Origin of the sequence: Ruegeria sp. HKCCA6837 (assembly GCF_013034475.1) — a bacterium.
GTDB lineage: Bacteria > Pseudomonadota > Alphaproteobacteria > Rhodobacterales > Rhodobacteraceae > Ruegeria.
The window spans coordinates 57,672-114,722 of the sequence record NZ_WQGD01000012.1; the positions used below are offsets into that span (position 1 = coordinate 57,672).

General features: G+C 55.3%; 52 protein-coding genes and 3 pseudogenes (2 of these 55 running past the window's edge). 23 read left to right on the forward strand and 32 right to left on the reverse strand.

The annotated features are described in order from the left end of the window. The 3 genes in view from GOV91_RS16180 to GOV91_RS16190 are tightly spaced (each overlapping or abutting the next) and all read right to left on the reverse strand, a layout consistent with a single transcriptional unit that may run on beyond the window. Positions 1 to 40, reverse strand: the beginning of a protein-coding gene (locus GOV91_RS16180; RefSeq protein ID WP_171236268.1) for a 6-hydroxynicotinate reductase. The gene continues 1,445 nt to the left of window position 1, outside the view; the window shows 40 of its 1,485 coding nt (coding positions 1-40); the start codon lies at positions 38 to 40; its stop codon lies off the left edge, out of view. Continuing rightward, positions 37 to 2,775 carry a molybdopterin cofactor-binding domain-containing protein gene (locus tag GOV91_RS16185; RefSeq protein ID WP_171236269.1) on the reverse strand — a complete coding sequence of 913 codons (2,739 nt, stop codon included), beginning with the start codon at positions 2,773 to 2,775 and terminating at the stop codon, positions 37 to 39. The genes GOV91_RS16180 and GOV91_RS16185 overlap by 4 nt, the downstream gene beginning before the upstream one ends. Further along, positions 2,772 to 3,602, reverse strand: a complete 831-nt coding sequence (locus GOV91_RS16190; RefSeq protein WP_171236270.1) for a xanthine dehydrogenase family protein subunit M — start codon at positions 3,600 to 3,602, stop codon at positions 2,772 to 2,774. The genes GOV91_RS16185 and GOV91_RS16190 overlap by 4 nt, the downstream gene beginning before the upstream one ends. Before the next feature lie 339 nt (positions 3,603 to 3,941). Here GOV91_RS16190 and GOV91_RS16195 point away from each other — a divergent pair, with 339 nt between their 5' ends. Then, positions 3,942 to 4,310 carry a hypothetical protein gene (locus GOV91_RS16195; RefSeq protein ID WP_174827339.1) on the forward strand — a complete coding sequence of 123 codons (369 nt, stop codon included), beginning with the start codon at positions 3,942 to 3,944 and terminating at the stop codon, positions 4,308 to 4,310. A gap of 476 nt (positions 4,311 to 4,786) precedes the next feature. On the opposite strand, the gene GOV91_RS16200 is transcribed toward GOV91_RS16195, so the two are convergent. Beyond that, positions 4,787 to 5,635, reverse strand: coding sequence for a fumarylacetoacetate hydrolase family protein (locus tag GOV91_RS16200; protein WP_171176400.1), 849 nt, complete (start codon positions 5,633 to 5,635; stop codon positions 4,787 to 4,789). Positions 5,636 to 5,701: 66 nt separating this feature from the next. On the opposite strand from GOV91_RS16200, the gene GOV91_RS16205 reads away from it, so the two are divergent. The 3 genes from GOV91_RS16205 to GOV91_RS16215 all read left to right on the forward strand — a co-directional run bounded on the left by GOV91_RS16205 (position 5,702) and on the right by GOV91_RS16215 (position 9,509). Beyond that, complete coding sequence (locus tag GOV91_RS16205) at positions 5,702 to 6,580, forward strand: LysR family transcriptional regulator (RefSeq protein WP_171236271.1); 879 nt, start codon at positions 5,702 to 5,704, stop codon at positions 6,578 to 6,580. An 89-nt stretch (positions 6,581 to 6,669) separates the two neighbouring features. Further along, positions 6,670 to 7,905: a 3-sulfinopropanoyl-CoA desulfinase gene (gene acdA, locus GOV91_RS16210; protein ID WP_171176396.1), complete on the forward strand. Its 1,236-nt coding sequence runs from the start codon at positions 6,670 to 6,672 to the stop codon at positions 7,903 to 7,905. 185 nt (positions 7,906 to 8,090) lie between these two features. Then, a complete protein-coding gene (locus tag GOV91_RS16215; RefSeq protein WP_171236272.1) occupies positions 8,091 to 9,509 on the forward strand; it encodes a tetratricopeptide repeat protein in 1,419 nt (472 codons plus the stop codon). A gap of 92 nt (positions 9,510 to 9,601) precedes the next feature. Here GOV91_RS16215 and GOV91_RS16220 read toward each other — a convergent pair whose 3' ends face one another. Both GOV91_RS16220 and GOV91_RS16225 read right to left on the reverse strand, forming a co-directional pair. After that, positions 9,602 to 10,072, reverse strand: coding sequence for a hypothetical protein (locus GOV91_RS16220; protein ID WP_217352038.1), 471 nt, complete (start codon positions 10,070 to 10,072; stop codon positions 9,602 to 9,604). Positions 10,073 to 10,498: 426 nt separating this feature from the next. Further along, a complete protein-coding gene (locus GOV91_RS16225) occupies positions 10,499 to 11,461 on the reverse strand; it encodes a LysR family transcriptional regulator (RefSeq protein ID WP_171236274.1) in 963 nt (320 codons plus the stop codon). Between the two features lie 128 nt (positions 11,462 to 11,589). On the opposite strand from GOV91_RS16225, the gene GOV91_RS16230 reads away from it, so the two are divergent. The 7 genes from GOV91_RS16230 (at position 11,590) to GOV91_RS16260 (ending at position 19,190) form a co-directional block, all read left to right on the forward strand. Next, positions 11,590 to 12,597, forward strand: coding sequence for a TAXI family TRAP transporter solute-binding subunit (locus tag GOV91_RS16230; RefSeq protein ID WP_171236275.1), 1,008 nt, complete (start codon positions 11,590 to 11,592; stop codon positions 12,595 to 12,597). 81 nt (positions 12,598 to 12,678) lie between these two features. Then, positions 12,679 to 14,892 (forward strand): TRAP transporter fused permease subunit, encoded by a 2,214-nt coding sequence (locus GOV91_RS16235; protein ID WP_171236276.1) that lies wholly within the window; start codon positions 12,679 to 12,681, stop codon positions 14,890 to 14,892. A gap of 4 nt (positions 14,893 to 14,896) precedes the next feature. After that, positions 14,897 to 16,135 (forward strand): FAD-binding oxidoreductase, encoded by a 1,239-nt coding sequence (locus GOV91_RS16240; RefSeq protein WP_171236277.1) that lies wholly within the window; start codon positions 14,897 to 14,899, stop codon positions 16,133 to 16,135. 27 nt (positions 16,136 to 16,162) lie between these two features. Beyond that, positions 16,163 to 16,903 (forward strand): aspartate/glutamate racemase family protein, encoded by a 741-nt coding sequence (locus tag GOV91_RS16245; RefSeq protein ID WP_171236278.1) that lies wholly within the window; start codon positions 16,163 to 16,165, stop codon positions 16,901 to 16,903. Positions 16,904 to 16,941: 38 nt separating this feature from the next. Further along, the gene (locus GOV91_RS16250; RefSeq protein WP_171236279.1) at positions 16,942 to 17,670 is read left to right on the forward strand and encodes a hypothetical protein; all 729 of its coding nucleotides are present in this window, start codon (positions 16,942 to 16,944) and stop codon (positions 17,668 to 17,670) included. A 61-nt stretch (positions 17,671 to 17,731) separates the two neighbouring features. Next, positions 17,732 to 18,727: a D-cysteine desulfhydrase family protein gene (locus GOV91_RS16255; RefSeq protein ID WP_254440698.1), complete on the forward strand. Its 996-nt coding sequence runs from the start codon at positions 17,732 to 17,734 to the stop codon at positions 18,725 to 18,727. 118 nt (positions 18,728 to 18,845) lie between these two features. After that, entirely contained in the window at positions 18,846 to 19,190 is a 345-nt protein-coding gene (locus GOV91_RS16260) for a RidA family protein (RefSeq protein WP_171236280.1), read from the forward strand. 195 nt (positions 19,191 to 19,385) lie between these two features. Here the strand turns inward: GOV91_RS16260 and GOV91_RS16265 are convergent, their stop codons facing one another. Next, positions 19,386 to 20,294, reverse strand: a complete 909-nt coding sequence (locus tag GOV91_RS16265) for a LysR substrate-binding domain-containing protein (RefSeq protein ID WP_171236281.1) — start codon at positions 20,292 to 20,294, stop codon at positions 19,386 to 19,388. A 92-nt stretch (positions 20,295 to 20,386) separates the two neighbouring features. Here GOV91_RS16265 and GOV91_RS16270 point away from each other — a divergent pair, with 92 nt between their 5' ends. From GOV91_RS16270 to GOV91_RS22945, 3 genes are all read left to right on the forward strand, one after another. Continuing rightward, a complete protein-coding gene (locus GOV91_RS16270; RefSeq protein ID WP_171236282.1) occupies positions 20,387 to 21,907 on the forward strand; it encodes a trimethylamine methyltransferase family protein in 1,521 nt (506 codons plus the stop codon). A gap of 96 nt (positions 21,908 to 22,003) precedes the next feature. Beyond that, entirely contained in the window at positions 22,004 to 22,219 is a 216-nt protein-coding gene (locus tag GOV91_RS22940) for a hypothetical protein (RefSeq protein WP_371732331.1), read from the forward strand. A gap of 319 nt (positions 22,220 to 22,538) precedes the next feature. Next, positions 22,539 to 22,769: a transposase gene (locus GOV91_RS22945; protein ID WP_371732329.1), complete on the forward strand. Its 231-nt coding sequence runs from the start codon at positions 22,539 to 22,541 to the stop codon at positions 22,767 to 22,769. A 9-nt stretch (positions 22,770 to 22,778) separates the two neighbouring features. Here GOV91_RS22945 and GOV91_RS16280 read toward each other — a convergent pair whose 3' ends face one another. The 15 genes from GOV91_RS16280 to GOV91_RS16350 all read right to left on the reverse strand — a co-directional run bounded on the left by GOV91_RS16280 (position 22,779) and on the right by GOV91_RS16350 (position 37,830). Beyond that, positions 22,779 to 23,474 carry an RraA family protein gene (locus GOV91_RS16280; protein ID WP_171236283.1) on the reverse strand — a complete coding sequence of 232 codons (696 nt, stop codon included), beginning with the start codon at positions 23,472 to 23,474 and terminating at the stop codon, positions 22,779 to 22,781. After that, on the reverse strand, positions 23,471 to 24,166 hold the full coding sequence (locus tag GOV91_RS16285) for an alpha/beta fold hydrolase (RefSeq protein ID WP_171236284.1): 696 nt from the start codon (positions 24,164 to 24,166) through the stop codon (positions 23,471 to 23,473). The genes GOV91_RS16280 and GOV91_RS16285 overlap by 4 nt, the downstream gene beginning before the upstream one ends. Next, positions 24,163 to 25,287, reverse strand: coding sequence for a cobalamin-independent methionine synthase II family protein (locus tag GOV91_RS16290; RefSeq protein ID WP_171236285.1), 1,125 nt, complete (start codon positions 25,285 to 25,287; stop codon positions 24,163 to 24,165). Before GOV91_RS16290 ends, GOV91_RS16285 begins: the two co-directional genes overlap by 4 nt. A gap of 102 nt (positions 25,288 to 25,389) precedes the next feature. Further along, a complete protein-coding gene (locus tag GOV91_RS16295; RefSeq protein ID WP_171236286.1) occupies positions 25,390 to 26,352 on the reverse strand; it encodes a cupin in 963 nt (320 codons plus the stop codon). Between the two features lie 150 nt (positions 26,353 to 26,502). Then, positions 26,503 to 27,477 (reverse strand): ester cyclase, encoded by a 975-nt coding sequence (locus tag GOV91_RS16300; protein ID WP_171236287.1) that lies wholly within the window; start codon positions 27,475 to 27,477, stop codon positions 26,503 to 26,505. Next, a complete protein-coding gene (locus GOV91_RS16305; protein WP_171236288.1) occupies positions 27,474 to 28,493 on the reverse strand; it encodes a LacI family DNA-binding transcriptional regulator in 1,020 nt (339 codons plus the stop codon). The genes GOV91_RS16300 and GOV91_RS16305 overlap by 4 nt, the downstream gene beginning before the upstream one ends. Beyond that, on the reverse strand, positions 28,493 to 29,260 hold the full coding sequence (locus tag GOV91_RS16310; protein WP_171176359.1) for an SDR family NAD(P)-dependent oxidoreductase: 768 nt from the start codon (positions 29,258 to 29,260) through the stop codon (positions 28,493 to 28,495). Before GOV91_RS16310 ends, GOV91_RS16305 begins: the two co-directional genes overlap by 1 nt. Position 29,261: 1 nt before the next feature. Further along, positions 29,262 to 30,326: an ester cyclase gene (locus GOV91_RS16315; RefSeq protein WP_254440699.1), complete on the reverse strand. Its 1,065-nt coding sequence runs from the start codon at positions 30,324 to 30,326 to the stop codon at positions 29,262 to 29,264. Between the two features lie 78 nt (positions 30,327 to 30,404). After that, positions 30,405 to 31,745 carry a histidinol dehydrogenase gene (gene hisD, locus GOV91_RS16320; RefSeq protein ID WP_171236289.1) on the reverse strand — a complete coding sequence of 447 codons (1,341 nt, stop codon included), beginning with the start codon at positions 31,743 to 31,745 and terminating at the stop codon, positions 30,405 to 30,407. 11 nt (positions 31,746 to 31,756) lie between these two features. Further along, positions 31,757 to 32,287 (reverse strand): ester cyclase, encoded by a 531-nt coding sequence (locus tag GOV91_RS16325; RefSeq protein WP_171236290.1) that lies wholly within the window; start codon positions 32,285 to 32,287, stop codon positions 31,757 to 31,759. A 132-nt stretch (positions 32,288 to 32,419) separates the two neighbouring features. After that, positions 32,420 to 33,442 carry an ester cyclase gene (locus tag GOV91_RS16330; protein ID WP_171236291.1) on the reverse strand — a complete coding sequence of 341 codons (1,023 nt, stop codon included), beginning with the start codon at positions 33,440 to 33,442 and terminating at the stop codon, positions 32,420 to 32,422. A gap of 2 nt (positions 33,443 to 33,444) precedes the next feature. Beyond that, positions 33,445 to 34,326 carry a carbohydrate ABC transporter permease gene (locus GOV91_RS16335; protein WP_170575797.1) on the reverse strand — a complete coding sequence of 294 codons (882 nt, stop codon included), beginning with the start codon at positions 34,324 to 34,326 and terminating at the stop codon, positions 33,445 to 33,447. Between the two features lie 9 nt (positions 34,327 to 34,335). After that, a complete protein-coding gene (locus GOV91_RS16340; RefSeq protein ID WP_171236292.1) occupies positions 34,336 to 35,367 on the reverse strand; it encodes a carbohydrate ABC transporter permease in 1,032 nt (343 codons plus the stop codon). A gap of 67 nt (positions 35,368 to 35,434) precedes the next feature. Further along, positions 35,435 to 36,688 carry an ABC transporter substrate-binding protein gene (locus tag GOV91_RS16345; RefSeq protein ID WP_171236293.1) on the reverse strand — a complete coding sequence of 418 codons (1,254 nt, stop codon included), beginning with the start codon at positions 36,686 to 36,688 and terminating at the stop codon, positions 35,435 to 35,437. Between the two features lie 95 nt (positions 36,689 to 36,783). Then, positions 36,784 to 37,830 carry an ABC transporter ATP-binding protein gene (locus tag GOV91_RS16350; protein ID WP_171236294.1) on the reverse strand — a complete coding sequence of 349 codons (1,047 nt, stop codon included), beginning with the start codon at positions 37,828 to 37,830 and terminating at the stop codon, positions 36,784 to 36,786. 157 nt (positions 37,831 to 37,987) lie between these two features. On the opposite strand from GOV91_RS16350, the gene GOV91_RS16355 reads away from it, so the two are divergent. Next, positions 37,988 to 38,989, forward strand: a complete 1,002-nt coding sequence (locus GOV91_RS16355) for an ester cyclase (protein WP_171236295.1) — start codon at positions 37,988 to 37,990, stop codon at positions 38,987 to 38,989. Then, positions 38,986 to 39,897, forward strand: coding sequence for an amidohydrolase (locus GOV91_RS16360; RefSeq protein WP_171236296.1), 912 nt, complete (start codon positions 38,986 to 38,988; stop codon positions 39,895 to 39,897). Before GOV91_RS16355 ends, GOV91_RS16360 begins: the two co-directional genes overlap by 4 nt. On the opposite strand, the pseudogene GOV91_RS22745 reads toward GOV91_RS16360, so the two are convergent. The 5 genes and pseudogenes from GOV91_RS22745 to GOV91_RS16385 form a co-directional block, all read right to left on the reverse strand. Beyond that, positions 39,845 to 40,389, reverse strand: a pseudogene (locus tag GOV91_RS22745) (transposase); the annotation flags it as partial. The gene GOV91_RS16360 and the pseudogene GOV91_RS22745 sit on opposite strands and share 53 nt — an antisense overlap. 23 nt (positions 40,390 to 40,412) lie before the next feature. Next, positions 40,413 to 41,036: a hypothetical protein gene (locus GOV91_RS16370; RefSeq protein WP_171236298.1), complete on the reverse strand. Its 624-nt coding sequence runs from the start codon at positions 41,034 to 41,036 to the stop codon at positions 40,413 to 40,415. 612 nt (positions 41,037 to 41,648) lie between these two features. Continuing rightward, positions 41,649 to 43,592, reverse strand: a complete 1,944-nt coding sequence (locus GOV91_RS16375; protein WP_254440700.1) for a DUF3604 domain-containing protein — start codon at positions 43,590 to 43,592, stop codon at positions 41,649 to 41,651. A gap of 308 nt (positions 43,593 to 43,900) precedes the next feature. Continuing rightward, a complete protein-coding gene (locus GOV91_RS16380; protein WP_171236299.1) occupies positions 43,901 to 44,545 on the reverse strand; it encodes a class II aldolase/adducin family protein in 645 nt (214 codons plus the stop codon). A 119-nt stretch (positions 44,546 to 44,664) separates the two neighbouring features. Further along, on the reverse strand, positions 44,665 to 45,786 hold the full coding sequence (locus GOV91_RS16385; RefSeq protein WP_171236300.1) for a GTP-binding protein: 1,122 nt from the start codon (positions 45,784 to 45,786) through the stop codon (positions 44,665 to 44,667). Between the two features lie 412 nt (positions 45,787 to 46,198). Between GOV91_RS16385 and GOV91_RS16390 the strand changes: the two genes are divergently transcribed. Genes GOV91_RS16390 through GOV91_RS16410 form a run of 5 tightly spaced genes read left to right on the forward strand, consistent with a single transcriptional unit; the run spans position 46,199 to position 49,827 of the window. Beyond that, entirely contained in the window at positions 46,199 to 46,804 is a 606-nt protein-coding gene (locus GOV91_RS16390; protein ID WP_254440701.1) for a glutathione S-transferase C-terminal domain-containing protein, read from the forward strand. A gap of 37 nt (positions 46,805 to 46,841) precedes the next feature. Beyond that, positions 46,842 to 47,510 carry a cupin domain-containing protein gene (locus tag GOV91_RS16395; protein WP_171176327.1) on the forward strand — a complete coding sequence of 223 codons (669 nt, stop codon included), beginning with the start codon at positions 46,842 to 46,844 and terminating at the stop codon, positions 47,508 to 47,510. A gap of 3 nt (positions 47,511 to 47,513) precedes the next feature. After that, the gene (locus GOV91_RS16400; RefSeq protein WP_171236301.1) at positions 47,514 to 48,197 is read left to right on the forward strand and encodes an SDR family NAD(P)-dependent oxidoreductase; all 684 of its coding nucleotides are present in this window, start codon (positions 47,514 to 47,516) and stop codon (positions 48,195 to 48,197) included. Positions 48,198 to 48,200: 3 nt separating this feature from the next. Continuing rightward, positions 48,201 to 49,262: an NAD(P)/FAD-dependent oxidoreductase gene (locus GOV91_RS16405; RefSeq protein ID WP_171236302.1), complete on the forward strand. Its 1,062-nt coding sequence runs from the start codon at positions 48,201 to 48,203 to the stop codon at positions 49,260 to 49,262. Between the two features lie 4 nt (positions 49,263 to 49,266). Further along, positions 49,267 to 49,827, forward strand: a complete 561-nt coding sequence (locus tag GOV91_RS16410) for a TetR/AcrR family transcriptional regulator (RefSeq protein ID WP_171236303.1) — start codon at positions 49,267 to 49,269, stop codon at positions 49,825 to 49,827. A gap of 601 nt (positions 49,828 to 50,428) precedes the next feature. On the opposite strand, the gene GOV91_RS16415 is transcribed toward GOV91_RS16410, so the two are convergent. From GOV91_RS16415 to GOV91_RS16430, 4 genes are read right to left on the reverse strand one after another with little or no spacing between them, the layout of a single operon-like run. Then, positions 50,429 to 51,772: a cytochrome P450 gene (locus tag GOV91_RS16415; protein ID WP_171236304.1), complete on the reverse strand. Its 1,344-nt coding sequence runs from the start codon at positions 51,770 to 51,772 to the stop codon at positions 50,429 to 50,431. A 15-nt stretch (positions 51,773 to 51,787) separates the two neighbouring features. Then, the gene (locus tag GOV91_RS16420; RefSeq protein ID WP_171236305.1) at positions 51,788 to 53,470 is read right to left on the reverse strand and encodes a peroxidase; all 1,683 of its coding nucleotides are present in this window, start codon (positions 53,468 to 53,470) and stop codon (positions 51,788 to 51,790) included. A gap of 15 nt (positions 53,471 to 53,485) precedes the next feature. Beyond that, entirely contained in the window at positions 53,486 to 54,511 is a 1,026-nt protein-coding gene (locus tag GOV91_RS16425) for a phage holin family protein (protein WP_171236306.1), read from the reverse strand. Then, entirely contained in the window at positions 54,511 to 55,215 is a 705-nt protein-coding gene (locus tag GOV91_RS16430; RefSeq protein ID WP_171236307.1) for a hypothetical protein, read from the reverse strand. The genes GOV91_RS16425 and GOV91_RS16430 overlap by 1 nt, the downstream gene beginning before the upstream one ends. 259 nt (positions 55,216 to 55,474) lie before the next feature. Here GOV91_RS16430 and GOV91_RS16435 point away from each other — a divergent pair. Continuing rightward, positions 55,475 to 56,046: pseudogene (locus GOV91_RS16435) on the forward strand (IS6 family transposase). Between the two features lie 157 nt (positions 56,047 to 56,203). Next, positions 56,204 to 56,743: pseudogene (locus GOV91_RS16440) on the forward strand (IS6 family transposase); the annotation flags it as partial. A gap of 113 nt (positions 56,744 to 56,856) precedes the next feature. On the opposite strand, the gene GOV91_RS16445 reads toward GOV91_RS16440, so the two are convergent. Further along, positions 56,857 to 57,051, reverse strand: the 3' end of a protein-coding gene (locus GOV91_RS16445; RefSeq protein WP_171236308.1) for a LysR family transcriptional regulator. It continues 651 nt past the right edge of the window; the window shows 195 of its 846 coding nt (coding positions 652-846); the start codon falls outside the window, past its right edge — the gene reads right to left on this strand; the stop codon is at positions 56,857 to 56,859.

Consider the following 57,051-nt stretch of genomic DNA (forward strand, 5'->3'; position numbering starts at 1 on the left):
CATCGCAGCGAATCTTTTCGGGCTTCGAAGCATTGGTCATTGCGTCACGCTCTTCTTCAGGGCCTCATGAACGACGCAGGGGGTCGCAGGGCCTTTGTACAACCGCACCCCTGTCGCGTGTTTGATCGCGTTCAAAAGCGCAGGCGCGGTGGGGATCAAGACGTGCTCTCCCAGACCCTTGGCCCCGAAAGGCCCATGCGCATCAGCCTCTTCGATGATGATCGTTTCAATCGGAGGGATATCCCCAATGGTCGGGATCAGATAGTCATGCAGGTTCTCAGTCCGGCCGGGGATGTATTCTTCCATCAGCGCCATGCCAAGCCCCTGAGCAATCCCACCATGAATCTGCCCTTCCACCAGCATCGGATTGATAGCCTGGCCGACGTCATGAGCCGCGACAAATTTCACAGGTCGAACAATGCCCAGCGCGATATCTACCTCGACCACGGCCAAATGCGCGGCATAACCGAATTGGGCGTAAGGATGCCCTTGTCCGTTCTCGTCCAGGGGTTTTGTCGGAGGATCATAGCTTTCTTCCGCGCGCAGAACAAAACCGTCCTCATCGGCTGCAAGCGCAGACAGGGTAAGAACATGAGATCCTGCGGCATCGGTTGCATGGATCTCTCCGGCTTTGAAGTCCAGAACCGCATCCTCTGCCACATTCAAACGCTCCAAGATCGCAGCCCGCAACGCTTTGCCCGAAAGCCGCGCCGCATTACCCGAGACAAAAGTCTGGCGCGAGGCCGAGGTTTTGCCCGCGTCCGGTGTTACATCCGTATCCGCGCCAACGCGCGTGATCTGACCTGCTTCGACCCCAAGCGCGGTTGCAAATATCTGCGTGATGACGGTGTTGGCCCCCTGACCAATATCCATCGCACCCTGATGCAAGACCACTGTGCCATCGGCGCGAATACCACATTTGATGGTAGACGGGTTTGGTAAAGATGTGTTGCCGCACCCGTACCAGCCGCTTGCGATGCCGACGCCGCGTTTCAGCTTTTCGTTGCGGGCGTTGAAGCCCTCGGCCTCTGCACGTTCTAAATCCCAGGCAGGCCGCAACGCCTCAAGACAAGACTTGATCCCGACGCCCTGATCAAAAACCTGCTCGCACACGGTCGGCACATCATTGTCCAATGCGTTTGCTATGCGGAATTCCAGCGCGTCCATTCCCAATTTCTCGGCCAGTTCGTCAAAAAGACTTTCTTGCGCGATGGCCGATTGCGGCACGCCAAAACCACGAAACGCACCGGATGGCGGGTTGTTGGTGTGAACGCCCTTGGCCTGCGCTACATAGTCCGCAACGCGATATGGACCCGAGGCATGGACCGGAACCCGGTTCGCCACCGTTGGCCCCCAACTGGCATAAGCACCAGTGTCGAAGCTGCCGCGAAAGTCAAAGCCGCACAGCTTGCCATCTTCATCAGCTCCGATCCTGAGTGTGATGTCGCACGGGTGCCGCTTGGTCGAGCTTTGCATGGATTCCGTGCGTGAATAACAAAGCCGTACCGGCTTGCCTGTATTAATCGCCGCAAGCGCCAGATAAGGCTGAACGCTCATATCCAACTTGGCACCAAATCCGCCGCCAACAGCAGTAGGAACCACCCGGATTTTGGCGCGATCCAACCCCAGAACAAGCGAAAGCCCGTCAAGATCCATCACCGGGGCCTGCGTGCAGGCATGCACCTCAAGACGACCGTCTACGAGTTCTGCAAACCCCGCTTCTGGCTCTATATAGGCATGTTCCACAAAGCCGCTTTGAAATCGGCCTTCCATAGTCACATAGGCACGCTCCAGCGCCGCCTCAGGGTCGCCGCAGGTCACAAACCCGGTGCACATCACGTTGTTATTCCGCCCGTCATGCAACTGTGCCGCAGAGACACCCTGAGCTGCGCCCATGTCCTGAGTTGCAGGCAACTCAGTCCAAACGATCGGCAATACGTCAGGATCAATCGCGCGCAGAGCATCCCGCGAGCCGACCAGGGCAGCGACCGCCTCACCCCGGAACCGAGTTTCTCTCTCGGCAAAAACGGGCTGATCCTCGAATCCCGGGATCACACCAAAACAATTCTGGCCCGGAACATCCGCCACCGTCAGGACCGCGTCCAGCCCAGCCGCCTGCGCAAACCCCTCAAGATCACCGATTTCGAAGGTTGCCCGCGCAAAGGGCGAGCGGATTACCATAACCTCAAGGCACCCGGCCGGCGCCACGTCGTCCCCATATTTCACGACAGCTGAGACCTTTTCGATCCCATCCAAGTGTTGGATCGCGTCACCCACCTGGCCTGCTATTTCGGTTGCCATGGCAGGCGCGCCCATGACAGCGTCGATGATTTTGCGGTAGCCCGTGCAGCGACACAGCACGCCACCCAAAGCGTCTTGCACCTGCGCCTCGGTGGGCGCAGGCACATCTCGCAAAAGCGCGACAGCGGACACGATCATACCCGGTGTACATATACCGCATTGCGCCGCACCATGATCCAGAAAACTCTGCTTTAACCTCGTGGCAACGGGGTCTTGGGCGTTCAACCCCTGCACAGTCTCGACCTTGCGCCCTGCAACCTGATGCGCCGGGGTCAGGCAGGCGCAAACTGGGTCACCATCGATCAGTACGGTACACGCCCCGCAATCCCCTGCGTCGCAGCCGATCTTGACATCACGCTGACCCAAACTTTCACGCAAAACCTCGGACAATCGTTGGCCAGGTGCGACGAGTGGGGCCGCCTCTCGACCGTTCAGTTGGAATGGAACCGGGGTATCTGACAACGCTTTGTTCATGACGTAACCGCCTTGTGAATTGCGCGCTGAACTTGATGACGCACCGCTTCGAACCGGTACGATGCCGTCCCTCGGACGTCATCAATGGGCGTCAGACTCGCGATGTCGTCCTGCGAAATCCTTAGTTTATAGGGATCCTGCCCGATCAAACGCGCTTCCAGCGCTGTTAGCCGCTGCGCCACAGCGGAACAGGACCCCACGGCGACGCGGGCATCTGCGATTTTGCCCTGCGCATCCAGCAGAATGTTAACCGCCGTCATGGCAATCGAGATGACCAAATAGCGGCGGCTGCCTAGCTTCTCAAAGGCGGATGTCATGAGGACATGTTGTTTTGGCACAATGATGGCTGTCACCAGCTCATCTTCTTTGAGCACCGTTTGCCGCACGCCTGTAATAAATTCGCCCAATGGCAGAATACGTGTCCCTCGTGCTGCGCTGGCAAGCTCAACCTCAGCGTTCAAGGCCAGCAGAGGCGGAACACCATCTGCCGCCGGTGACGCGTTGCAAATGTTCCCGGCAATCGTGCCCGCGTTCTGGATTTGCAGGCTTCCGACCTCACGCGCTGCCTGTTTCAAGGCGTCAAACGCTACGGGCAAATCCGCTCTCACAACATTGGACCAAGTAGCAGCCGCACCAAACCTTGTGGCGTCTTCCGTTTGCGTGATGTCAGACAGGCCACCGACTCTGGTTATGTCTAACACATTCTCCGTCTGCTCACCCGGTCGTAGCGCCGGAAAAAAATCTGTGCCACCCGCGATTACACGAACCCCAGCCTGCTTACGAAGACACAGCGCATCCGACAGCAAGCTTGGTTGTGAGTAGGCCATGCACAAATCCATTTTCGTTAGCGTACTAATGATAAGAGGGAGTTTCCACCAAAGTCAATATGACTGGCCGGGGAACGAAGAAGAACAAAAACGGGTTGCGTTCCGGGCAGTCTGTTGGTCTCGCATTCACTGGAACCCCGAACTGCACACGTCTGTGTTGACAGAATTCCGAAGCTGGCTAGGGAACATGACGCAACAAGTGCTGAACAGATCGGCGCTCCGAAATCGGTGCGGGTCGCCCTCACGCTAGAGGAGGGGATCCGATCCGGCAGGCTGGACAAGGGTGCGCCGCTGGCCAGTGAGAACACGCTGAACAAGCGGTTCTAGGTCAGTCGCAACATGGTACGAAAAAGCCTGGAGATCCTCAGCCGCAAGGGCCTGATCACAACGAGGCGCGGGGTTGGATCATTTGTCACTTTCGGCGGCAAAACCGTCGACGATCACACGGGATGGAGCGTGACATTGTCCTCAGGTGAAACCGAACTCGCCACGCGCGTCTTTCGTTTAGCGCGTGGAGAAATGGATCTGGTAGGTGCACCTGATACGGCTGGCACCGATGTCCTGATGGTCGACCGCCTGCGATTTCGGGCAACCACTGGCCAAAGCGTCTCACTGGAACGCAGCCGCCTTCCTTGGCGTGCAGGATTCTCCGAGATTCTTGAAAGCGGGCTGAAAAAGTCGATCAATGAAAATCGGCGCACCATCTGATGTTGTACTTCAGACTTGCCTTCGAATATGACCCCCTTAACCTGCCTCGCTTTGTTGCTACCATGGAAGCTTTGGCAGTTTGCATGGAAACTTTATTCAACGAAAATGATTGAATTTGCGTCGCGTGGAAATCCTCTAACAATTGTCCGCGAAGTTCAAAATCGAGCAATAGTAACAAACCTAAACAAGCAAAAAAATGATTGATTCCTGTTTGGTTGTCCGCCCATCAAGTGTCTCGCCACGATATTTAGACCGGCTCTTGTTTTTCAAGCCCGACAACGGCGATGGAATTCGCCTGGCTGGTTAAATTCACGTTCCGAAACTAAATAGGGTCGGTCGGTATCTCACCCGCCGTCCCTTTTTCCATTTTGTGGGCGATCTCAGCGTCCAGCGAGTAAAACAACCCTCACCGTGCAGCCAAGATCCTAAAGCTGAACCCGCTTTGAATCCGCTGTTGGTCCAGCAAATTGGTGTATTCAGCTATAAGCAACCGTGTTTTGTTGCTGTATGCCGAGGCCTTCGATGGAAAGTCGAATTTGTTGACCTTCTCTCAGAAATACCGGTTCAGGCTTTTGCCCCATACCGACGCCCGGAGGCGTGCCGGTGGAAATGATATCGCCAGGCTCCAGAGTCATAAACCGGCTGCAATAGGAGATGAGTTCTGCCACTCCAAAGATCATTGTTGAGGTCGAACCATTCTGATATCGAACGCCGTCCACTTCTAACCACATGGCAAGTGCCTGCGGATCCGGAACTTCATCCCGAGTCACCAGCCATGGGCCAATCGGGCCAAATGTGTCACAGGATTTTCCTTTAACCCACTGACCGCCCCGCTCGATTTGAAACTCGCGTTCAGAAAGGTCATTTACAACGCAATATCCCGCGACGTACGAAAGGGCATCCGCCTCGGAGACATGACGAGCAGTTTTTCCAATCACGACCCCGAGTTCAACTTCCCAGTCAGACTTTTGAGAGCCTTTTGGGATAATGACATCATCAAAAGCGCCGACGATGGAACTGGTCGCTTTCATAAACAGGATCGGCTCACTAGGGATCGGCATATTCGCTTCCTTGGCATGATCGCTGTAGTTCAGCCCAATGCACAAGAACTTCCCGATACCGGATACACAGGCCCCCAGACGAGCCCCTTCTTCTGCTAGCGGAAGACTGGAGACGTCCGCGGACCGAAGAACTTCAAGCGCGGAATCGGTAAGCACGTCACTGTTGATATCAGCGACAACTGTCGACAAGTCGCGGATCCTTCCTTCTTCGTCTACAATTCCCGGTTTTTCCTGGCCCGGTGAACCAAATCGCACAAGTTTCATTTCATCTCCGATTTTATGCTAGAGCAGTTGGGCTATAGCCCTAAGCCTAGATTTCGATGCGATGGTGTGGTCAATTTCATCGTTATGAACATAAACCAGCTCAAAACGCTACTCGCAGTCATTGAACAGAAATCTTTTGCTGCTGCAGGGGAAGTCATCGGGCTGTCGCCTTCGGCTGTAAGCCTTCAGATAAAGGCCATGGAAGATGAGTTGGGCGTACAGTTGTTTGACCGTATCAAGCGACCCCCTGTACCGACGGCGCGGGGACGCGCTCTGGCAGAGCACGCGCAACAGACTCTGACCCTCTTCGAAGCGTCGGCGCGTGTAGCACGGGGTGAGATCGTCAGATCAAGATTGGCGATTGGGGCTGTCCCCACGGCCTTGGCAAGCTTCCTTACGGTTGGCCTGAAGGCGCTGCAGACGACCTATCCCGCCTTGCAGGTCGAGGTAAAAAACGGAAGTTCATCTGCATTGGCCCAGAAGCTCACGGATGGGCATGTAGACGTTGCGATATGCACCAAACCTGTGAACCCGATCCCCGGTCTGGATTGGCACAGTATCGCGATTGAACCTTTCGTTGTTGTAGCTCCAGCGCATGCCAAGGGCGACAAATGGCAGGACTTGCTGCGCACGCAACCGTTTATCTGGTTCAACCGTAAGACTTGGGCAGGCCAGAGCATTGAAGAAGAACTGCGTGCTCAGAACATTGACGTGAAAAGTGCGATGGAGATCGACTCACTGGATGCAATTTCCAATCTTGTCAGTGAGGGGCTCGGGGTTTCGATTGTTCCGCTCTGCAAAGGTCGTCGGCCATTTTCGAACCGCCTGCGCACGCTTCCTTTTGGGGATCCGCCGTTTTCCCGAGAGATCGGAGCTTTCACAAACTCCGACGGCCGGGCAGATCTTGTAATCGATACTTTCATAGGGGCGCTGCAGTCTTCATGAGGAAACCTCATGCAAGAAACAAGAAATTGAAACTAACATAAATTTTTTTGGCGATGCTATGCTGACTTTATCAACAAGGCGAGCGCACCATGCTTCAAGACGCTAACTATTCAGCAACCCCGTCATTCGAGCTATCCGTCAGACAACGCGAAATTCAAAACAAGGCTCGGCACATCGCCGAAACCGTCTCCGGCCCGCTTGCTGCAGAAACTGATCGTTCCGAGAGGTATCCGGTCCGCGTTGTCGAAGCGATGACCAAATCGGGGCTAATGGGCATGAGCGTTCCCAAATCGCTTGGCGGTCCTGGTCACAGCTATTTTGACGTCGCACTTGTTGTTGAAGAGTTGGCTGCAAAATGTGGAGTATCGGGTCGGATCGCTGTTGAAGGAAATATGGGAGCCGTCGGCGCGATTATCACCTACGGATCACACGACCAAAAGAAAAGTGCGGCAGCGCATGTGTTGGCCGGTGACAAACCGGCAATCTGTATCACAGAGCCTGATGCAGGAAGCGCCGCGACCGAAATGACCACTACAGCGGTGCGCGAAGGCAATGCATGGGTTTTGAAGGGAAAGAAACACTGGATCACGGGAGGTGGCGTCTCGCAGCTCTATTTGATCTTTGCCAGAGTTATTGAAGAGGGCGAATTCAAAGGGATCGGTGGCTTTATAGGCTATCTGGGCGAAGACGGGCTGATGATCGGCGCGCGTGAGCCGACGCTGGGCCTTCGTGGCATCCCGGAAACCGAGGTCATTCTGGATAATCTGCGCCTGCCCCTGGACCGGTTGATTTCACCGCCCGACGGGCTGAAGCATGGCTTTTCCGCATTGATGAACGCCTACAATGCGCAACGCGTCGGGGCGGCGGCGGTCGCGCTTGGGATCGCACGCGGAGCGTATGAGGCAACGTTGGCGTTTGTAAAAACGCGCGAGCAGTTCGGTCGCCCGATTGCCGAATTCCAGGGTCTGCAGTGGATTATTGCCGATATGTCGATGCAGATTGATGCCGCTCGGATGATGATCTGGCGCGCAGCGGCCAGTGCAGACCGACAGCACTTAGGTTTTCCTGATCCCATGTTGGCGGCGCAAGCCAAGGTCTTCGCCTCGGAAATGGCGGTGAAAGTGACCAACGACGCGTTGCAGTTACACGGCGCACGCGGGTATTCGCGCAACACTCCCATCGAGCGCATGATGCGTGATGCACGAATGTTCACAATAGGCGGCGGCACGGCGCAAATGCTGCGCAACCTCGTGGCTGGACAGGTTTTGAAAATGAAAACCCCGCAAACACGGGGTGGATATCTTCCGAAAAACGAAAACGCTTGAAGAAACAATCAGAGACCAAGACGTATTGGACAAAGCGCATCCCCTGGCTTTGAAGCGGCGCGGAAGGCGTGATGTTTCCCGGAGAATGCACAACCGACGGCGTGAGCAACTTAGACTTGCAATTGGCTTAGCTTTCCAGCGGAATACCTTCACCTTAATTTCAGCTTTTGTTGGAAGGAGTGCGCATGACGGCCGTATCTGAAGTCTCACACAAACGGGCAACTTTCACCGATTGTCGGGGCGTGCCAATCTCGTATAAAGACTCCAAGGCCATTGACGGATTGGAACGCGCGATTGAGATGTCGTTGTCTTTTCGGGGCGACGCGATTGCGGAAATCGACGCGGTTCTGGCCGAGCATCCTGAATTTATCATGGGTTGGCTTTTTAAGGCCGGTTGGCTGACCCAATCCATGGAAACTCGCATCTACAGCGAGATGGTCGCGGCTTTGGACGAGGCGGGCAAGCGCCTCAAATCCGCCAATGATCGCGAGATTGGCCATTACGAGGCGGTCAAAGCCTGGGTAAATGGTGACTTCTACGGTGCGGTGCAGAAATGGGAGGCCGTGCTGGTAAAATACCCCATGGACCTTTTGGCAATGGAGTTAGTTCACTACACCGACGTTCTTCTGGGAGACGTCGCTGGGCAGCGCGACGTGGTCGCCCGCGCCTCCACGCTCTGGGAAGAAAGTATACCCGGATACGAATTCGTGCTGGGTTTCTATGCTTTTGGCCTCGAAGAGAACCGTGACTTTTCCCACGCCGAACAATTGGCGCGTCAGGCTTTGGCCATTCGCCCTGATCACCCCTACGCCGTGCATGCTGTCGCCCACGTTATGGAAATGCGTGGCCGCCAGATGGGCGGCGTGCGGTTCATGCAAGAACGCGCAGGTGAATGGGGCACGTCCAATTTTGCCAATCATCTTTGGTGGCACACCGCACTCTACCACCTTGATATCGAGCAATACGACAAGGTGTACGAAATTTTCGATGCGCATTTGGACTCGCGCCAGAAGGACGGCAATAAATATGAGGAACTGGACGCTTCAGCCTTGCTGTGGCGCATCAACCTTGTTGGCGAAGAGTCTGGCGACCGATGGAAACACCTCGCGGACAAGTGGGAGCCCGCCGCGCAGGACACGCTTTATGCGTTTAACGATGTCCACGCGATGATGACCTTTGTGTCAGATAACAGGGTCGAGGCACAAGACAAGCTATTGACGGCCAATGAGCGATATCTAGAAAACGCGTCTGATGCCAACGTCGCCATGAGCCGTGAGATTGGTATGCCTTTCTGCCTGGCCATGCGCGATTTCAAGAATGAGAAATATGGTGATTGCGTGGATCGGCTTTTGCCCGTCCGCTACCTGACCCACCGGCTTGGCGGATCCTTTGCTCAGCGTGACATCATCGGTTGGACATTGTTGGAGGCCGCCTTACGTGCGCGTCGGTTTGATCTTGCACTGGCCTTGGCCAACGAGCGCACCGCACTCAAACCAACCTCGGCGCAGAACTGGCGGGCCGTAGCGCGGGCGTTCAAAGGGTTGGGCGACACTTCCAATGCTGATCGGGCGATAGCCAAGGCGCAATCCCTAATCCTTGCGTGATCGGGCCAGACCCTTTCGGTTTACATATGAAAAGGCCTTTAAGCGCCCCGACCGGTGACGCTGTGCCGCCATTGTGAAGTGAACTTACTTACCTATTGGGTGGTCAGGTTCGTACTTGAAAAACTGAGAGCCAACATTAAAAGCGAAATGGCACCCAACCACGCTGCAATTACACGGAAAGAAATTCCAACCCACGGCCGTGTAAAGTGCTTCCCGACCAAAAAGCAAATACCCACAAGATACAGCAAACCTAAGTTGGCACCGATCATCGAACCGGACATCGTGAACACCCTGTCTTGGGATGGGCCATCGTCCGGCACCGAAGCATCACCGATCAAAAATGCACCCAGCCCGATCACTAAGGTTGCAAGAAGCGTAGGTTTTCCGGGAAAAAGTGCAGCCGTTGAACAAGCCAAAAAGGCCATTGCAAACATCATTGAATCGATTTCAGCAAAGCCAATCGCGAAAATGAGGCCAGCTAGGCTGGTGACAAAAAAGCTTACAAGAAGAAATCTCGCATGTGCTGGTTTGAACCCGCCAGCAAGCAAACGCAGGCCAATCATCAGCAGGGCTTGCGGTGGCGTTGAAAAGGGGTGGATTATTCCAACGTAAAACCCCTCGATACCCGGCAGGGAACTATGTGCCGACGCCGGATCGGCCACCAACACCAATGGGACAGATGCAAGGGGTTTGGGGTCGTTCATCCTCAGGCGACACCCGTGAGAAACGCAATCCCGGCAAAAGCAATCAGACCACCCGCGCCGCAAAACCACCACCATACCCATCGCCGGAGTGGGCGTACGCGGCAAATGTAGTAAGAAAGTATACCAAAGAAATAGCAAGAAGGCTGTGCACGATACGAGTAGGGAAAACAATTACCCCTTTGAAAAGGGGCCCTTCATTATTGGTAAGCTACGTATTCGAATGATTAAACGTGAGATGATCCAAGCGTTGTCTAAGCGTATGCCGCCCCGCGCAGTTAGGCACTACTATGCCTCCCCCTCTGTTCTGACAATACTGGTGCTGGGATTGGCAGACACATCCTCAAGCATCGCAAGGACTTCAGATTTCCAGCCCGCTTTGATGTTCAGGGCCAACTGTGAAGGAGGGCGGTGTACTGGCTCTAATATCGCGTATTCATACCTAAGTGGGCTTTCGATGGGCAGAAACACGACCTTTCCGCCAGACAGCTGCAATTCCCGTTCGGTTGCAACGGTCAGAGGATCCACGATTGTGCAACACTGCCCCGAACTTACGAAGGGGATCAGGGGTAAAAAGTACTGACAGGTCACCGTCGAGTTATACTGAGCAGAGGCCCCTTGGAACTGTGCCCTTATTTTGCGCTGAAACGGGTGCGTCTCATGAAGACCACCCATTGGAACCCCGTCGAGATCGGAGACCGAGATGCGATCACGTACGGCAAGCGGGTTTTCTCGGTCAATGGCACAGAAACAATCCGCCATAATCAATTCGACGGAATACTGCGGCCCTTTACCGTTGGAATGTTCGAAATCCGCAAAGCCAAAATCGATATTCTGTGTTCCCGCAAGCTCGATAATTTGCGGTGAGCTGCGCGTTGACAAAGTGATTTTAATGTCAGGGTTTTCACCAACTGACTGGCTAATAAACCGCGGAAACAAAAAGGCAGAAGGACCGGGCATGGTTGCAATATTCAGGCTGCCTGAATGCCCTTTAATAAGCCCCTCCATTGTGTTGGAGATCGCAGCTAGACGGTCCAAGATACCAGTCGTCTCAGCAAGCAAATAATACGCTTCGGGGACCGGCACCAACCGCCGCCCTTTACGCTCAAACAATGTCAAACCCAGAGTTTTTTCCAGGTTCTTCAGTGCCAAGCTGATCGCTGGTTGGGTGCGGTTCAGCTTTCTGGCCGTCTGAGCGATGGAGCCTGTTTCCATAACTTCGCGAAAGACTGTGAGCTGTGTCAGGTTCATAACTCATATATAAGCTAAACTTTAGTTTTGTGAAATATAACAAATTTGTATTAATGAAATTTGTCTTTACGCTCTCAGGATCGAGGTTCGGGAAAACCGAATCCCACGATCCAACAACGGAGACGACTATGAAACTAGTGAAATGTCTGACGGGTCTGGCTTTGGCTGGTGCGCTGGCCGCACCGGCGCTGGCGCAGGATCCGACCTTTTTCCGCATCGGCACCGGTGGAGCTGGTGGAACCTATTTCCCCATCGGTGGCACCATTGCGAACGGTATCTCGGCCCCTCCGGGCTCGCGTCCTTGCGAAGAGGGTGGCCAATGCGGCGTACCAGGACTCATCGCGATTGCACAATCGACAACTGCGTCTGTCTTTAACAATGCTGCCGTACAGAATGGCGAGCTTGAGGCCGGTCTTGCCGCAGCCGACGTGACCCGCTCGATGTATCTTGGCGAAGGCAAATTCGAAGGCAAACCCCACCCCAACCTGCGCATCGTCGCAAACCTGTTTCCCGAAGATCTGCATCTGGTGCTTCCAGCCGGTGAGACGATCAACGATCTGAGCGATCTGGAAGGAAAACGCGTTGGTATTGCGCAAGCCGGTTCTGGTACGCAGGTTGCAGTTTTGCAGATGCTGGACGCCTGGGGCGTCAACCGCGACAACATGGACGAAGCCGAGCTGAACAACAGCCAAAGCGCCGAGCGTCTGGCAGATGGTCAGTTGGACGCCTATTTCTACGCTGCAGGTTGGCCTGTTGCCGCGATGGTGCAGTTGTCTTCGACCAAAGGCATGAATCTGCATTCCTTCAGCGACGAAGATCTGGCGAAGATCAACGAGATCATCCCAGCCTATATCCCGTCCGCCATCCCTGGCGGCGTTTATGAAGGAATCGACGCAGAAACCAAGACCCCTGCGGTCAGCGCGATGCTTGTGGTGTCCTCTGAGTTGTCGGAAGACCTAGTTTATCAGTTGACCAAAGCTTTGTGGAACGACAACACCCGCAAACTGCTGGACAATGGCCATGCAAAAGGCAAGCAGATCACGCCTGACACGGCGCTGGACGGTGTCGAAGCCTTGGGTGTTCCGCTGCATCCGGGTGCCGAGAAATTCTATAAAGAAGCCGGTCTGCTTCAGTAAACGAACCCAATTGAAACCTGTCGCTGGTGCCCCTTATGCGGGGCACCGCACTCTGGAAATTTGCGAAATCGGGGGGCCATCATGTCCGAGACCCATAAACTTGATGACCACGAACTGACGGCCGAGGAACTGGCGGCCATCGAAGAACAGTTCGATGAAGGTGCTGCCGTCCGGCAAGTCACGCCCACCACAGGCAAGGTACTGCGCGTTGTCGCCCTGATCTTTGCGTTTTATGAATTTTTTACTGCCGGATTTGGCCTGCCCGCCGACCATTGGCATATGGGTATCTATTTGGCGCTGCTGTTCATTCTTGTCTACGCCACGATCCCGATTGTCGGGGCCAAGAGCCTATATGCCCTTAAAGTCAGCCGGTTCCGCATTGGGAATATCCCCCTCTACGACCTGGTTTTCATGGCGCTTGGCATCACGGCCGCGTTGTATGTTGGTCTTGCCTGGCGCGGCATTCCGTTTCTGGGAATCGAGGAACAGACCTTCCGAATGGGCAATCCCAACGGATATGATGTGTTTCTTGGCGTCATCATCATCCTGCTGGTGCTGGATATAGCCCGCCGCACGTTAGGGTGGGTGCTTCCGCTGATCATCTGTGTCTTTATCTCATACGCCCTGCTGGGGCCGTACTTCCCCGGGTTGTTGCAACATCCCGGCGTGAACTTCAAAACCTTCGTTTCGTCGATGTACTTCCCGCAAGAGGGTATCTACGGGGTCACTCTGTGGGTTGTTTCAACCATCGTCTTTCATTTTGTCCTGTTTGGCGTCATCGCCCAGCGCACCGGATTGGGACAATTGTTTATCGACAACGCTACAATTTTGGCGGGCCGCTACACAGGCGGTCCGGCAAAAGTGTCGGTGGTGTCCTCGGCCTTCTTCGGCACGATCTCGGGTTCTTCGGTGGCCAACACCGTATCAACCGGCGCGCTGACAATTCCCAACATGAAGCGCCTAGGATACCCCGGCCACTTTGCCGGGGGTGTCGAGGCCGCGTCTTCGGCTGGTGGACAAATCACCCCACCGATCATGGGGGCCGCCGCCTTCATCATGGCCGAATTTCTTGAAGTTCCTTATACCACAATCGTCATCGCGGCGATCTTCCCGGCCATCCTCCACTACGTAGGCGTCTTTGCCGTGGTGCATCTGATGGCACGCAAACTGAACCTACAGGGCCTTGCCAAGGAACAACTGCCGCAACTCAAAGCCGTCTGGGCCGAAGGATGGGCCAATATCGTGCCTCTGATCGGACTGCTTGTCGTTTTGTTCACTGGCTACACGCCGTTCATGTCAGCTTTCTGCGGAATCTCACTTGCGGTCATCGCAGGCATGTCGCGGCTCAGGCAACCTCCAACCTTGATTTACGCGGCAGCCTTTTTGGCCTTTGTGCTTTGGAAATTCTCGGACGGCGGATTCGACCTGAACATGACCCTGATCTTATGTGGGCTTTCAGCAGTCGCAACGTTGAACCCCCAGAAACGCATCGAAGTACCTGAAATGCTGCAAGCGGTCGAACTGGGCGTAAAATACTCACTGGCCGTGGGTGCTGCGGCGGCCGCGGTTGGCATTGTTGTCGGTGTGATCAACACCACCGGCATCGGCTTCCGCATCGGATTCATGGTGACGCAGGGCGCGGGGAATCTGGCGGCTGATCTTTACAACATGATCTCATTCGGCAGCTTCCAGTTGTTTGCCATGGAAGACCTTCAGCTGTTTATCTCGCTTGTTTTCATAGCCGTGGTGTGCATCCTGATGGGTGCAGGCATTCCCACCACTGCACTATACATCATGCTGGTCTCTGTAGCACAGCCAGCACTGGCGCAGTTGGGCGTTCCACCCATCGCAAGTCATCTGTTCGTGTTGTACTATGGTGTTGTGTCCGAGATCACACCTCCGGTCTGCACCTCAGCCTACGCGGCAGCGGCCATTGCGAACTCCAACCCATTCCGAACCGGTTTGTCCGCCTTTACCCTTGGGCTGGGCAAGGTGATCGCGCCAATGGCTTTTGTCTACGCTCCGGTGCTGTTGTTTGTATCCTCAACCGGGTTTGATCTGTGGGAGTTCACGTACACTGCGGCCAGCTGTATCGCCGGTGTCATCGCCCTGTCCGCAGCTGTGGTCGGTTACTGGCTGAAGTCATTGAACATAGCGTCGCGTATTTTGATGGCGATCGCGGGGGTGATATTCGTCGCGCCAAGCCTGACAGCGGACCTGATCGCGTTGGCAGTGGCCTCGCCAGTCATCATCACCCAATTGATCGCGCGCAATCGCACCCATTCTCCGGCCTGACAGGATGACACAACAAGTTACCATCATAGGCGCTGGCATCGTCGGCATTTGTTGCGCGCTGTCGTTGCAAGAGCGGGGCATACCTGTCCGTCTTGTAGACCGGGGTGAGCCAGGCCAGGAAACATCATTTGGCAATGCAGGCGTGGTGTCACCCTGGTCGATAATTCCTCAGGCAGTTCCTGGAATTTGGAAGAAGCTGCCGCAAATGCTGTTGGATCCGAAAAGTGCGCTGTCGGTACGGGCGTCATTCTGGCCGAAGATGATACCTTGGGGGATGCGCTTTCTAGGAAAATCCGGCGAAAAAACCGTTCGTGAAGTCTCGGATGCGATGGAGCTTTTGTGCCGTCCATCCATCGATTTGTACCGTCGGCATCTGCACGGCACCGGGCATGAAGATTTAATTGCCGACAGTTATTACATCCACGCTTTCCGCAATTCTGATCAGGCCAGCCTGGACGAGCTTGGTTACCGGATCCGCCGAGAAAAAGGCGGTGAATTGGAGCGTGTCGACAGCGCCGAGTTGCGGCGCCTAGAACCTGCGCTTTCAAAAGCGTTCAAGGCCGCAATTGTGATCAAAGGCCAGGCGCGCGCGATCTCTCCGGGACGCTTGGGCACTGTGCTTGCAGAAAAAGCGCGCGCGCAAGGGGCCGAATTCGTGCGAACCGAAGTCACCAAGCTGACACAAGCCGAAGGAGGCAATTGGCAGCTTGATACTTCGCAAGGCAAAATACATGCACATCATGTCGTTCTTGCCGCCGGGGTATGGTCTGCCGACCTGCTGAAGCCATTAGGACTTCCCGTACCACTTGTGGCTGAACGGGGTTACCATGTTGAATTCCCTAACCCCTCTGCGGTGCTGAACAATTCGGTCATGGACGTGGATGCAAAGATCGTCGCAAGCTCGATGCAAGGTGGATTGAGAGTTGCTGGTACAGCCGAGTTCGCAAGCGTCGATGCTCCAGCCAATCCACGAAAAGAAAAGATTCTGACCGAGCAAGCCAAAGCATTGGTGCCGGAGCTTAATACAGGCGAACCGCAGTTTTGGATGGGCCGTCGCCCCTCTTTTCCCGACAGCCTGCCTGCGATTGGGCCGCTGAAGGGCAAAAAGGGTTTATTTGCCGCGTTTGGACACTCTCACTACGGCCTGATGATGGCGCCGAAGACTGGGGAACTTGTGGCAGACCTTGTGTCTGATCGCAGCCCAAATATCGATTTGGCCCCATTTTCGCTGGACCGTTTCTAAATCTCCAATTCGAAAGGACCTGAGCACATGCCAGTCTACAATGGCGGTCAAAACATTTGCGGGGCTTCGATCGGGGTTTTGTGCCTTGAAAGTTATTTCCCCAAACCCCCAGGACACATCAAAAATCCGTCCAGCCTTCCGTTTCCGGTGCTCTACGAAATGATAAGCGGGATCACCGTCCCTACCCTTCTAAACAACCCAACGCCTGAGTTGCTGGCTCCATTTATTGAGGGCGCAAAACGCCTTGAAGCCGAAGGTGTTCGGGCCATCACCGGAAGCTGCGGTTTTCTGGCGTTGTTCCAAAAGGAACTGGCCGCGGCTGTTTCTGTACCTGTCTTTGCATCCAGTCTTATTCAGGTGCCTCTGGCCTTTCATATGACCGGAGCAAGTGCTCCAGTGGGCGTGCTGACTGCAGACGCTTCAGCGCTGACAGCGAAGCACTTCGAAGGTGTCGGAGCAGCTACCATCCCCGTTGCAGTGCAAGGTTTAGAAGACACCAATGAATTCGCAGAGGTGATCTTACGGAACACGCGGACACGCATGGACACCGACCTGATCGAGGCCGAAGTTCTGGAAGCTGCGCGAAAGCTCATACAACGTGCACCTGATATTCGGTCGCTGGTTTTGGAATGTACCGATTTGCCGCCATATGCCGTGCTCCTTCAGGAAGAGCTGCGTCTTCCAGTCTTCGATTTGACGACATTGGCACAGATGGCGCATACCGTTGCCACGCGCAAAACTTATGGAGGCCTCATGCCTTGGGCGTAAAAGCGCCTGCAGTATCATGAGGGACAACGGGGAAATCAGTGTCCGTTGACTATTCTATCTTGATGGTCGCCATAGGCCTTGGTGCTATGATGCAGGTCGGTGTCGGCATCGGATTTAGCATCATTGCCGGGCCGCCGATGATGATCCTTCTTGGAACGGCAACAGCAGTTCCGATACTGCTACTTTTGAACACTGTCGTTTCAGCGGTCGCAACAGACCAACGGGTGCTGAAGAGCGACAAACAGACAATTCGCACGGCAATCATTGGTTGCCTCGTCGGAGTGGTGTCAGGCCTCTCGATCTACCCCTGGCTAAGCGAAGCGTTTGTCCTTGTTCTGACGGCCAGCCTTTTGCTGATTGGGCTTCTTACGACTTTGCTGCCCGTTCGTTGCTCAATTGGTACAGCAGGATTTTCAACCGTTTCCGGTTTGTCAGGGGTGGCAACCGTTTGGGCGGCGACGCCCGGCCCGCTAATGGTTTTCGGATTGATTGCGAAAGGCCATTCCGCCAAAGAGGTTGCAAAACTGGTGCAACCCATTGCGCTGGTGGCGTACGGTATCGCTTTTGTTTTACACAGCCTGACAGAGACTCAGATGCTCAGTTTTGGCCCGCAACTTTGGGGTTTTATCGCGCTCACACTGACAGGCAGCCTGCTTGGTCGCACTGTAGGCCCCCACTTACCGCAGACACTGATCACGACTGCCATCCGCGTGATTTCCTTTATCGCCTGCGGTGTTCTTTTTCATCGCGCATTGACGATCGCGTAACTTCGAAGGTCAGACCATGATGCAAAAAAACATTCTGGACAGGTTCCCAAGAGCCCAACTCATGTCTGGCCCTACACCCTTGGAGCGGTTGGACAGGCTGTCGGCAGAACTGGGTATAGACCTATGGTTGAAACGTGATGATCTGACAGGTCTTGGATTTGGCGGAAATAAAACGCGGCAACTTGAATTCTACTTTGGCGATGCTGTTCGACAAGGCGCCGACACTATTCTGATCACTGGCGCTGTTCAGTCAAACTTTGTTCGATCTGCGGCAGCTGCGGCTGCCAAATTGGGCATGCAATCCGTGCTGCAGCTGGAAGAGCGTGTACCAGATATGGGTAAGGAGTATTACAGGTCCGGGAATGTGTTGCTTGCAAAGATCTTAGGTGCTGAACACATGAGCTTTCCCGAGGGCGAAAATGAAGTTGGTGCCGACGCTGCGTTACACGCGCGGGCCGAAGAACTGAGAGCGCAAGGACGCAAACCCTATGTCATTCATCTGGGTTTACAACATCCACCTTTAGGTGCCTTGGGCTACGTCGCTGCCGGAAAAGAATTGTGCCAGCAGATGTCGAATGTTGACGCGGTCGTCGTCCCTTCAGGTAGCGGCGCAACACACGCTGGTATATTGGCGGGCCTCGCGCTGGAAGAGAATGCCTGTTCTGTGTTTGGGGTTTGCGTTCGCCGAAATCAACATAAGCAAAAAACCCGAATGAACACTGTCCTGCAGAAACTAGCGGATTTGCTGGAAATCGACGCTGGGCCCTTGCAAGACAAGGTCACCGTTCTGGACGAGGTGTTATCCCCTGGCTACGGCAGACTAAGCGAAGTGACCCGTGCAGCCTTGGAAAAGATGGCGCGCACCGAAGGAATATTCCTTGACCCCGTTTATTCCGCAAAAACATTTGCGGGGTTATTGCACCTGCTGAGTAAAGGAGACATTCAGCCCAGGCAAACGGTTGTTTTGCTGCATACAGGGGGGCTACCTGCGCTCTTCGGATACCAAAAGGAACTGGTAGACAACATGGAATCAAGCCAACCAAATCAGTCTCAATAGCCTGCCGACTTGCGCCGCAGATTTATTGTTGCTGAACGCGATTGACCTCAACGGCCACCTGCTGTTTGGCGTCGACAAGCACTCAACTCAAGCTTCCTCAACTGGAAAGACATAAGAAATGACCATTACTCGGATCGAAACCGCCCAGCGCATGAGCCGGATCGTTAAACACAACGGCGTCGCCTATCTTTGCGGGCAAACCTCGGACGCAGCTACTGTCGCTGAACAAACACGCGACATCTTGGCCAAGGTGGAAGACCTGTTGACCAAAGCAGGCAGCGACAAGAGTCGTATTTTGAAATGCGAGATTTGGCTGGCCGACATGGCAGACTTTGCTGAGATGAATGCTGTTTGGGACGCTTGGGTGCCCGAAGGTCACGCTCCTGCCCGCGCCTGCGGAGAGTCCAAACTCGCCCGCAGCGTCTTGAAGGTGGAAATGATTGTGACCGCAGCCTACGACTGAACCGAAGCCCAGGGGCGTAGACGAGATCAGCTATACGTTTTGACGGCATGGCAGCATACGTCCCTGGCTATCCAACAAACGTCAAAGCAGCCGCACAGTTTGGCCAATCCAAGCACCAAGGGTCAGTGCGAGTGTGATCTCCAATCCAAACCTTTAGGATGAATGTATTGACGTAAACTCCGGCATGCCCGCCGGTCAGATGGGTTGCCGGTTTTTCAGCACCCAGTCACGAACGGTTTCCGCTTTGGGCGTCAACGACCCGATCTTGGACCAAACCAGATAAAACCCGTTTCCAGTTTTCCAGGCCCATTCGGGACGCCCCGCCAACAAGCCCTTTCTCACGAGAGGATCGACAAGGTGGTGCCAACCGAAGGCAAACCCCTCGCCCGCAATGGCGGCCTGCAACACAAGAGCGTAATCATTCAGTCTCAGCCCGCCACTTGGCGGCATGTCCTTAACACCAAATTCGTGAAACCACTGCTGCCAGGATGGTCGTTCGCGGATCGGTTCTTCCAGGTGAATCAAACGTTGGCTCAGTAACCCCGGTACGTTTTTCAGGTTTACGGCCGCAGCCATCACGCGGGGCGCGGCGACCGGGTAAATCACTTCTTCGGCAATTAATGCGCATTCGCAGTCCGGCCAAGATCCATTGCCACGACGGATGGCCAGACTAATCGTCTCAACACTAAGATCGGATTCCCGATCGCTCGATTGCAGACGCAAGTCGATTTCGGGGTGGTTTTGCTGGAACGAACCAAGGCGCGGCAAAAGCCAGTAATTGTTGAAGGCAGACGATGCGCTGAGGGTGACATGGTCGCTGCTTGCGAATTGTCGGATCGATGCTGCGGATTGTTCCAATTGGGTAAACGCCCGGGTCACATCTGAAAACAAACGGCTTCCAGCATTGGTGAGAGTGATCTTTCGGCGGCTACGCTCAAAGAGCACAACACCCAATGACACCTCCAATTGTTTGATTGTCATGCTCACTGCAGGTTGCTGAACATTTAGTTCCTGCGCGGCATGCGTGAAGGATTCCGTTCTGGCCGCCGCTTCGAAATATACCAGATGACGCGGTGAAGAAAAATGAGACCAGAGGTTTTGCATAAGCTCCACTTATCCAAATCATATATTATTTCAAGCGTCACAAAGGCGGATTCGAAAGCTATTTTCTACGTACTTGCTTAAAGAGGGGTCCAATGGCTCGTAGGTCACGCACATCAAGGGCACGAAACGCCGTGCAAACCGGCGCTGCTCCGTCTCCCTTTATTCGCCGAACACTGCCTCATTACGACGTGTTGGACGAGGATCAGATCGCCCGGCTAGAGGAGCAGGTGGATTGGATATTGCAAGAGGTCGGCATCGCCTTTCGCGACGACCCAGAGGCGCTGGAACTTTGGAAGCGCGAAGGTGCAACCGTCAACAAAGACATCGTGCGCGCGCCGTCCGATTGGATACGCAATCTCTGTGCCAAGGCTCCACGCGAATTCACCCAACTGGCGCGAAATCCTGAACGGTCCGTTCAGATTGGCGGGATGAGCCAGGTTTTTGCTCCGATTTACGGCGCGCCCTTTGTACGCGACGTTGAGGGCGGGCGCCGGTATGGCGATCTTGAGTCATTCGAAAAGCTGGTCAAGCTGACCTATATGCATCCAAACCTGCATCATGGCGGTTTTGTCACCTGCGAACCCTGTGACGTTCCGGTCAGCAAACGGCACCTCGATATGCTGTTCGCGCACATGACCCTCAGCGACAAGCCGCATCTTGGCGCCATTACCGAGATGAGCCGCGCACAGGATAGCGTCGAGATGGCCGAGATCGTTTTTGGGGCCGACGTGATGGCAGAAAACTGCGTCATAATGGGTAACGTGAACACGAACTCACCGCTCTTGGTGGACCGGGTGGTAACAGAGTCGGCCCGCGTCTATTCGACCCGCGGTCAGGGTTTGATTGTAGTGCCCTTCATCCTGTCCGGTGCCATGGGGCCGGTCTCGACGGCCGCATCCGTGGCCCAGGCCATGGCCGAGGCGATGATGGTCTGTGCCTACGTGCAATTGCTGCGCCCGGGTGCGCCTTTCGTACTAGGAAATTTCCTTTCATCAATGTCGCTGAAATCCGGTGCACCGACCTTTGGCATGCCCGAACCGGTGATTTCCAACTATGCGATCGGCCAGTTGGCGCGCCGTGCCGGACTACCACTGCGTTGCGGCGGATCGCTGACCGCCTCGAAGATCGAAGATGCGCAGGCCGCCTACGAATCCGCAGATTCCATGCATTCCACAATGCTGGCCGGAGCGAACTTTGTACTGCACTCCGCGGGCTGGCTTGAGGGCGGGCTGTGCACCGGCTTTGAAAAGTTGATCATGGATGCCGCTCGACTGGGATCTTACCAGAAGGTGCTGGGTCAGGGTCTGGACACCAGTGACGAAGCCTTGGCCCGCGACGCCTATGACGAGGTTGAAGCCGGAGGTCACTTCCTGGGCTGTGCCCACACCATGCGTAACTATCAAACGGCATTTTATGAGCCGAAACTCAGCGACAGTGAGAATGTCGAAAGCTGGCAAGAAGGTGGCTCGAAAGACATGCGTCATCGCGCTTATGAGCGCTGGAACCAGATGCTAAACGAATACGAACCGCCCGGGATGGATGAGGCCAAAAATGAAGAGTTGGCCGCCTATGTAGCGCACCGTAAAGAGGAAATCCCAGATGCATGGTATTAGGCTCTGGACCCGTTGATTTCCGTTTGGCTGCGTGATTCATCGCGTTCAAAACAAGCGGTGAACATATCTGATCTTTTCTGGTTGAGCGACGAGCAAATGGCGCGTCTGGCGCCGTTCTACCCAGATTCCCATGACAAACCTCGCGTTGATAACAGGCGTGCCTTGAGTGGGATTATCTTCATCAACCGCAACGGGTTACGTTCGCGCGATGCACCCAGGAAATATGGACCACACAGTTTAAGGGGACCGTGGCCCCAAGGGGGCCGCGAAAGCCCCGGAAACGCTCTACAATCGTTGGAAGCGATGGAGTGACAAAGGCATCTTTGCCCGGATTTTGGTCGGCTTGGCTGCCAACCACGGCGAAGAAAAGACGGTCATGATCGATGCTAAATACCTGAAAGTCCATCGCACAGCTTCCAGTCTTGCCGTGAAAAATAGGCCCTGGATTTCTGATCGGGCGAACCAAGGGCGGCATGAACATAAAGTTGGATGTAGTTTGTGATAGTCAGGGACACCCTTTGAATCTGTTTTTCACTGCCGGTCAGGTCAGCGGCTACGTTGGTGCTAGGGCATTTGTCAGCAGTCTGCCAAATGTCGAATAGTTGCAGGTTGATCGCGGCTATGATGCCGAATGGTTCAGAGAAGGGTTAAAAAACTAGGGGATACGCGTGCGTATCCCAGGACGCAAACAGCGCAAAATAACCGTCCGATACGACATGCGCCGCTACAAACGCGCAATCGGATTGAGATCATGTTTGGCAGATTGAAGGACTGGCGGCGTGTCGCAACGCGGTACGACAGGTGTCTCACAGTCTTCCTCTCAGCCATCACTCTCGCCGGTTTGGTCATCTATTGGCTATGAGTTCTGCCCCTAAGTCCGAGAGGCTTCGAACGCCGCCCATGCTTTTTCAAAAGTGTCGAAATCGAACCCTGTTGCGCGAGCGGGTTCAAGGATCAGTTTTTCGGTTTCAAGAAGCTTGATGATCGCCTGCTCTAGATCGTCCACCACTTCGGGTGGGATAAACAAGGCACCATGCCGGTCGGCATGCACAAGGTCTCCATCTTTGATCACAAGGCCGTAGATTGTCACCGGTGTGCCAACTTCTTTCACGTGCACGAATCCGTGACTTGGCCCGACAGACCCGGCAACTACCGGAAACCCATCCGGCAGGTCGCCGAGGTCTCGCATCACGCCGTTGGTCAGGGCGCCGTTGATGCCGAAACCCTTGTGTACGGTCGTATTGATCTCACCCCAATAAGCGCCGATGCAGTCGGGATAGTCCGTGTCTTCCACAACGGTCACAGATGGGCCACTGCCCGAGGCCATGTGCCGGTAATAGTCCATTCGGCGCGCGCGGATCACGTCGGGCGCCTCGGTCGGCGGATTCACAGCGGCAATCTTAGCGGTGCGGGCATATCCCACCATCGCGCCTGCGTCGGGATCAGAGCACAGCATTGTGCCCCGGGTAAAATCATTGAATCCGCGCTTGCCCTGGGCCACTTCGATGGCGTTGCAAACAGTCGGTGTGTCGACCTTTTTCAGCAGGTCCAGCAGGGATTGTTTCATATCAGCTCCAGCCAGCGGGTCAGAGCCGCCGTGGTTTGTTGCGGTTGTTCCAGTGTAGGCAGATGGCCGGCGTTTTCGATAATCTCCAACCGGCTCTGCGGCATCAGATCGTGCATCAACTCATGCCTTGAGACGGGACACAGGGCATCGTCGCGCCCGCACAGAACCAGTGCTGCGCCGGTAAAGTCCCGCAGGGTATTGCTCTGATCGGGGCGATCACGCAGAGCCTTGGATTGATTAATGAAAACGCCCGGCCCAAGTCCCATGGCCATATCCATGCACAAATCCAGAATGGCGGCGCGGCGTGGGCCGTCAGTCAGGTAGTTCGGCTTCATCTCTTCGGCCATCACCTTGCGCAGGTTGCCGCGTTCGACGGCATCGATCTGAGGACTGCGCCTGGCCCTGACCTCGTCCATCTCTGCCATCGGGTTGGTGTCCATCAACGCTATACCAGTCACACGATCCGGTGCTTGACGCAGGATTTCCATCGCCACGATGCCGCCCATAGAGAGCCCGGCAATAGCAAATCGTTCAGGCGCATAGGCCAGTACATCGGCGGCCAGCGCTTGTATCGTGTCCTGTCCGCCAATGGGTGCAGACAGGATCGGGTATTTGCCTGACAGAGCGTCAATCTGCGGGGTGAACAACCGCGCATCGCACATCATGCCGGGCAGAAGGATAAGCGGCGTCATATAACCAATGCAGCCCCTTCAGCAAGCGCGCGCAGCTTGGCGTAGGCGATATCCGGATCGACCGCGCCAAAGCCAGCAAAAGTGCCAAAGCCACAATCCGATCCGGCAATCACCCGCTCAGACCCAACAATGTTAGCAAACCGCTCAACACGCTGCGCGATCAGTTCCGGGTGTTCGATAAAGTTGGTCGTGGTGTCGACAACACCGGGCACCAAAACTTTGTCATCGGGAATCTCATCCTTGCCGTCGCGGAACACCGTCCATTCATGCGCATGTCGCGGGTTCGAAGTTTCGAACAGAACATAGCGGGACTTGGTGGACATCAGCGTTGGAAACACCTTGTCCATGCCGATGTCACAGCAATGCGGACCCTCGTAATTGCCCCAGCAAATATGGACACGCACTTTGTCGGAAGGGACGTTTTGCAGCGCGTGATTCAACGCCTCAACATGCATGTCGGCGATTTTCACGAACTCATTGTCAGAAAGATCATTGAACAGCATATGACGAGACAGAGCGAGGTCAGGACAATCGAGTTGCAAATCCAAACCCGCACCAACGATGGTCTCATATTCTTCTTTCATCGCGTCGGCCAGCGCGACCAGATAAGCCTCACGCGTTGGGTAGTAATCATTCTGCAAAAACAGGGAAATCACCCCAGGGCTGGCGGCATTCATAAAACCGCGCTCAACCCCGTGTTCCGCCATCGCGGCCTTGAGATTATCTATGTCCTTCTGCAATTCGCCCTGCCCCTTCGAGCGCACCTCACCTACGCACATGGGCCGCGCATATTGCGGCGTTCCGCCGTCATCTGCCAAACGCTGCAGAAAACCCGGAAACATCTTGAGGTCCGCCGGCGCGTTGCGTGGGCTGTCACCGGCAAAGCCGGTGTAGCGGTCCTTTACATAAGTGGCATATGAGATTTTTGAGGTCTCGCCGTCTGAAACGATATCAATTCCGGCATCGGCCTGTTTGCGCACCGTCTCAGACACTGCGGCGGTCATACAGGCATCGAATGCGGCTTGATCGAACGGTTCCTCTCGCTCGCGTGCGAAGATGAAGTCAACAACCTCCTGACTGCGCGGCAGGCTTCCCACATGGGTGGTTGAAATGCGGGTCATGTATTCATCTCCCTTCAAATCTTGCTCCTGCGCCGGGCCGGAAACCGGGCGCAGGATGTGCTGAGCATGTCCCGATTGATTTCGGGAGACGCAATTTTGGCGTTATGCCCCTGTCCAGGTTGCGCCAGCCGGATCGTCGGTGGCAGTGATACGGTACAGACCCGCTTCGCCGGTCATCGACGGCTCGGCGCTGTAGCTTTCACCGGGCAGAACCAGCGCGGTATCACCGTTGGACAGGGTGGTTTCGACCTCATTGATTTTGATGCGCCAATGACCGCTGGCCGGCATCAGAACCACAGGTTTATTCGCCATGACCTGTTTACCAACGGCGGAACCGCGTGTCAGGAAATCCACCTCGAAGCCGGGCTTGTCCTTGATCAGACCATTTTCGCCAATCACGACCGCCGGCTTGTCCGCCGCCAACGCCATCAGGTCCCAGTACCGGGCGACATATTTGCCGATCACCGCATCAACGGGAACCTCGGGGTACGCTTTCATCTCTTCCTCGGTTAGCAAGGGCATGGGCTGCACGTTGTGCGGCAATTTCTCGCCCTTTTTGCTGTCATAGAGCACGCCGTTATTGCCTAGAACCAAGCCATGGGCCTGCGCGTCCTGAATAACTTGCGGAGCCCAGGTCACACCGCCACCTGCGTCATCGCCGCCCAGCATCGACATGATCATGCCATAGTCCTGGCCGACATTCTCGAACCCACGGAAGATGCCTGTCGGGATGTTGAAGATATCGCCTTCCTCGGCGATAAACTCTCCTGCGGTCCCGTATCGACCCCAGAAGAATCGCCAGCGGCCTTTCGCAACAAAGAAGACCTCGGCTGTGGTGTGGCTGTGCAGCGAGTTGCGGCATTTCGGAGGTTGTCCCGCTGCACCGATGTTGAACCCGATCTTGTCGGTGATGTGGACGTGCTGATCGGGGCTTTCGCTGACGCCGCCGCCGATGATGGTAAAATTCTCTTTCTGGTCCGAGCCTGGCGTGTGCGCATCGATGAACGCGGTCTTACAAGGTTTCAGCTCGCCATAACGGACGATGCGGCTTTGAATTGTACTCATATCTTTTTCCTTTTGATTTGCGTTTGATCGGATCAAACCAAACCTCCCGGCGGGCGATTGTTCAGCCGCTGGGCGCGCAGGCTGGCGCGATGGGCGTGGAACCGCCGTAACGCCTGTCCGGTATCCAGATTTGAGATACGGTGCGGCATTCTAGAGATCGCCGGTTTTCAGCAGAATCTGTTTCCAGATCGAGGTTTCGTCAAACAGGGTGTATTCCTTGCGCAAACCCCAGGGACCGAACTCGGCTTGGCTGATACCCAGCACAAAAACCTCGGCCCCGGTCGGCACACCAAAGACGCCCCAACCGTCATGCTTGCCGTGCAGCGTCCAACGGATCGCGGCACGCGGCGGCATCATCGGATCGTCGCGGCCAATCTGGTGCTGAACTTTGAATTCTGCATTCGGGAAAGAGGCGCGCAGGCCCATCCAGAACCGATCCACTGGCCCCCAACTATGCCCCGTGGTACCGCCGGGATATTCCGAAAGGACCCCGCGATCATACTCTGCCTGGATTACACCCATATCGGCATTCATAATCCGGGTCAGGATCTCAGAGTATTTCTGGCCCCACTCATTATCGTTGCCATAGCCTTTATAAGGACCGGGCTGATCGTTTGCGGGCGTGTAGGGCTGAACACAGGCGTCGGGTCCGCCTTCGCGGGCGATCAGGTCGCGGGCATATTCCTTGGGGTCCCAACCCATCTGCTGGACGATCGCGCTCTGGTCGCGGATCAGCCATTCGTCGTTGATCTGGTTGTTGATAGCGTGGCAGTCGGCGAGAATGCGATAAACCAGCTTTTTACCGGTTGCATTGCCATAAACGCCGTCGCCCAAATGTGTTGCCGTGGACAGCAGCCGGTGCGACGACAGCATGCCCTCTTCCGGTGTGCCCGACCAGATCACATCCTCGCCGAGCAATGTACGATCCGGAAACTCGGCAAGAGTCGCCATCGTGGCGGCGATAACCCCTTGATTGCCAACCACAACCGAAGCGGGCGAACGCACCACAATGTCCGGCGCATAATAGTGGTGCAAAGTGGCAATGCCGCGATCTTCCCAAATCTCTTTGGTGATCCCGATGATATAGTCGGGAAAATCTTTGAACTTGGGATCAAATCCCTTCATGTCTTCCATCCTTCAGGTATGCGGGCAGAGCCGCGGACAATAAGCGGTCCGTCGATCTCTAACCGGCGCGGACCGACGTCCGGGCCTTCGATTTTGCTCAGTAAAATGTCCACGGTTTCGGCAACCATACGGTTGGCGGGTTGCCTCACAGTGGTCAGGTCATAGGTGGGCCATGCAGCCACGGCCACGTCATCATATCCAACGACAGAAACATCATTGGGCACGTTCAGCCCCAACTCAAACCTCAGAGTATCCATTACCGCAATCGCCATATGATCATTGGCTACAAACACGGCGTCAGGCGGATCAGAGGCAAACATCTCGAGGGTCGCCTCGCGCGACTTTTCGCTGGAAAAGTCACCAACCCCGCGCGCGTGCAACGCGACGCCCGCTTTGTTCAACGCAGCTAAAAATCCTGCTTCGCGGTCCCGTTGGGTCGAGGCCCCTTCCCAGCCCGCAATGTACCCGATTTTCTTATGACCGCCTGCCAGAAGAAAATCAGCCACCTTACGGCCTCCGGCAATATTGTCAGACGAAACCGCTGACATCCCCGGATCGTCCTGAGCCCGGTTGAACAGCACCACCGGAATACCGGCTGCCTGACACCGATCAGACAGATCAGACGACAATGCAACCGACGCGGCAATGATCCCATCCACTTGGAAATCAAGGATTTCCTCGACCACCTTGTCGATGTTCTGCGCCGAGTTCGATGCCATAAAGACCAGCACGTGATAGCCACGTTCCTGCAGCGCGTTCGTCAGCTTTTCCAGGGCTTCGGGGTAGAACTGGTTGTTCAGATACGCCACGACCAAACCGATGATCCGGCTTTTTCCAGAAACAACTGCGCGGGCCAGTACGTTGGGTCGGTACCCCAGCTCGTCCGCCGCCTTGCGCACTTTCTCAGCTGTTTTCTTCGACGCGGATGCGCCAGGCGTAAACACCCGGCTGACCGCAGATTGACTGACCCCAGCCAAACGGGCAACGTCCAAGGATGTGATCTTTTGCCCAGGCATCAGTCTGCTGTCCACCCACCGTCAATCATCATCGCAGTCCCGGTCACAAGCGCTGAGGCGTCTGAAGCGAGATAGACCACAGCCCCCATGATGTCTTCGATTTCACCGGGGCGACCCAGTTTGATCTTGTCCAAAATCCAGGCGCGTTTGTCCGGGTCATCGAAGGTCGCGCGCGTCAGGTCCGTCAGGATAAAAGTTGGGCAGATCGTGTTGACCCGGATTTTCGCGGGCCCGAACTCTAACGCCATCGCCTTGGAGAACCCTTCAACGGCGAATTTCGACGCGCAGTAAACGGCGCGTTCGCGGCCGCCGACATGGCCCATCTGACTGGAGATATTGATCAACGAACCGGAGCGGCCAGCATCGAGCAGGCCCTTGGCGACGGCCTGGGTCAGGAAATAGGCACCTTTGACATTGACGCCCATCACGGCATCAAAATCTTCCGGCTGCGTGTCCACGGCCTTGCTATGGCGGGCAAGCCCGGCCGAGTTCAGCAGAATATCAAAGGGCCCGCTCTGCGCCACGGCTTCAGAAGTTGCTGCCACGTCCGACACATCCAGTTCCAGAACCTCTGCCAACCACCCCCGAGCCGACATGTCCTTTGCAATTTGCTGCAGCGCGCCAGTACGGCGCGCCGCCAGAGTGACCTCAGCACCATGTTCCGCCAGCGCCACAGCGCAGGCCATGCCGATGCCGGACGAGGCTCCGGCAACCAGCGCGCGCTTGCCGCGTAGTTTGAAACTGGGTGTGCTGGGGAATTGGGGCATATCAGACCTCGCCGACCGGGAACGCAATTGTGCCCGGAACGCGTGCCTTGTTGAACTCACGCAGGCGGGCAAAGACATCTACGCCCAGTTGGCGGTATGCGTCCAGCAGATCGACCATGACCCAGTTCTCGCGGATCAAACCACCTTCGAGCCGCCAGAAATCAAGGCTACGCATGGTGATCCGCTTGCCAGAGGGTGCAATGCCCATCCAGCCATCGTGGGTGACAGTCTGGATCATGTCGGGCCAGCCGGTCACAGCTGCATAGTCGCCATCGCCAAAGAAGTGATAGGTGATTTCATCAACGAATTTACCGCGGTCGGGCATGCCGTTCAGAAAGGGTATCTGGTGCCAGTTGCGGAAGCCCGAGATGCCGCGCCCGGTTCCGATGCCGGCAGGGCCGTACCAGTTCATGCGCGGATGCCAGAACTTTTCCATCTCCATTACTTCGGGCCCACCCTGACTGGGGTGTTTCTTCAGATGGTTCAGCATGTCGACGATATGGTTGCACGAGGCCTGTGATGTCTCCTCATCCCACGGTCCGGGCACGATCCCGTCCAGTGTCACCGGGCCGGGAATGCAAAACTCCAATCCCAGTGACGGGGCCATCGGCCAGGCCTTCGCCTGCATCATCACTTCGGGAATGTCCCAAAGCGTCTGGATCTCGACAACCTTGCCATTTTCGAAGCGGTAGAATTCGTGGAACCGCATATGGGTCAGGTGCCCGGTCGGTGGGATGTCCAGCCAGGGGGCAACGAAAGTACCAACGTAGTGGCCACCACAGCCGATCCAATCATTGCCATGTTCCGTGGGTCCACCCATCACGATCCAGTCGCGACGTTCCAGATCAGGCATGGATGTCAGCAGCGGCGCATAGCAGGTATCGTAGAGCTCCTGCGGGCCGGTCAGGTCACCGAACGGATGCGGCATGTGGATGACGGCGTCAGGCGCAACCACAGCGCCCAAAGCGGCCCGAACGCCTGTTTCGTCAAAGTTGTACATGGCTTCGCGCAAGGGCGCGATCAGAGCCTTGTGAGTAGAATGTGTGTCCATTGCGACATCTCGCATTGTGTTATCTGCTTCTCTTTCAAAATCCGTAACGCCTGGTCGATCCCGGGCGCATGTTCTGTGGCGGTTACCTGGCGGTCACGAAGACGCCTCGGCGGCCTCGCGATAAGCCGCGCCTTCACCGTAGGGCACGTTAATGCCCCCATAACGGCGAACTCGGATGTTGCATTGCTCGGCATGGCCAACAAAGCCCTCCAGCATACACAGGCGCGAGCCGTATTCGCCGATCATCGCCGCAGCCTCATCAGTGATGACTTTCTGATAGCTGTGCGTTTTCATGAACTTGCCGACCCAGAGCCCACCTGTATAGCGACCGGCTTTTTTGGTTGGCAGGGTGTGGTTGGTGCCGATCACCTTGTCGCCGTTGGCCACGTTGGTGCGTGGCCCAAGGAACAACGCGCCGTAGCAGGTCATGTTTTCCAGGAACCAATCGTCGCGGTCTGTCATCACCTGAACGTGCTCGGACGCGATGTCATCCGCCAATTGCAGCATTTCCTCATAGGTATCGCAGACGATGATCTCGCCATATTCCTCCCAACTGACTTTGGCTGTGCTGGCGGTGGGTAGGATACCGAGGATACGGTCGATTTCGACGAGTGTTTCCTCAGCCAGCTTGCGCGAGTTGGTGATCAGGACACATGGGCTGTTATAACCATGTTCGGCCTGTCCAAGCAGATCAGTCGCACAGAGCTCGGCATCGGCTGCGGTTTCATCGGCGATGACCATTGTCTCGGTCGGACCCGCGAAAAGGTCGATGCCGACGCGGCCAAACAACTGGCGCTTGGCTTCGGCCACAAAGGCATTACCTGGTCCCACCAGCATGTGAACAGGGTCGATGGTCTGGGTCCCTATCGCCATTGCGCCAATCGCCTGAATACCGCCCATGACATAGATTTCATGCGCGCCGCCCAGATGCATGGCCGCGATCACCGCCGCGTTTGGTTTACCCTGAAAAGGTGGTGTGCATGCGATAATCCTGGGAACGCCCGCAACCTTCGCCGTTGCCACTGACATATGCGCCGAGGCAACCATCGGGAACTTGCCGCCCGGCACGTAGCAGCCCACGGACTGCACCGGGATATTCTTGTGACCCAGGATCACACCGGGCAGAGTTTCAAGCTCGATATCCAACATCGAGTCGCGTTGCGCCTGAGCGAAGTTAATCACCTGCTTCTGAGCGAACTTGATGTCGGCCAGCTCGCGTTCAGTCAACGACGCGATCAGGTCGTCGATCTGCCGTTGGCTCAGGCGGAAACTCTCAGGCGAGTAGTTGTCGAATTTCTCCGACAACTCGCGCACTGCGATGTCACCGCGGATTTCGATATCTTTCAGCGTCGCCTCGACGACGGTACGTGTCTTGGCATCGTCTTCGGCCCGGTCGGCCTCGGGTTTGCCGCGTTTCAGATATTCGATTGCCATTGTCCTAATCCTCAATTGTCGGGTCGGGGCGGAGTTTTCTCTCCCCGGTCAAATGTTTCCCAGCCTTCACCATTGAACAGATCAACGCCAAGCTGTGCGGCGACATGGGCAAAATCGACGTTCACCCAGTTGTCGACGATTTTGCCGTCGACGACTTTCCAGAAATCCATGTATCGGATTTCGACCCGCCTGCCGGTCGGGGCGATGCCCAGAAATTCGCCCGAATGCGTCGCCTCCTGTCGGCCGAAGGCCGCAGCCCATTCGCCCATGTAAAGCCGGGCCTCGTCGATGCAGGTCTTGTCTGAGAACGCCGCCTGAAACGGGCGTTGCCAGTTTTCCTGAAACTCTTTCAACCCGGTTTTGGTGCCGCAGCCCTGGTTGCCCAGCCAGCGGAACCCTTCCGAAAAGAACTCGCCTATATCGTCGATGCGGTGGTCGTTCAAACCATCGACCATCCCCTCGATCACGGCGCGGGTCTCGTCGGTTTTGCTCATGTCCGTGTCTTTGGTCAGCACGGCCTGTTCGGGGCGGGAGCCCTTCATGTGTCTCTTCCTTTTTAGGTGCGTGAGGAATCTTCTGATGTGAACCGCGCGGTTAGCGCGCCGACAAAAAATCCCTCGGCATCCGGTTGAGCGCTGGGTGACGCGCAACAAAACTATTTCTTGCAGCCGAGCTCATGCCGCTTCCTTCATATCGCTTAGGGCGGCCATACGGGCGAACACGTCCACACCCAGCTGTCGGTAAAGATCAATCATATCGACCATGACCCAACATTCTTGAACCAGATCATTCTCGATGCGCCAGAAATCCAGACTGCATCGCGTGACCCGACGACCCGTCGGGGCAAGCCCGAGGAACCCGTCTCCGGAGTGAGTGGCGGTGCCAGATGGCCAACCGGTGAAGGCCACCAGATTGCGGTCACCGAAAAACACCCCATCTTCTAAATGGCGCGTATTGTCTGACAGTCCCTGCCGAAAGCCTCTAAAGATTCTGTTCCGAATTCCTGCGTGACCGCGTGCTGTGCCCAACCCGGTTGGGCCAAACCAATAGGCATTGTCGCTCCAATACCCACCAAGACCACGACCCGGGGACGTCGCATCGCCTTGCTTCAGGTCATGCAGCATGTCCCAAACGAGGTGTACTGACGCATCAGTCATCGCCTTGTCATTTGGCGCAGTCACCACGCCCTGCCCATCCGCCGGTCCGGGGCACATCCATTCGACACCCAACTGTGGAGCAAAGGGCCAAACGCCAGCCTGAAGCATAACTTGAGGAATGTCCCATAGACCTTCCATCTCGACGACTTGCCCGTCTTCGACGCGCAGATATTCGTGGTAGCGCATGAAAACAGGCTGGCCAGTCGCTGGGATACCCAGCCATTTCGCGTGCAACGTGCCAACAAAGTTACCGCCCAAGCCGACCCAGCTACCACCGGCGGAGCCACCCCAACGCGGGCCTGCCATGACAATGAAATCTCGGCGTTCCAGATCGGGCATAGCAACCAGAAGCGGGCGATAAACACGGCTCCACAGTTCCTGAGGGCCTGTTATTTCGTTGAACGGGTAGCCAAGTCGGATCCTCGCGTTAGGCGCGAAAATCCGCAGGATTTCCTGCTGCATCCTTTGCGGATCGCCGGCCCTAAACGCAGCCCGCAATGGCTGTAAGAGGACCTTGTTCTGATCGTGAATCGTCTCCATGATCAGCCCTTTACGGCTCCGGCGGTCAAACCGCTGACGATCTGGCGCTGGAAGAACAGGATCAGGACGAACAGCGGGGCAGTCGCCGAAACCACGGCGGCGACCGCATACATGACCTTGCCTTCAACCTGAGTGGTGCCCATGAAACTGTTGATCGCAGGTATGATGGTTTCATTCTCTTCGCTCAGCAGCATCACCGCGACGGTAAAGTCGTTATAGGCCAGCAGGAAACTGAACAGGCCAGTGGTGATCACGCCGGGCCACATGACCGGGACGATCACGTGCCGGAAGGCCTGGAACCGGGTGCAGCCATCGACCATGGCACTTTCGTCCATGTCTTTCGGGATGTTCTTGAAGAATGAATGCAGCATCCACAGCGTGAAAGGCTGATTGATTGCCACAAGCACAATGATGGTCGTTGGCAGAATGCCCCAGACGTTCCACTCGAAGAACCACAGCAGGTAACCAGAGACCAGCGTGATGTGCGGCATAGCGCGGAACACCAGCGCGGCCATAAGGATCCAGAATGCATAGCGAAAGCCGGAACGGGCCAACGCGTAACCGCCCAATGTTCCGAAGGTTAGCGAGATGACTACGGTAAAGAAGACAACGATGCCTGTATTCTTGAAGTTGAACCAGAAATCTTCCTCGATCCACGCGCCGTAATAGCCTGCGCCGGTAAAGGCGCTTCCGGTTTGCTCGATCGTGTTTGTGCCGCGCAGCGCGTTCATCCAATCGGCCTTGGACAGGAAGTCAGCCTGAACCTTGAAGCTGCCCCAGAAGGTCCAGAAAAAGGGGAACGCAGCAATGATCAGCCAAAGGGCCACAAAGCCAAAAGAGAACAGCTTTAGCGGGGTCATGCGGGATTGTGCTTTGGTCGCCATGTCGTGTCCTCAGTGAGATTTACGGGTGAAGTCGCGCCAAGTGCGCACCAGTACCGGCATCATCAGAATGACAACGATGATGATGGTGATCAGCGAGGTCGCTCCAGCCGAGGCATAAAGCGGATTGCCACTTTCGCGCAGGTCGTTGAAGATAATCCAGCTCAGCGAGCGCGCATGGGCCTCGGCTTTGAAGCTGACGATGGGTTCAAAGACACGCAAGTTGTCCATGATCATCATAAGGGTCACAAACGAAACCAACGGCATCAGATGCGGCACGATCACATGGATCATGCTTTGCCATTTGCTGGCACCGTCGATCTGCGCGGCTTCCATCGTGTCTTCGGGCACCGTCTGAAGCCCGGCATAGAATGTAATGAAGCTGAACGGCAGGGTGTGCCAGACACCGTAAACCATCAACATGATCCACATCAGCGGCGTGGACGCCTTCAGGCTTAGGGTTGGATCATTGAAAAGCCGTTGAATTGTTGCCCCGATCACCCCGTCACCGTCGACCATCCAGAACAGGATCAAGGAACCAACCAGTGGGGTTACGAGGAATGGCAAAAGGGAAATGAAGATCGCAAGGCCCTTCAACGCGCGTGGCAGGTTGTTCACCCCAACCGCAATGGCCAGACCCAGAACCAAGACCAGAGGCGTCACAATGAAGGTATAGGCCAGCGTGAAGGTCAGAGCGTTGTAAAATGGCAGGTTGTAAACCTTCGACCAGAACTCACCCAGGCTTTCTGAAGTTGCCCATGCCTCCCCAATGTCGGCGAGGGCCAGGTGTGACCTGTCGAAATACGTGCCCAGACCGTTGAAACGGCCCAGCGGTTGTTCTTCCCGCAGCTTCTCGGTCGCTTCCGTATCAACTGTTGTTGTCGGGTTACATCCAAACGGACCGCAGCTTTCCGAGACGACCAGAACCTGTTCGTGTTCGACAAAAAGCGACTGGATAAACACCGACACGATAGGCAGCGCAATGAATAGGATCATCGCGGACAGTGTCGGCAGAACAAACCAGAAGAAGGTGCGGTGTTTCATGACATGCGTCCCGATTCAAATTCGAGAAAGAGAGGGGGCCGCGACAGCCCCCTCAAGTCGGGGAGATTTACTGGAGGAAGCCAGCCTCTTTGGCGGACGTCCGGTAAGACGCCTCGACATCAGCGAGCGCCTGTTCAGCGGACTCGTCACCCTTCAGGAAGTCTGACAATTCCTTGCCAAGCGCGGCATGCAGAATGCCGATCTGCGGGATCATCGGATACGGTTTGGCACCGCCCTGCGCCGTCGCCGAAACACCAGCAGCGGCTGGGCCAGGCTGATAGCCATTCAGCAGCCAGACGGCATCATCGTTGTTTGCCGCCACCATCTCCGGTGTCAGGGCGCTGACCAATGCCGCAAAGGTGGCTTCAGCTTCTTCGTCTGATACGTTGGACGCGATCGAGATGCCGTCCCACCACAGCGTTGCAGCCGGGATCGAACCACCGCCAACGGTCGGCGCCGCGGACAGAACCGTGTTCGACGTCACTTCTTCTGAGGAACCCTCGTCATCCAGGATCGGCGCACCGCGCGAGCCCCACATGACGCCAAGTGCGGCCTGACCAGCTTCCCACAGGCCTTGGGTTTCGTTCGAGGCATGCGTCAGGTGGTCGGGATGCGCATATCCAGCAAGCGCCTTCATAACTTCAAGCGTGGCCAGACCTTTTTCGTTGTTGATCGCAGGCTCGGCAGTGCCCGGTTCAAAGAACTCTCCACCATGGCCAAGGTAGATCATGTTGAACACCTCGGCGAGGTTCCAACCGCCGTCACCAGCGCTCAGGTTCATCACGATCGGATGTTCCATGATACCGGCGGCACGGATCATCTCGGCGGCCTCAAGGACTTCCTCATAAGTCGCTGGAATACCGTCAAAGCCGGCCTGCTCCAGAATGTCGGTGCGCGAGAACAGATGCTGCGAGTTTGCCATGAAGGCGACCGCCATGACATTGCCGTCGATGGTGATCAGAAGGTTCGGCGAGATGTTTTCGCCGTATTTTTCAACCAGATCATTCAGCGGACGCACAAGGCCGTCATTCATCAGCTGAGTCAGCGTCGAGTTGGCCAGAATAACCGATGTGTATTCAGACGGGTTCGGCGTCAGGGCCGCGTTCATGATCTGGCGCGCCTCGGTTGTGTGGTTTGTCGAAAACTCCGACGCGCCACCTGCGCAATTTTCCTCGGCGGTGCCTGCAACGGCGTGGATGGCCGGGAAGTCACTGGCCAGAATGCGGATGGATTGACCTTCGGGACCGCAGTTCGCCGCATACGCAGCCGAACCCATCAATCCGACGAAAGTGGTTACGGTAGCTAGCTTTCTCAGAAACATCTCATCTCCCTGTTTCTCTGAAGTGTCGTGCGCGCCCCTGTCGCGCACAAAGTTCGGGCCCCGGGGCTGATCCCCGGTGATTTGCGGGGCTACTTTCAGATCCGTTCGCCGGTTTGGCCGTCAAACAGATGACAGATTTCGACCGGCACCGAGATCGACACCATGTCGTCAATTTCAGCCCGGAAATTCTTGTCGGCCTTCACGGACACCAGCGCTCCACCAACGCGGACCGAGATCATCGTCGCGTCGCCCAGCAACTCCTGGGTATAGATCGGAGCATTGATTTGCCCCCGCCCGTCTTCGGCAAGCGTGGCGTCTTCCGCACGGAAGCCGAGCGTGAGAGGACCGTCAGGTGCGTTGATTTTCGCGATTTCCACGTGGTCGGCTAAAAACGTACCGTTGCGGACTTGGCCTTCCATCAGGTTCATGGCCGGGTTGCCGATAAAACTGGCCACAAAGGTATTGGCCGGGGTGTCGTAAATTTCGGTCGGGCTACCCACTTGCTGCACGACGCCTTGTTTCATGACAACCACGCGATCGGCAAGCGTCATCGCTTCGATCTGGTCGTGGGTGACGTAAATTGTGGTCACCGCCAATTCGTGGCTTAGGTTTTTGATCTGTGCCCGAGTGGACACGCGTAGCTTGGCATCAAGGTTGGACAGCGGTTCGTCCATTAGGAACACATTGGGTTCGCGAACAATGGCACGGGCAAGCGCAACACGCTGGCGCTGACCTCCCGACAATTCTGCTGGCTTGCGATGCAGGAAGTCGTCCAGTTCGACCATGGCGGATGCGCGACGCACTTTTTCGTCATGCGTAGACGGGTCGATGCCGCGGACTTTCAGCGGGAACCGGATATTTTCGTAGACGTTCATGTTCGGATACAGAGCGTACGACTGGAACACCATCGCGACGTCACGATCCTTGGGCTCCATATCGTTGACCCGGGTACCGTCAATCAGAATGTCACCTTCACTGGCGTCCTCTAGTCCGGCGATCATGCGCATGGTCGTCGTTTTGCCACAGCCTGATGGGCCGAGAAGAACCAGAAACTCTTTGTCGGAAATCGTTAGATCGAAATTGTCGACCCCGACAAACGAACCCCAACGCTTGCCAACGTTGCGAAGTTGAATCTCGGCCATTGAGTCCCTCCCTGCGGGTCGTCATGCATACGTTTGCAAAAAGCATAGACAACAAAAGAAACATCTGGCAAGCTTTTTTTGCATGCGCATGCAAATGCGGATTTGCCCCCCATAAACTGCTCTGTTGCAACAGTCAAAGCTCTGAAAGAAATTGATAATGTCTTACGATGCCGAAAAAACGATCGTTCTTGAGTACTACGAGGCGCTAGGCAACGCAGATGAATCGGATGTCACTGACACGATGTCTAACTACTGCGCGAAAGACTACCTGTGGCGCGGATTCCATCCGTTTGATGAACTGCACGGCTCTGAAGATGTGGCCCAGAAATTCTGGCACCCTCTGAAGCACAGCCTAAAGCACCTGCAACGTCGGATGGACGTGTTCATGGCCGGTAAAAACGAGATCGACGGGTTCAGCTCGATCTGGGTCGTGTCGATGGGTCACCTCATGGGCCTTTTTGACAATGAGTGGCTGGGTATCGCCCCAACAGGCAAGATGGCGTTTCTGCGCTACTGCGAATTCAACAAGGTAGATAATGGCAAAATCAGCGAGACGGCGATGTATTTCGACATCCCTCACCTCATGATTCAGGCCGGGCTTCAGCCCTTCCCACCACAGACCGCAGCCCATCTTGTTCAACCCGGACCGATGACGCATGACGGGCTGATGTTTGGCCCACAGCCCGCCGAAGAGGGCAAGAAAACGCTCGGCACGATTAATGCCATGATTTCCGATCTGGGCCAATGGAACAGCGGCCTGAGCCTTGTGGACGAATTGCGCCAGACATGGTGCGAAGACATGATCTGGTGGGGTCCTGCCGGGATCGGTGCGACTTATACGATCGAGCGCTATGCAAAGCAGCACTCGGGCCCGTTCCGCGCATCCTTCACGGACCGCTCAAAGACCAAACATATCTGCCGCATGGCTGAGGGTCACTATGGTGGTTTTTTCGGCTGGCCGAATTTCACGGCGCGACCCACTGGCGGGTTCATGGGCATGCCCGCCACCGACAAGCCCGGTGAATTCCGAGTAATCGACATATATCGACGCGATGGTGACAAACTGGCCGAGAATTGGATTTTCATCGACCTGCTGCATTTCTGGAAACAACAGGGGGTCGATATTCTGGCCCGCATGGCGAAGGTACCACGGACATGATTGGCTGTGTCGACGCGCATCACCACCTGTGGGACCTTGAGACAGTGCACTACCCTTGGCTGATGGCGCGCGGGGTGGATAGATTCTTTGGCGACCCGACACCAATCCAGCGGGACTACCTGCTAGATGAATTCCGGTCCGAGGCCGCACCCAGCAGTGTCCGTGCTTCGGTCCATATTCAAGTTGGGGCCGAAAACGGTCTGGACGAAGCCCGGTGGGTCCAATCCGTCGCCGATGCCAATCCAGATTGGTCGATGGCGCAGGTTGTGTTTTGTGACCTGACCTCAACTGACCTGCCCGCCCAACTCGACAGGTTTCAGACCCTCCCGACTGTGCGCGGCGTGCGCCAGATCGTTGGCCGCGCACCCGGAGAGGACGCGCAGACAGGCACCAATACCCTACTCGACGACCCACGTTTTCTGATCGGTTTGCAGGAAGCAGGGCGGCGCGGTCTCAGCTTTGATCTGCAACTCATCCCTGAACTGATCGAAAAAACCGCTCGAATTCTAGCACGGGCGCCGAACACGCGGATCGCGCTGTGTCACGCAGGCTCACCGCATGATCGCAGCGCGGCAGGCCTGAACGACTGGGCTCAGAGACTGCATGCGCTGTCTGATCTGCCGCATGTCTCATGTAAATTGTCTGGCCTGGGCATGTTCGACCACAAATGGACCGCGGAAAGCGTACGCCCAATTGTGGATGAGTGCCTTGCCCAGTTCGGAGCGAATCGAGTCATGTTCGGTTCAAACTTCCCGGTCGACAAGCTCTACGGTGACTACGCCTCTCTGATGCAGGCTTACCACGACCTGGTGCCCGCTGAGGTGCACTCGGCAGTGTTCAGTCAGACCGCTGCGCGTTTCTATGATCTTGAGCTTCCAGAAATCTCTGAGCTTGCGACGGTAACTTGAACCGTCCCATGATCTTCTGTCGTTTTCGGCCCGTTAGATGCGTTTGTTCTGCACGGTTGCTCAACACTTTGTGGGATCGGTATCTGGCTGACGGCGCAAGACTCTTTACCGGCTCGAAATAGCCGCGCAACTTGTCCGATATGACAACAAGCGGGTCTTCATATGCATTTTTGAAACGCTGTAGAAATCGCCTGGCTGCCTTTGCATTGCGCTGCTTCTGGACCAGAAGATCAAGCGTGTTGCCATATCCAGATGCCACTTGTCACTATGCCCGGGACGGTCACGTTTGATGCAATTCGCAAAAGGGCGGCCAAACCGGTTCACCCAAAGCCGAACGGTTTCCCGACTGGCAGCCACACCGCGTTCGGCATGCAGGTCTTCAACGTCAGCCGTACTAAAAGAAAAACGATGATACGCCCAGATCAAATACGCGATCAATGCGCGTGGAAAACGGAAGCCTTTGAGGTCGGGCATATCTGTTGGTATCTTCATCCAAATGCTCCAACCAGCCCACCCTAGAAATTCAATTTGGTAATACCACTCCTACCTCTGCGAGCGCGCATTCCCACTCCTGCGCCGACGTCGCGATAGCTATCGGGATATGGCAGATGCCCAGCCCCTGCTTTCAATGGCGCAGCATGCTTGTAGTGTTCGGGACGACCCTCATTCGCGTAATTGCGCGCTTGTGTTTGAAGCCACGGCTGCCCAGGTTCAGCGTCAGGGTCGGTCAACAGGCAATCAATCATCATCCGCGAACTGAGTGCCGTCGCAACGCTGGTTCCGTTCATCGCCAGCGCCGCGCCGTCCCGAGGCCCGGCCCCCAGGATGCCTGAATTTGTGTCACTGTCGTCGCACGGGAAAATAACATCAACATCGGATTGGCTATTGAACGCAGGCGGGGCGTGATACCCGGTGGCAGAGTATGTCGCCGGACGACCGTCAGAGTTGCGATACCCTCCAATCATAGAAACATAGGGGGTTGAAGCGAGCGCGTTATGGGTTCCCACCCGGCTGATTGGCCCGTTATGAAGCGGTTTGTCAGGTTCGCAATACGAATAGCTGTCACGCACATGTCCGCTTTCCAGGTAGTCGCGGTAAAGCCTGTGGTCGAAATACGCGCGCCTTGCGTTTTGCGGCAACGGACCGCCAAACAGATCAGCCTGAATACCCTTGCCGAAAGCGGAAAAATTCAGTGGTTCTATTGGAAAGACGCATTAGACGCGAGATCCGCAGCATTGCGTATCGGGTCGATGAGAAAATCCACCAGCAATCGGGTTTTGGCACGTTTCGCGCGCTTTTGTTGCAGGCGCAAACCCTCATCAAAACGCGTGTTGGGGACTCACTCGTATGCACAACTCCACTGGTCACCGTAACCTCCTATCCCACACAGATTTCGCAATGACCGCGATTCTAGGGACAGGCCGTCAGCGCAGCCTCAAACTGGCGTTAAAACGCCATTCGCTGACCCAAAGGATTGAATTTTTTGTACAGGTAGTTGTGAAAGGCCCTTTGCCCATGCCGCACTTTTCGTTGGGCATTCAGATAAATGAGGCCGATCATCACGGCCTTCTCGTCGACGTACTCGGCGGTCACACCGGCCATCATCCACGCTGGGCTTACCCTAGGACTTGAAAAAAGATTGAGAGACGCGCCATTTGCGCGTCTCTCAACCAGAATAGAACAGACTTTTTCACCGCTTGTTTTAGACGCGAAGACTCACGTGGTACGGCGAAGAACAATGGGTCCTGAATCTAGTTCTCCGGAGTATACCAAATCGGGGAAGTATACGCTCGTTCCTGCGTAGACGTGGGAACGTCATTCGGAATCTCATCGCCAAACCGGACTGCCTCATAGACTGTCCATCTTGGCGTTGGGATTTCCAGAACCCGCGCGTAGTAGAAAGCCTTTTGTTCGGGATCAAATTCCGGGTCGGTCCAGACGGTTATCAATTCCGGCGCTCCGATAGAGTTCGTGAACGTGCCTGTCTCAACGTCTACGGTGTTGCCAACAGATGGTAACTTACCAGCGTCGTCGATAACGCGCTCATCAGACCAAACGACGTCAAACACTTGCTCCTGCGTCTCGCCGTCAGCCGTTAGCCAGCCCTTGACGATCTGAATTCGATCAAGATTGCCAGAATATGGATCCTTGAGGGCAGCGACGAGAAAGGACGGCGCAGAGGCATCGTCCGGCGCTGCTTGCAAATCTCCTCCCATTGGCACGCCTTTTTCATAGCCAATTTTCGCAGGAAGCCGGGATTGACCATCTGACGCGTCGAAGTCCCATCCGCCAAAGAAACGTACGGTAATACGGCTGCCGGTTGTGCCATATACTTCCTTGCGCTCCATTGCGTCAAAAATAGAATCCCGCGTGTTCTCCTGGGCCCAAACAGCTGCATAACCCGACGCCGCCATCTGCCAGCCTAAAATTCGCGTCGCTTCAAATTCGCCGACCACATGTTGCCAGCGGCCCGGTTCCGGCTCTACCCCCGAGTGTTTGCCGAAAAAGTTGTCTTCCTGCGCCGTGGCCAATGCAGTGTGGCTATCAGTCGATCCAACGACACCAAATTTGTAAGGGTTTGTCCCAAGCTGCTGTTCCAGTTTCAAACCATTCTTGAACGCTTCGCGCGCATATTCATACTGCAACATCCAGTCTTCCTTTGGCACAGGGCCAAGGTTCGCGACGTCCCAGGTTTCGTAATCTGCAAACTCATCGTTGGGACTCAGAAACGGATGGGCTTCACCGTCACCCTTTATCTGTGTGATCTCATAGAGAGGCTCCCATTTGGCACGCCGTTCCGCATAATCTCCTGTCAGCGGTTCCCCGGTGTCTGGATTTGTCTCGACCGGAAACATCAGACCGTTCGAGACATTCCCATTGTGCGCCAGCGCCAATACACGGCCGCCGGTCTCTTCTTCGTACCGCTCCATCCAATCCCACAGGTCTTCCGGATTGAAGGTTTCTGCTGTGGTGAACGGCAGCATTTGGCGGGCTCGAATTGCATCGTCGCGATAGATGACATTGCGGTGGAGGTTGTTACCGCCCTCGGTCGACGTCCATTCATACCCGATAAAGGCTGTGAAAGAGCCGGGATCATCAAACGCGTCAGCGGTTTTGGTAAAGTCATCCCAAACCGATTGCACAAAACGGCGGTCCGCTATTGCTTCTGGCAATGCACCACCGGAAATGCCCGCAAAAGTCTCGATAACTTCCATGGTTGCACCCAAAGCGACGTCGCCGCCCTGATTCAACCGGTCATTCCAATCACGCAAAGTCGGATCACGCATGAGTGTGGCGTTACCAGCCACGATTTCATTCATCGCACCCATGGCGTCGGAATGGTCAGAGACCACGAGCCAATCAAGCGGACGGGATAATTTCGCCTGCAACCCGTGCGATGTTGTCACTTCTTCGCCGCGGGCAAAACGAAACGCGTCGGCAGGCGACAACAACACCCCAAAAGCACGCGCATCCAGCGAAAGTGAAGTGTGCAGATGTGTGTCACCCCAAAGCGGTCGGGTCGGGAAATCCCGCCCGGCATAGGGCGAAAATGAATCCGCTGCCTGTGCGCGCATGTCGGATTTCGAAATCGTCATCTCACCAACTTGTCCACCTTCTACGGCGTCCTGCGCGAGAATGGATGTTGCGGACATGAAGAAGCTAAAAACTGTGGTCGTGCTATACAGGATTCTCATAACGATATTCCTATCTTTGCAAATGATACCTGATGCGACCATTTTGAAACCGCTGCTGTCAAGTTAGTATCGTGTGCGCAACTCGGGCGCACGCTATCAGTGTGTGCGATCCTACTCGCGGGGTCTTCCAAGCTCGCTATGGTGTTTCAAACCGTGATCTTAAGGAAATCATGGATGGTGTTATTTTTTGACTGAATCGCTGGGTGACAAGATATTCAGGCACAATCGCTGAGGCAGGGCATGCCACCTTTGGCCCGCAGGCCCGGATAAATTGCAAGTCGCTACCGCGCCGAACGACTGAGATTGTCTCAGTCAGAAGACTGCCCATAGCTTTGACTGTTCATCTTCTCAATCACAGCCGCCATTTCCTTGTCTGACAGAACAGGCGGTTCCCCCAAAGCCAATGCGTTAATGTAGATTTGCGAAAGTGTCTCGACCTCTGTGGCAAGCCACAAAGCAGCGCTCAGGCTTTTGTCGATTGCGATTTGCCCGTGTTGCCCAAGCAGACAGGCACGACGCCCCTCTAACGCGGTCAGAACTTTGTCCGATAACTCTTGCGTTCCGAAGGTGGCATAGCCCGCACATTTGATGTCGGTGCCTCCGGCAACTGCAGTCATATAGTGAAAACTTGGAATACTTCTGTGATGGCAAGCCAGCGCCGTCGCGTGGACAGAGTGGCAATGCACCACGGCATTTGCATCGGTTCGTGCCTCAAGAATGTCCCGATGAAAGCGCCATTCAGACGACGGCCTGGGACCCTGATAAGATCCGTCAAAAGCCATGTCCACGATGTCTTCCGGTGTCATCGTGTCATAAGGCATACCCGAAGGTGTAATCAGAAAACCGTCCCCCGCGCGTACAGACACGTTGCCAGACGTGCCCTGATTTATTCCGCTCGCGTTCATGGCGCGGCAGGTTGCGATCAGAGCCGTGCGCAGTTCAAGGTTTTCCACGTAAAAACTCCCGATGAATTTACCCAGCCACGTTTCCAGAGCAAATCCAACATTTTTTGGTACAAGATGGCAATCGTCTTTCCTGTATGAGCTTATAGCTTGATGCCGGTCATTTTCTGTCACCTGCACTTCGTCAAAGACTTAGCATCTGCAGGCCGTGCATTACGCAACATATCAAGGCTTCGCTGGATTTCAGGCCGGTTTAGGTTTCGGCCTATCAAAACGATGCGGGTACGCCGGTCTTTGCCGGTCCAATTCTTCAACGGGACCGGCGGGTCAAATACGTGCTGGACGCCATGGAAAGCAAACGGCGATTCAATTCCCTCGAGAAACAAAATACCTTTCACACGCAGGATATCCCGGCCCTTGTAGGCAATCAAAGTGTCGAACCACTTATCAAAGACTGCATCATGCAACGCCTCGTCCAGAACAATCGAAACAGACGAGATATCTGTATCATGGCGTCGAAACTCGGAAGTGGTCACAGGTTTTGTGTTTGAGGTTGACATGAGCCCTGAAAGGTTGCCCAGAGGATCATTTGCAACCTTGGGCGTCGTCCAGGAAATAGCATCCTGTTGACGGGCGTTTTCGCGCATGCTCGTCAGGTTCCGCAAGCTTTTCGGGCCAAAATCACGATCAGATGGGCGAACAATGTCGGCTGTTGGATTGAGACCGCGCAGCCGTTCGGTCACAGCTTTATCAGATGCTTCAGATACTAGGTCCGTTTTGGTTAGGACGATCAGATCGGCCACCGCGACCTGCGAAACGGCCTCGAACTGGGCATCCAATGTTGCAGGCCCATTCACCGCGTCCACCACCGTCACGACGCCATCCATTCGCGTATTTCGCGCGAGAAAAGGATCGACAAGCAGCGTCTGAAGGATTGGCCCCGGATCTGCGAGACCAGTGGTCTCGATCACAATGCGGCCAAAGTTGTGCATGCCTTCGTCGCGCCGTGCGAGCAACTTGACAAAGGTGTCCGAAAGGTCTCCGCGGATTGAACAACACAAACAACCTGACGACATCAGCATCACATCGCCGTCCACCTTTTCAATCAGGTCATGGTCCAGACCCACTTCGCCGAACTCGTTCACAATGACGGCAGTTGGCTCAGAAGTTGAAACGGCCAGCAATTGGTTCAGCAAGGTTGTTTTACCCGCCCCCAGAAATCCGGTTAGCAGCGTTACAGGTATGCTCGGGTCATCAACCTTTTCTGACCGGTTTTTTGAGGCATGGGCCATGAACATCACAAGCTCAGTTTTGTAATAACATTACATCAGTATGGTGAATCAATTGGGCTGTCCAGTTAAGCTGCGCCGTTACATTCCTTCTGCCATATGTTCACAACCCGACCAGTCACAAACCAAGGGTGAACGCCCTGATGCAAATCTTCGACTTCGCGTTCCATTTTAACCAAGAAGTCCGACAGAGTTGGTATCCCCTGCGTACCTGCGCGCCGTTCCAAATCCTGACCTTGTTGTCACTGCGAAAGGCGAAATGTGCGGCAATCAGAACCCTAAAGAACTCTAAAAAACCTGTTTCTTAGTACCGGGGAAAGAATTTCAAAAATGCAGTTGTAAATTTACCTACCTATTGATAGGTAGTGCTCACGTATCGCAAAGCCAAACGGAGGCATTCCAATGAAGATTTATGATGTCGAGGGTTCCCGAATCCCGCCCGCATTCGCATCGCGCTGGCCGAAAAGGCGTTTCAGACAAAGTGGAATTCATACCGGTGGATGTGATGGGCGGCGAACATCGCACGCCCGAATTCAAGGCCAAGAACCCCGATGCGGCTGTGCCCTGCCTGGAACTGGAAGACGGATCACATATTGCTCAGTGCAACGCGATCACCGAATATATCGATGCAATGTTCGACGGCCCTTCGCTGACAGGTGTGACCGCACAGGAACGCGCACGCATCTCAATGATGAACCTGCGTGCGGAAAACGGTCTACTGAATGCGGTTGGAACCTATTTTCACCATGCCACACCTGGCTTGGGCCCGGATCTTGAAACCTATCAATGCGCCGAATGGGGCAATAAGCAGAAAGAGGTCGCCGAGAATACCATGGCGTATCTGGACTCTGTTCTGGCCGAAAACGACTACTTGGCCGGTGACACATTCTCGGTGGCTGACATAACAGCCTTTGCAGGATTGGCGTTCGCCGATTTTGCCAAGGTTGAAATTCCCGAAAGCCTGACCAACCTCAGGGCTTGGCGTGCGAAAATAGCGACCCGCCCGTCTATTGCAGCCTAAGCGAAACCTGACATTTAAGTCGAAAGGACCTTTCCCCATGGAACTCAACTCGGATTTCACGTCCCGTGTCGTTGTTCACTCCGACCAAATTGAGTGGCAGGCCTCGCCTATGAAGGGTGTGGACCGGCGCATGCTGGACAGGATCGGTGGCGAAGTCGCCCGCGCCACCACCATTGTGCGTTATGCACCGGGCAGCAAATTTTCGGCCCACACCCATACAGGCGGTGAGGAATTCATAGTCTTGGACGGCGTCTTTCAAGACGAACACGGCGACTATCCCGCCGGCACCTATGTGCGAAATCCTCCGACCACGGAACACACACCAGGCTCGGAACCCGGATGCACCATCTTCGTCAAACTCTGGCAGTTCAACATGGAAGATCGCACCCAATTCCGCAAAACCATGACTGAAGAGTTGGCTTCACCAGTGAACGGTGTCGCAAGCGCAACCCTGCACAGGGACGACCGCGAGATCGTAACGTACAGCCATCTTGACCCAGCTGCGACCTTGGCTTCGGACGCGACGGGAGGGATCGAGCTTTTGGTCATCGACGGCTCAATCACAACCGGGGGTGACGTTTTGGGGAAAAACGGTTGGTTGCGCCTACCCGAGGGTGAAGCTCTTTCCGCCGTAGCTGGACCAGAAGGCGCAAAGGTCTGGATGAAAACCGGGCACCTTCCCTTTGCCCAACCACCGGCGGTGTAGCATATGAAAACCGCTAATCCTCTGGCGCTTGTCGCAGGTGCTGGGGCTGGCCTCGGCCAGTCTCTCCTTTCCCGATTTCAAGCCGGCGACATGACGGCCGTTGGTCTCGGCCGAAGTCGACCGGAAAACCCAGTCGGCACTTTTCATGAACTTGATCTGAGCGACCTTGAGGCTGTCGGCCCAACCATCGCAGATCTGATTGCGACCTATGGCCCGCCAAAAATCGTGGTCCACAATACTGCTGAACGGGTGATCGCACCCTTTCCCGAAACCACATTAAAGGATTATCAGCGGACTTGGACATCAATGGTGCAATCGCTAGTGGTCCTTGGGCAATGCGTGCTGCAACCCATGGTGCGTGGCGGCGGTGGTACGCTGATCGTGTCAGGAGCGACTGCATCGCTGCGGGGTGGCCCGCGTTTCTCGGCTTTCGCGTCCGCTAAGTTCGCTTTGCGCGGGCTGACGCAATCACTCGCGCGAGAATATCAACCAGCCGGCGTGCATGTCGCTCATGTGATAGTGGACGGTATCATCGATACACCTCGTTCTCGCGATTTGCACAGTCTCGATCCGGCGAAAATGATCAAACCCGGCGAGATTGCAGAGGCGTACTGGCAACTTGCACATCAGCCGCAATCGACCTGGACACATGAGCTGGACTTACGACCTGCTTCGGAGGGGTTTTGACATATGCAAACTGAGACGTTGATCATTGGCGCTGGCCTGTCGGGCTTGTCGCTCGCGGTGCGGATGGCCGAAGAGGGTCGCGACTTTTTGCTTGTCGAGGCGCGGGACCGACCCGGCGGACGCATTCTAACCCAACGGGTCGGCAAAGGTTACTTCGATGTAGGACCCGCCTGGTTTTGGCCCGGCCAACCCCGGATTGCGGCCCTGATCAGCCAGTTGGGGTTGGCGCGGTTCGAACAATACTCAATGGGCGCGCTCAGCTTTGAAGATGAAAAAGGACGCGTCGAGCGCGGTCGAGGCTTTGCGTCTATGGAAGGATCATATCGTCTCAAGGGCGGGTTGAGTGCACTGACCGACGCGTTGGCAGCCCAACTGCCCAAGGCCCGCGTGGTTTTGTCCTCACCCGTTGTGTCGCTGGCGCAGACCCACAAGGGAATAACGGCAAACACAGAGTCGGGGCAGGAATTCCAGGCCAAAAAGGTGGTATTGGCCCTGCCGCCCCGTGTGGCCAGCCAGATCACCTATTCCCCTTCTCTACCGCGGGAAACGCTTACCGCGATGAAGGACGTTCCCACGTGGATGGCAGGCCAGGCAAAGGCTATTGCCATCTATGACCGACCATTCTGGCGCGAAGCCGGCTTGTCCGGCGACACCATGAGCCGCCGTGGGCCAATGGTCGAGATACACGATGCTTCGCCTGACGAAAGCGGCCCGTATGCCCTGTTTGGTTTTATCGGAATACCACCTCACGCCCGCCGGGATCAGGGCCGCTTGCGACAAGCCGTGCAAGACCAATTGACCAACCTGTTCGGACCCAACGCCGCAAAACCGGAAACACTGCTGATCAAGGACTGGGCCTATGATCCCTTCACCTCTACCGAAGAGGATCAACAACCGCTATACGCACATCCGTCATATGGATTGCCACAGGCTTTGACGCAGATTTGGGAAAATCGCCTGATATTCGCCGGGACCGAGGTGGCGTCGCATTTCGGAGGCTATATCGAGGGTGCCCTGGAAGCAGCGGAAAACGCGTGTGCCCTGATCGCTGAAGAAAAGGTTTGAAAGTATGTCGGATACCAAAACTGCGTTACTGGATTTTGCTGAACATGCAGCACGCGCGCGAGGGTTTGACGGGTTCAGCTATGCTGACCTGGCAGAAGCAGTTGGTATTCGCAAAGCTTCGATTCACTATCACTTTCCTACTAAGGCCAATCTGTCCGCAGCGTTGATGGACCGCTATCACACTGTACTTGAAGGCGAATGCCAGAAGATTGAGGATAAGTATGAAACTGGATCTGAACGCCTTCAGGCTCTTGTCCAGCTTTACCGGGATGCACTCAACGACGGAAAAACACTTTGCCTGTGTGTCTCGCTGATCAGTAGTCGCGAAAGCCTGTCTGAAGAGGTTATCGAAAAGATCAGAGCTTTCAGGGCCATGATGGTCCAGCGGATTCAGTCGATCTTTGAACTTGGCCAGACGGACAAAACGATCTCGGGCGTGACCAACCCGGCATCCGAGGCCCGCGCCGCTCTGGCATTGCTCGAGGGCGCGCATCTCACCGCCCGGGCGGAGGAAAACATCAAAACTTTTGATGAAGCCATAGGTATTTTGAAGTCCCGTTGTTGACCCAACGTTCCACCTGAGCGATCGCCAAGGCCGTCGGTGGAATGCCAGGTGATGAGTGTCTGCCGATACACCGGAATCTATGAGTAGAAGACCACACCGGAAGAGTGACAGTGAGTCTGGCTTGGCCGCAATTTCTTCCTCTCTGTCTGAAGTGGGGTCCACATTTTGATGCCGTCATGAATTTCGGCCTTCAGCAATTCGAGAACCGCATCATGTTCGGCGGTAGATGGCAGGTGGGTCACTCGGGGCTGGGTTCCGGGCTCGCCGACAGTTCGTTCAGCAAAGCTCTGGCATGTGAAGCGAGAAAGGCATCTTCGCGCGCGGAAAGTGGCCGGCTTTGCCGCCGAGCATAGAGAAGAGAAAACAGTCATGATTGACGCGACATCAGTTCCTCCACTCTCACCCTTCTAAAGTTGGGCCGCAATATGGGGTGTGGATCAGAACACCCATCACCACGCCTGAAAGGTTCTGAGCAATTGGATTTCCATGCCACCTTTTCTAAATTCGGAAACTGGAAAATCAAAACCCTGCGTTGGCAACCCAACTCTCAAGGTCAACCCCGGAGAACAGCCGAGTAGTGGTTTCGATGTTGTTGCCCCCTTCAGGTATCGAATTCTAGATGGAAATGGCCGGGGAACCCGGCGATACCTGGTTGGATCTGTCCGGCAGCGCCGGGCGCACGGCGCAGGTTTTTTTGGATCAGAAGCGGTTTCAAGATGGCAGGGATGACCGCCTGATTGATGGTATCACCAAAGCAGCGGTGCATGCCGTAACCCCAGATGATGTAATCCTTCCATGGGCGGTCAGTGCGGAACTCGTTGGGGGCTGGTATGTCAAGGCGGTCAAAACAGGCTGATGCGTTCGCGGCGAAAACGATCTGGCCTTTGCGGATTTTGGCGCGACGCAGGGTAGACGGTGCGATCTCGGTATCGTGCAAGGCTCGGCGGTAGATCACTGGGTTGAACGGATTGAAGCGTAGTGCCTCCCAAATGTGTTGGGCAAGAAGCGCGTCGTCGTCAGCGCGTGCGGCGCGTCGGGCTGAGACGAGCACTTCGGGTCGGTTAAGTAGCTCATCGAGTGCGAGACAGCTGGCCTTTGAGATGGTGGGAATGGCACCGATCAAAAGGCCGAGTAGGTTGTTGCGGATGCCCAGATCGCTCATCCCCGGCGTATCCGAGGATTGCAGCGCAAGGCAACGATTAAGGATGTCCGGAGTTTCGGTAGGGTTGGCCTTGCGTTCCGCGATATGTGCATCAAGGTAGGCACGCAGGAGATCTGCCTGTGCCAGCGCACGAGCTTCACCCGCAGCGTCGGCTCCAAGGTCCTGGAACAGGTACCAGAACAGGTTGGATGTCCATTCCTGCATTTGCGCGGGCTTTGCACCGCAGCCAAAATAGGTTTCAGTCATGTCCCAAGGCACTTCGAGCGTGAGGGATGGGACAATGTCGATCTTGCCCTTGCATTGTGCGATGATACGGTTGGCAAGATCTGCGGCGCGGGGTTGCACGATCTCAGCCACATCGCTCATCCGCGCGGCAAGGCGCATGGCGGACGTGTCGCGGGTATAATCCCAGCCCGGCTGCATCCCGAGAAAGAAGTTTTCGCCATCGGTCAGTTTGCGCATGCGCGAACCGTAAACGACTTCAAAATCTTCGTTGCGGTTCAGCACATCAAGACAATCGGCGCGGCGGGTGACAATAGCAGTGCCGGTGTTTTCGTAGCATTTCATCAGCACGCGGTTGAACGTGAGATTAGGCCAGAAGGCGCGCAATACGGCAAAGACGCGGCGCTGGGACGCTGGCTTTTGCAGGTAAACGCCGATTCCGCCGGACATAAGCGATCCAAGGCAGCCCGGCAGTAGGCTGGCGAAGGATAGAAGCCCCTCGCCCCACAAAACGAGGCGTTGAAGGATGCTGACGAAGATGTTGGCAATGGCGGTAATCATGCACTGATGCTCCGATCAGGTGGGATCAACAATGCCCATGGCCATCATTCGCAGCGCGGTCATGGAAGGCACAAAGAAATAGTCACCTCCGCGGCATTCCACAAAGGTTTTGAGCTTACTCATAACATAGGGCGGTTTGTTGGAACTCGGGTCGGACGGAATCGTGTGGCGTGTGTGGTGGTCGTGATTTCCAAGAAGTGGACAAGTGTTGTTGCCCTGATGGAAATCGAGCCCGTATTGAATCCACTGTTGCTGTATGAACTCGAACTGCCGGAACAGGCTGGCCCCCATGATGATCATGATCACGCCTTGTTCGGTATCGTCGTCCTTATGCTCAAAATTATGTGGCCCATAAGGCAGGCCGCGCCGCAGAATGCGGCGGCGTTTGTTGAGAGCGCTGGTGGCTTCGGGGTTTTCGAAAGGTTTGCCCGTGGTTTCGTCAATGCCGCCCTTGTTCAGCGGGTCGAGATAGTCGCGGGTGTTCATGCGGCGCATATGGGCACCGCCTGGGCATTTGAAGCCCGTCATGTCATCGCCGTAGCGGAAATCCCGTGCCTCTGGAGACGCAATATAGGCGAGGTTTTTTTTGTAACCTTCGATCGGGTCGACACCCTCACCCCGGAAGCCCATCTTTTCGCCAAAGGCGACCCATTCGTCATAGGTGGGCACCTTCGAGAGCGGTACGCCATCGGACCACCGCCCGCACATTTTGGCGCGTAGGGTTTCCTTGGCTTCTTCGATGGGAACGTTCATCACCTTGGCATATTGTTCGGCTTCCTCGGCGACGACGGCATCGAAAGAACCGACATTTTCGTGCAATTTTCGAAAGGCGAAGAACGTGCCATTTCGCATGAATTCAGGAGGTGTGGCGGTGGGGGCAAGTTCCTGGCTTTCGTCTGGATGGCCAAGGATAAACTCTCCGGTGGCCAGTGGTTCCCAGCCATTTCCCATCAACTTACCGCGCCCGATGACGGCAGATTTTTCGTCCTCGGCGCGCAGTTGGCCTTCGAAGACCGGATTGCCAATACCGTCGGTGAAACCAAAATGTTCCTTGGGGGTGGGAAGGATCGCGCCACCGATCTCTTCAAAGACGGCCGAGGCATCCTGATAAGGCTGGTCGCCCTCGGCACCGACACCGGTCAGATGAGTTACGCCGCATTTTTTGGCGGCCTTGAGCAGCCAATCTGTGCGCTCTTCCAGTTCAGGATGTGGGGTTGCAAGGTCGGTTTTGCTTTTGCTCTGCACATTCAGAGTGACCAGCACATGTACGTCGTCATCGCCAAAACCCAAAGTGCCAGGGGCGCGGCTTTTCTGCCAGATCGGGTCCCAGTGCTTTAACCAACTTTGGTCTTTGGCATCTTCGACCTTGGTCTGGTCGCGGTCACCAAGAATAAACGCCCGCTGGCGCATGCCCTCGATGAATTCGGCTGGCATTGCCTGCAGTGTGCGCACGGGCAATTGCAGGGCAAGCATTCCGGGAAAGGTAAGGGCGATATTTGTGGTGCAGGTCGGCTTTAGGTTTTTTTCATTCCAGCGGACAGCGGTTGTGACCTTTTGGCGAACTTCTTCAAGGAATACGCGCCCGGCCGCGGGGTTGGGGAAATGAAAAAACACATAGCGGGCAAAGGGGAAGGAATGGCGGCCATAGGCGCGGATGACGTTCCCCTGAATGTCATTGAGATTAAGATTGCGTGTCATGTCGTGCTCATGTCTTTAAGAATTCACATTGCCGGGGTGGGTCGAGGAAATGACGCCTGGTTTTTGCGTTTTGACTCTGGTGTTCAGAGGTTCGTGCTCTGACATGAAGTCGCCAAAAGCCGCGTACAGATCTGTATCGGACTTGGCCTGGTTTTCGACAAAGAAGTCAGCGAATTTCTGTTGTAAATAGAGCGCCTTCAGAACTGAAGGTAGATCGTCATACTTGGCCGGGGCTAAGGGTTTTTCACCGTTTTGGATGGCGTAGCGAATGAAGATCACTGCAAGAACAAGTCCAAGCAGAATCGCGAAGAGACCAGTGGCAAGGCTGGAAAGACCCAAGAATGGCACGGTTGCGATACCGAAGAGCCAGAGCACTAGCGAGAACAGACCGATCGCCAGCGGGGCAACCGCGCCGATGATCAGTTGCGTAAGTGGCAGATTGTGGAATTCTGGCAGCTCCAGGTAGTAATCATGGAACGGCATCGTAGTTTCGACACGGCATTTGTCGAGGTATTCCCCGAACTGCTCTGCCGAATTGACGTGTTCGAAGCTGTAGCAGTTAGAGTACACCGCACGAAGCTCTTCTTCCATTGTTCTCCAGAGCTCGCCTGCATATGAAGCGCGCACTTCGCGTTGTTGTTCGGCACTCAGAGTGGTGGGTAGCCGATCGCCATCTTTCAAAACCGCGTCCACATCGGCGCAGAATACCAAATAGGGCGTTTTCAGTTCATCCACATGCTGGGGAATGATCGGGGGAGGGCTACGCCTAAGGCGGGCGACCAACGTATTTTGCGTGTTGCGTCCGTTATAGACCACATCGCTAAGCACAAACATACGCGCCAGATGGTTGCGGGTGTTACGGGCAAAGGGGCTGTTGAATTTGGTATGTTCGGTGGCCGGTGACTGATGACCTGTGGGCAATTCGGCAAGCGCGATGCGAGCGCGTTGCTCGAAAGAGGTTTGAGGATCATCCTCTGGGGCACCGGGTTTGATCGGGGCAAGCGTGGTCAGGAAAATATGGCCGGAATCGAGGTCGGGCATTAGCGATCTCCCTGTGGCTTTGGAGCGGCTTTGGCTGAAGCGCGTAGGGTGTCAAAGCCGGATTGTGCCTTGTTGACGAATTTCTCACGATTAACGTCCGCACGTTCGGTATCGAGGCTCGCGACGGGTCCGAAGCCAGGATCGCCAAGGCCCTTTTGCATAACATAAGCGGCGTCGCGATAGGCATCGGCGAATTCTTCAGGAGAAGATTTGCCGTGTTTTTCAGTAAGGTCGCACAGATGGTCATAGATCAGCAGGCTGGTCTTGATGTCACGTTGGGCAGAGCCGGGCGTGGCGTTGTAGTAATAGTCGGTATCGATCTGGTTGTAGGTGATGTAGTTCTTGAACGGCGTAATCGGGATCGACTTGGGGTACTTGATCGAGGAAAACCAGAACAGGTCAAGACCTGACGGGATACCGTCGGAAAAGGCATCGATATACTGGTCCCATGTTCCGTTGAAGTTTGAGCAGAAAAGCACATAGTCGTCTTTTACCTGCTCTTTACCTTGGCCGAGATCGGGCCAGTCCTTGGGTTTGATGATTACCCAGCGGGCGAAGTGAATAAGTGACAGCCCTAACAGTCCAAGCAAATTTGATGGAACTCCGCGTGCCGCCATGAACAGCAAGCGGTTGATCCAGGTTATTCTTGGATTGCTGGGCGTGACCACATTCATTGCATAGGCTTTACCGGCAATATTCGACATGGCGATCCCTCTCGTTAGCAAATTGATTTTAAAAATTGCGCATGCATAGCGATCCTAATTGAACGTTATCATTGCTGTAGAATGAGTCGAGGAATAATGGCGGTAGCTGAAGATGCTAGGTTCAGGACTCATAACGAGTTAATAACTGTTGCTGCGAGGGTGATTGCTGTAGGATGTGTCGCAAACTTTGGGCCTGGATTAACGAGCATATAGATTTCGATTTTTGGTGTCCGCGTATTGTTCTCCAACAGGTTTCAGCATGATTTCCTTGAAAGGCTGTCATTTTCCAAAGGATGCGGTTTTGTGCGCCGTTTACTTCTACCTGCGGTACACGGTTTCTTATCGTGACTTGGAAGAGATCATGGCGCATGGACGAAACCAATATTCGTGTGCGCGGGAAGTGGATGTATCTCTATCGAGCGGTCGACAAAGTGGGAAACACTCTTGATTTCACGCTGTCTTAGCGGCGAAATCGTCCAGAAGCCACCAGGTTCTTTGCCAAAGCACTGTCGTCAAACGGAATCCCAAACAAAATCGTTATAGACAAGAGTGGTGCAAATGCAGCCGGTATTCGAGAAGTGAACAGAATCCTGAAGCGGTTCGGATGCTCTGCCAAAGTACAAGCGATCAGGTCCAAATATCTAATCAACACGATCGAGTAGGATCACAGTTTCATCAAACGACGCGTGCGGCACATGTGCGGGGTTCAAGCCGTTCAGATCCGCCTCGGCTACTCTGGACGGCATTGAGGTCGCCAACACGATCCGCAAGCAGCAATTTCCCAGCACTACCACGTCGGGCTTTCTGCAATTTGTCGAGATCGCAGGATAGGCGTGTCCGGCAGGTCGCTGGCACGGGCCGTTCTAAAAGTTTGCGACACATCCATGCTCCTGACCCTAAATAGGATCTGTTGCAAACTTTTTGCCATTGACGCTCAAGAACGCAGAGAGTGAATAGCGGCCGGTGTAATTCAGCCGAAAGCCAGCTCATGATCTCCTTTAAAGGCGCTCAATATCCCAAGGATGTGATCCTCTTTGCTGTGTTCTTCTACCTTCGATACGGCGTGTCATATCGGGATCTGGAAGAAATCATGTCCGAGCGCGGCGTTGCGGTAGATCACACGACGCTGAACCGTTGGGTGACGAAATACGCTAGTGCAATTGCCGATGTTGCGCACAGACGAAAGGGACTGTGCGACCGTTCTTGGAGAATGGACGAGACTTACATCAAGGTAATAGGCAACTGGGTCTATCTCTATCGAGCCGTCGACAAGCACGGCAAGACGCTTGATTTCATGCTTTCCCCGCGACGAAACAAACCGGCTGCGACAAAGTTCTTCGCCAGGATGCTGGAGATCAACGGGCTTCCGAGGAAGATTGTCATCGACAAAAGCGGAGCTAGCACGGCCGGCATCAAAGCCACAATCAAGATGCTGAAAGGCTTTGGTTGTCCGATCCCAATCGAAATGGTCAGGCGGAAGTATCTGAATAACATCGTGGAACAGGACCATCGCTTCATCAAGAGACGCACTCCGCAGCAATCATAATTGATTGGAGCAGCCCAATGCCAACGTTTCCGACTGGGCTTTGCAAATTTGGAAAGTCAAAAATTTAAGAACCCGAAAGTCTCAGTTGCACAAAATCACTTAGCTAGCGCTTCCGATATGCGTTCGACTAGTGCCTTCTGAACTACAGCAAACCTTGGAGTTTGCGAGATTTCTTCTAACGTTGCGACCCACAGCGGAACCTCGATCTTAGGATTCACGTCCTGTGACCGTTTAAGGCGGGTATCCACGTCGCCAAAAAATGACGGCAGAAAGGTTTTACCAGCTCCCGA

What these genes read in the sequence shown, in the direction of transcription:
- GOV91_RS16185 (WP_171236269.1), bottom strand. Translation starts at nt 2,775, where the DNA reads ATGAACAAAGCGTTGTCAGATACCCCGGTTCCATTCCAACTGAACGGT.
- GOV91_RS16190 (WP_171236270.1), bottom strand. Translation starts at nt 3,602, where the DNA reads ATGGCCTACTCACAACCAAGCTTGCTGTCGGATGCGCTGTGTCTTCGT.
- GOV91_RS16195 (WP_174827339.1), top strand. Translation starts at nt 3,942, where the DNA reads ATGGTACGAAAAAGCCTGGAGATCCTCAGCCGCAAGGGCCTGATCACA.
- GOV91_RS16200 (WP_171176400.1), bottom strand. Translation starts at nt 5,635, where the DNA reads ATGAAACTTGTGCGATTTGGTTCACCGGGCCAGGAAAAACCGGGAATT.
- acdA (WP_171176396.1), top strand. Translation starts at nt 6,670, where the DNA reads ATGCTTCAAGACGCTAACTATTCAGCAACCCCGTCATTCGAGCTATCC.
- GOV91_RS16215 (WP_171236272.1), top strand. Translation starts at nt 8,091, where the DNA reads ATGACGGCCGTATCTGAAGTCTCACACAAACGGGCAACTTTCACCGAT.
- GOV91_RS16220 (WP_217352038.1), bottom strand. Translation starts at nt 10,072, where the DNA reads ATGATTGGCCTGCGTTTGCTTGCTGGCGGGTTCAAACCAGCACATGCG.
- GOV91_RS16225 (WP_171236274.1), bottom strand. Translation starts at nt 11,461, where the DNA reads ATGAACCTGACACAGCTCACAGTCTTTCGCGAAGTTATGGAAACAGGC.
- GOV91_RS16230 (WP_171236275.1), top strand. Translation starts at nt 11,590, where the DNA reads ATGAAACTAGTGAAATGTCTGACGGGTCTGGCTTTGGCTGGTGCGCTG.
- GOV91_RS16235 (WP_171236276.1), top strand. Translation starts at nt 12,679, where the DNA reads ATGTCCGAGACCCATAAACTTGATGACCACGAACTGACGGCCGAGGAA.
- GOV91_RS16240 (WP_171236277.1), top strand. Translation starts at nt 14,897, where the DNA reads ATGACACAACAAGTTACCATCATAGGCGCTGGCATCGTCGGCATTTGT.
- GOV91_RS16245 (WP_171236278.1), top strand. Translation starts at nt 16,163, where the DNA reads ATGCCAGTCTACAATGGCGGTCAAAACATTTGCGGGGCTTCGATCGGG.
- GOV91_RS16255 (WP_254440698.1), top strand. Translation starts at nt 17,732, where the DNA reads ATGTCTGGCCCTACACCCTTGGAGCGGTTGGACAGGCTGTCGGCAGAA.
- GOV91_RS16260 (WP_171236280.1), top strand. Translation starts at nt 18,846, where the DNA reads ATGACCATTACTCGGATCGAAACCGCCCAGCGCATGAGCCGGATCGTT.
- GOV91_RS16265 (WP_171236281.1), bottom strand. Translation starts at nt 20,294, where the DNA reads ATGCAAAACCTCTGGTCTCATTTTTCTTCACCGCGTCATCTGGTATAT.
- GOV91_RS16270 (WP_171236282.1), top strand. Translation starts at nt 20,387, where the DNA reads ATGGCTCGTAGGTCACGCACATCAAGGGCACGAAACGCCGTGCAAACC.
- GOV91_RS22940 (WP_371732331.1), top strand. Translation starts at nt 22,004, where the DNA reads ATGGCGCGTCTGGCGCCGTTCTACCCAGATTCCCATGACAAACCTCGC.
- GOV91_RS22945 (WP_371732329.1), top strand. Translation starts at nt 22,539, where the DNA reads ATGGTTCAGAGAAGGGTTAAAAAACTAGGGGATACGCGTGCGTATCCC.
- GOV91_RS16280 (WP_171236283.1), bottom strand. Translation starts at nt 23,474, where the DNA reads ATGAAACAATCCCTGCTGGACCTGCTGAAAAAGGTCGACACACCGACT.
- GOV91_RS16285 (WP_171236284.1), bottom strand. Translation starts at nt 24,166, where the DNA reads ATGACGCCGCTTATCCTTCTGCCCGGCATGATGTGCGATGCGCGGTTG.
- GOV91_RS16290 (WP_171236285.1), bottom strand. Translation starts at nt 25,287, where the DNA reads ATGACCCGCATTTCAACCACCCATGTGGGAAGCCTGCCGCGCAGTCAG.
- GOV91_RS16295 (WP_171236286.1), bottom strand. Translation starts at nt 26,352, where the DNA reads ATGAGTACAATTCAAAGCCGCATCGTCCGTTATGGCGAGCTGAAACCT.
- GOV91_RS16300 (WP_171236287.1), bottom strand. Translation starts at nt 27,477, where the DNA reads ATGAAGGGATTTGATCCCAAGTTCAAAGATTTTCCCGACTATATCATC.
- GOV91_RS16305 (WP_171236288.1), bottom strand. Translation starts at nt 28,493, where the DNA reads ATGCCTGGGCAAAAGATCACATCCTTGGACGTTGCCCGTTTGGCTGGG.
- GOV91_RS16310 (WP_171176359.1), bottom strand. Translation starts at nt 29,260, where the DNA reads ATGCCCCAATTCCCCAGCACACCCAGTTTCAAACTACGCGGCAAGCGC.
- GOV91_RS16315 (WP_254440699.1), bottom strand. Translation starts at nt 30,326, where the DNA reads ATGCGAGATGTCGCAATGGACACACATTCTACTCACAAGGCTCTGATC.
- hisD (WP_171236289.1), bottom strand. Translation starts at nt 31,745, where the DNA reads ATGGCAATCGAATATCTGAAACGCGGCAAACCCGAGGCCGACCGGGCC.
- GOV91_RS16325 (WP_171236290.1), bottom strand. Translation starts at nt 32,287, where the DNA reads ATGAAGGGCTCCCGCCCCGAACAGGCCGTGCTGACCAAAGACACGGAC.
- GOV91_RS16330 (WP_171236291.1), bottom strand. Translation starts at nt 33,442, where the DNA reads ATGGAGACGATTCACGATCAGAACAAGGTCCTCTTACAGCCATTGCGG.
- GOV91_RS16335 (WP_170575797.1), bottom strand. Translation starts at nt 34,326, where the DNA reads ATGGCGACCAAAGCACAATCCCGCATGACCCCGCTAAAGCTGTTCTCT.
- GOV91_RS16340 (WP_171236292.1), bottom strand. Translation starts at nt 35,367, where the DNA reads ATGAAACACCGCACCTTCTTCTGGTTTGTTCTGCCGACACTGTCCGCG.
- GOV91_RS16345 (WP_171236293.1), bottom strand. Translation starts at nt 36,688, where the DNA reads ATGTTTCTGAGAAAGCTAGCTACCGTAACCACTTTCGTCGGATTGATG.
- GOV91_RS16350 (WP_171236294.1), bottom strand. Translation starts at nt 37,830, where the DNA reads ATGGCCGAGATTCAACTTCGCAACGTTGGCAAGCGTTGGGGTTCGTTT.
- GOV91_RS16355 (WP_171236295.1), top strand. Translation starts at nt 37,988, where the DNA reads ATGTCTTACGATGCCGAAAAAACGATCGTTCTTGAGTACTACGAGGCG.
- GOV91_RS16360 (WP_171236296.1), top strand. Translation starts at nt 38,986, where the DNA reads ATGATTGGCTGTGTCGACGCGCATCACCACCTGTGGGACCTTGAGACA.
- GOV91_RS16375 (WP_254440700.1), bottom strand. Translation starts at nt 43,592, where the DNA reads ATGAGAATCCTGTATAGCACGACCACAGTTTTTAGCTTCTTCATGTCC.
- GOV91_RS16385 (WP_171236300.1), bottom strand. Translation starts at nt 45,786, where the DNA reads ATGGCCCATGCCTCAAAAAACCGGTCAGAAAAGGTTGATGACCCGAGC.
- GOV91_RS16390 (WP_254440701.1), top strand. Translation starts at nt 46,199, where the DNA reads ATGTCGAGGGTTCCCGAATCCCGCCCGCATTCGCATCGCGCTGGCCGA.
- GOV91_RS16395 (WP_171176327.1), top strand. Translation starts at nt 46,842, where the DNA reads ATGGAACTCAACTCGGATTTCACGTCCCGTGTCGTTGTTCACTCCGAC.
- GOV91_RS16400 (WP_171236301.1), top strand. Translation starts at nt 47,514, where the DNA reads ATGAAAACCGCTAATCCTCTGGCGCTTGTCGCAGGTGCTGGGGCTGGC.
- GOV91_RS16405 (WP_171236302.1), top strand. Translation starts at nt 48,201, where the DNA reads ATGCAAACTGAGACGTTGATCATTGGCGCTGGCCTGTCGGGCTTGTCG.
- GOV91_RS16410 (WP_171236303.1), top strand. Translation starts at nt 49,267, where the DNA reads ATGTCGGATACCAAAACTGCGTTACTGGATTTTGCTGAACATGCAGCA.
- GOV91_RS16415 (WP_171236304.1), bottom strand. Translation starts at nt 51,772, where the DNA reads ATGATTACCGCCATTGCCAACATCTTCGTCAGCATCCTTCAACGCCTC.
- GOV91_RS16420 (WP_171236305.1), bottom strand. Translation starts at nt 53,470, where the DNA reads ATGACACGCAATCTTAATCTCAATGACATTCAGGGGAACGTCATCCGC.
- GOV91_RS16425 (WP_171236306.1), bottom strand. Translation starts at nt 54,511, where the DNA reads ATGCCCGACCTCGATTCCGGCCATATTTTCCTGACCACGCTTGCCCCG.
- GOV91_RS16430 (WP_171236307.1), bottom strand. Translation starts at nt 55,215, where the DNA reads ATGTCGAATATTGCCGGTAAAGCCTATGCAATGAATGTGGTCACGCCC.